This window comes from Marinobacterium mangrovicola, from assembly GCF_004339595.1.
Taxonomy (GTDB): Bacteria; Pseudomonadota; Gammaproteobacteria; order Pseudomonadales; family Balneatricaceae; genus Marinobacterium_D; species Marinobacterium_D mangrovicola.
Genome location: NZ_SMFU01000007.1, coordinates 512,930 through 568,065 on the forward strand (window position 1 = coordinate 512,930; position 55,136 = coordinate 568,065).

At 57.4% G+C, this 55,136-nt stretch carries 59 protein-coding genes and 3 tRNA genes (2 of these 62 running past the window's edge); 46 read left to right on the forward strand and 16 right to left on the reverse strand.

Annotated features, from left to right (window positions below; all coding sequences use genetic code 11):
* Nucleotides 1-59, forward strand: the 3' portion of a protein-coding gene (locus CLV83_RS03185; protein WP_132287394.1) for a primary-amine oxidase. It extends 1,951 nt beyond the left edge of the window; only the last 59 of its 2,010 coding nucleotides appear in the window; the start codon falls outside the window, past its left edge; its stop codon occupies nt 57-59.
* Between the two features lie 33 nt (nt 60-92).
* Entirely contained in the window at nt 93-884 is a 792-nt protein-coding gene (locus CLV83_RS03190; protein WP_132287397.1) for a cytochrome c oxidase assembly protein, read from the forward strand.
* Here the strand turns inward: CLV83_RS03190 and CLV83_RS03195 are convergent.
* Entirely contained in the window at nt 812-1,783 is a 972-nt protein-coding gene (locus tag CLV83_RS03195) for a helix-turn-helix domain-containing protein (protein WP_132287400.1), read from the reverse strand. The two genes, CLV83_RS03190 and CLV83_RS03195, sit on opposite strands and share 73 nt — an antisense overlap.
* Before the next feature lie 308 nt (nt 1,784-2,091).
* Between CLV83_RS03195 and pobA the strand changes: the two genes are divergently transcribed.
* From pobA to CLV83_RS03230, 7 genes are all read left to right on the forward strand, one after another.
* Nucleotides 2,092-3,306 carry a 4-hydroxybenzoate 3-monooxygenase gene (gene pobA, locus CLV83_RS03200; protein WP_132287403.1) on the forward strand — a complete coding sequence of 405 codons (1,215 nt, stop codon included), beginning with the start codon at nt 2,092-2,094 and terminating at the stop codon, nt 3,304-3,306.
* A gap of 304 nt (nt 3,307-3,610) precedes the next feature.
* A complete protein-coding gene (locus CLV83_RS03205) occupies nt 3,611-4,351 on the forward strand; it encodes a tellurite resistance TerB family protein (protein WP_132287406.1) in 741 nt (246 codons plus the stop codon).
* A gap of 412 nt (nt 4,352-4,763) precedes the next feature.
* On the forward strand, nt 4,764-5,477 hold the full coding sequence (locus CLV83_RS03210) for a DUF599 domain-containing protein (RefSeq protein ID WP_132287409.1): 714 nt from the start codon (nt 4,764-4,766) through the stop codon (nt 5,475-5,477).
* Between the two features lie 87 nt (nt 5,478-5,564).
* Nucleotides 5,565-7,481: a molecular chaperone HtpG gene (gene htpG, locus CLV83_RS03215; protein ID WP_132287412.1), complete on the forward strand. Its 1,917-nt coding sequence runs from the start codon at nt 5,565-5,567 to the stop codon at nt 7,479-7,481.
* A 330-nt stretch (nt 7,482-7,811) separates the two neighbouring features.
* Complete coding sequence (locus CLV83_RS03220; protein ID WP_132287415.1) at nt 7,812-8,519, forward strand: MlaA family lipoprotein; 708 nt, start codon at nt 7,812-7,814, stop codon at nt 8,517-8,519.
* 74 nt (nt 8,520-8,593) lie between these two features.
* Nucleotides 8,594-9,757 (forward strand): PP2C family protein-serine/threonine phosphatase, encoded by a 1,164-nt coding sequence (locus CLV83_RS03225; RefSeq protein WP_132287418.1) that lies wholly within the window; start codon nt 8,594-8,596, stop codon nt 9,755-9,757.
* Between the two features lie 2 nt (nt 9,758-9,759).
* Entirely contained in the window at nt 9,760-10,245 is a 486-nt protein-coding gene (locus CLV83_RS03230; RefSeq protein WP_132287421.1) for an STAS domain-containing protein, read from the forward strand.
* Between the two features lie 163 nt (nt 10,246-10,408).
* On the opposite strand, the gene CLV83_RS03235 is transcribed toward CLV83_RS03230, so the two are convergent.
* The 10 genes from CLV83_RS03235 to CLV83_RS03280 all read right to left on the reverse strand — a co-directional run bounded on the left by CLV83_RS03235 (nt 10,409) and on the right by CLV83_RS03280 (nt 19,409).
* Nucleotides 10,409-11,272 carry an aminotransferase class IV gene (locus CLV83_RS03235; RefSeq protein WP_104002441.1) on the reverse strand — a complete coding sequence of 288 codons (864 nt, stop codon included), beginning with the start codon at nt 11,270-11,272 and terminating at the stop codon, nt 10,409-10,411.
* Between the two features lie 185 nt (nt 11,273-11,457).
* Nucleotides 11,458-12,345: a LysR family transcriptional regulator gene (locus CLV83_RS03240; protein ID WP_132287424.1), complete on the reverse strand. Its 888-nt coding sequence runs from the start codon at nt 12,343-12,345 to the stop codon at nt 11,458-11,460.
* A gap of 24 nt (nt 12,346-12,369) precedes the next feature.
* Nucleotides 12,370-13,206 carry a DUF4392 domain-containing protein gene (locus tag CLV83_RS03245; RefSeq protein WP_132287427.1) on the reverse strand — a complete coding sequence of 279 codons (837 nt, stop codon included), beginning with the start codon at nt 13,204-13,206 and terminating at the stop codon, nt 12,370-12,372.
* Nucleotides 13,207-13,223: 17 nt separating this feature from the next.
* The gene (locus CLV83_RS03250; RefSeq protein ID WP_132287430.1) at nt 13,224-14,165 is read right to left on the reverse strand and encodes a 5-oxoprolinase subunit C family protein; all 942 of its coding nucleotides are present in this window, start codon (nt 14,163-14,165) and stop codon (nt 13,224-13,226) included.
* On the reverse strand, nt 14,162-14,839 hold the full coding sequence (pxpB, locus tag CLV83_RS03255) for a 5-oxoprolinase subunit PxpB (RefSeq protein ID WP_132287433.1): 678 nt from the start codon (nt 14,837-14,839) through the stop codon (nt 14,162-14,164). The genes CLV83_RS03250 and pxpB overlap by 4 nt, the downstream gene beginning before the upstream one ends.
* Nucleotides 14,836-15,570 carry a 5-oxoprolinase subunit PxpA gene (locus CLV83_RS03260; protein WP_104002437.1) on the reverse strand — a complete coding sequence of 245 codons (735 nt, stop codon included), beginning with the start codon at nt 15,568-15,570 and terminating at the stop codon, nt 14,836-14,838. Before CLV83_RS03260 ends, pxpB begins: the two co-directional genes overlap by 4 nt.
* A gap of 24 nt (nt 15,571-15,594) precedes the next feature.
* Nucleotides 15,595-16,383 (reverse strand): putative hydro-lyase, encoded by a 789-nt coding sequence (locus CLV83_RS03265; RefSeq protein ID WP_104002436.1) that lies wholly within the window; start codon nt 16,381-16,383, stop codon nt 15,595-15,597.
* Nucleotides 16,384-16,593: 210 nt separating this feature from the next.
* Nucleotides 16,594-17,541, reverse strand: coding sequence for a transaldolase (tal, locus tag CLV83_RS03270; protein WP_132287436.1), 948 nt, complete (start codon nt 17,539-17,541; stop codon nt 16,594-16,596).
* Nucleotides 17,519-18,601, reverse strand: a complete 1,083-nt coding sequence (gene dusA / locus CLV83_RS03275) for a tRNA dihydrouridine(20/20a) synthase DusA (RefSeq protein ID WP_132287439.1) — start codon at nt 18,599-18,601, stop codon at nt 17,519-17,521. The genes tal and dusA overlap by 23 nt, the downstream gene beginning before the upstream one ends.
* A 112-nt stretch (nt 18,602-18,713) precedes the next feature.
* Nucleotides 18,714-19,409: a class I SAM-dependent methyltransferase gene (locus CLV83_RS03280; RefSeq protein ID WP_132287442.1), complete on the reverse strand. Its 696-nt coding sequence runs from the start codon at nt 19,407-19,409 to the stop codon at nt 18,714-18,716.
* A gap of 225 nt (nt 19,410-19,634) precedes the next feature.
* Between CLV83_RS03280 and CLV83_RS03285 the strand changes: the two genes are divergently transcribed.
* From CLV83_RS03285 to CLV83_RS03320, 9 genes are all read left to right on the forward strand, one after another.
* Complete coding sequence (locus CLV83_RS03285) at nt 19,635-20,009, forward strand: diacylglycerol kinase (protein WP_207894706.1); 375 nt, start codon at nt 19,635-19,637, stop codon at nt 20,007-20,009.
* Between the two features lie 605 nt (nt 20,010-20,614).
* Entirely contained in the window at nt 20,615-21,376 is a 762-nt protein-coding gene (locus CLV83_RS03290; RefSeq protein ID WP_207894708.1) for a hypothetical protein, read from the forward strand.
* 9 nt (nt 21,377-21,385) lie between these two features.
* Nucleotides 21,386-21,562, forward strand: coding sequence for a hypothetical protein (locus CLV83_RS22555; RefSeq protein WP_165900225.1), 177 nt, complete (start codon nt 21,386-21,388; stop codon nt 21,560-21,562).
* Nucleotides 21,563-21,580: 18 nt separating this feature from the next.
* Nucleotides 21,581-22,534, forward strand: coding sequence for a TAXI family TRAP transporter solute-binding subunit (locus CLV83_RS03295; protein WP_132287448.1), 954 nt, complete (start codon nt 21,581-21,583; stop codon nt 22,532-22,534).
* Nucleotides 22,535-23,041: 507 nt separating this feature from the next.
* Nucleotides 23,042-24,529, forward strand: coding sequence for a glutamate--tRNA ligase (gene gltX, locus CLV83_RS03300; RefSeq protein ID WP_132287451.1), 1,488 nt, complete (start codon nt 23,042-23,044; stop codon nt 24,527-24,529).
* Between the two features lie 163 nt (nt 24,530-24,692).
* Nucleotides 24,693-24,768: transfer RNA gene (locus CLV83_RS03305), tRNA-Ala, on the forward strand.
* Nucleotides 24,769-24,787: 19 nt separating this feature from the next.
* Nucleotides 24,788-24,863 (forward strand) — tRNA-Glu (locus CLV83_RS03310).
* 31 nt (nt 24,864-24,894) lie between these two features.
* Nucleotides 24,895-24,970, forward strand: a tRNA-Ala gene (locus CLV83_RS03315).
* A 156-nt stretch (nt 24,971-25,126) separates the two neighbouring features.
* Nucleotides 25,127-26,182, forward strand: a complete 1,056-nt coding sequence (locus CLV83_RS03320) for an ELM1/GtrOC1 family putative glycosyltransferase (RefSeq protein ID WP_132287454.1) — start codon at nt 25,127-25,129, stop codon at nt 26,180-26,182.
* A gap of 36 nt (nt 26,183-26,218) precedes the next feature.
* Here CLV83_RS03320 and CLV83_RS03325 read toward each other — a convergent pair whose 3' ends face one another.
* The gene (locus tag CLV83_RS03325; protein WP_132287457.1) at nt 26,219-26,875 is read right to left on the reverse strand and encodes an HAD family hydrolase; all 657 of its coding nucleotides are present in this window, start codon (nt 26,873-26,875) and stop codon (nt 26,219-26,221) included.
* Nucleotides 26,876-26,990: 115 nt separating this feature from the next.
* Between CLV83_RS03325 and CLV83_RS03330 the strand changes: the two genes are divergently transcribed.
* The 26 genes from CLV83_RS03330 (at nt 26,991) to CLV83_RS03455 (ending at nt 50,104) form a co-directional block, all read left to right on the forward strand.
* Nucleotides 26,991-27,308, forward strand: a complete 318-nt coding sequence (locus CLV83_RS03330) for an antibiotic biosynthesis monooxygenase family protein (protein WP_132287460.1) — start codon at nt 26,991-26,993, stop codon at nt 27,306-27,308.
* Nucleotides 27,305-27,796, forward strand: a complete 492-nt coding sequence (locus CLV83_RS03335; protein ID WP_132287463.1) for a gamma-glutamylcyclotransferase family protein — start codon at nt 27,305-27,307, stop codon at nt 27,794-27,796. The genes CLV83_RS03330 and CLV83_RS03335 overlap by 4 nt, the downstream gene beginning before the upstream one ends.
* Nucleotides 27,797-27,904: 108 nt before the next feature.
* Nucleotides 27,905-29,152, forward strand: coding sequence for a glucosylglycerol 3-phosphatase (stpA, locus tag CLV83_RS03340; protein WP_132287466.1), 1,248 nt, complete (start codon nt 27,905-27,907; stop codon nt 29,150-29,152).
* Nucleotides 29,153-29,220: 68 nt separating this feature from the next.
* Nucleotides 29,221-30,066, forward strand: coding sequence for a M48 family metallopeptidase (locus tag CLV83_RS03345; RefSeq protein WP_132287469.1), 846 nt, complete (start codon nt 29,221-29,223; stop codon nt 30,064-30,066).
* A gap of 50 nt (nt 30,067-30,116) precedes the next feature.
* Nucleotides 30,117-30,677, forward strand: a complete 561-nt coding sequence (locus CLV83_RS03350; protein ID WP_132287472.1) for a DUF2878 domain-containing protein — start codon at nt 30,117-30,119, stop codon at nt 30,675-30,677.
* Entirely contained in the window at nt 30,658-31,176 is a 519-nt protein-coding gene (locus CLV83_RS03355; protein WP_132287475.1) for a chalcone isomerase family protein, read from the forward strand. Before CLV83_RS03350 ends, CLV83_RS03355 begins: the two co-directional genes overlap by 20 nt.
* A 14-nt stretch (nt 31,177-31,190) precedes the next feature.
* Nucleotides 31,191-31,778 carry a DUF3833 domain-containing protein gene (locus CLV83_RS03360; RefSeq protein ID WP_132287478.1) on the forward strand — a complete coding sequence of 196 codons (588 nt, stop codon included), beginning with the start codon at nt 31,191-31,193 and terminating at the stop codon, nt 31,776-31,778.
* A 188-nt stretch (nt 31,779-31,966) separates the two neighbouring features.
* Nucleotides 31,967-32,890, forward strand: coding sequence for a ZIP family metal transporter (locus CLV83_RS03365; protein ID WP_132287481.1), 924 nt, complete (start codon nt 31,967-31,969; stop codon nt 32,888-32,890).
* Nucleotides 32,891-32,893: 3 nt separating this feature from the next.
* Nucleotides 32,894-33,670, forward strand: coding sequence for a CLCA_X family protein (locus tag CLV83_RS03370; RefSeq protein ID WP_132287484.1), 777 nt, complete (start codon nt 32,894-32,896; stop codon nt 33,668-33,670).
* A 92-nt stretch (nt 33,671-33,762) separates the two neighbouring features.
* A complete protein-coding gene (locus CLV83_RS03375) occupies nt 33,763-34,908 on the forward strand; it encodes an HD-GYP domain-containing protein (RefSeq protein WP_207894710.1) in 1,146 nt (381 codons plus the stop codon).
* A 31-nt stretch (nt 34,909-34,939) separates the two neighbouring features.
* A complete protein-coding gene (locus CLV83_RS03380; protein WP_132287491.1) occupies nt 34,940-35,683 on the forward strand; it encodes a spermidine synthase in 744 nt (247 codons plus the stop codon).
* A 206-nt stretch (nt 35,684-35,889) separates the two neighbouring features.
* On the forward strand, nt 35,890-37,371 hold the full coding sequence (locus CLV83_RS03385; protein WP_165900226.1) for a diguanylate cyclase domain-containing protein: 1,482 nt from the start codon (nt 35,890-35,892) through the stop codon (nt 37,369-37,371).
* Nucleotides 37,372-37,465: 94 nt separating this feature from the next.
* Complete coding sequence (locus CLV83_RS03390; RefSeq protein ID WP_132287497.1) at nt 37,466-37,903, forward strand: secondary thiamine-phosphate synthase enzyme YjbQ; 438 nt, start codon at nt 37,466-37,468, stop codon at nt 37,901-37,903.
* Nucleotides 37,903-38,442 carry a YgjV family protein gene (locus CLV83_RS03395; RefSeq protein WP_207894712.1) on the forward strand — a complete coding sequence of 180 codons (540 nt, stop codon included), beginning with the start codon at nt 37,903-37,905 and terminating at the stop codon, nt 38,440-38,442. Before CLV83_RS03390 ends, CLV83_RS03395 begins: the two co-directional genes overlap by 1 nt.
* A gap of 144 nt (nt 38,443-38,586) precedes the next feature.
* Entirely contained in the window at nt 38,587-39,384 is a 798-nt protein-coding gene (locus CLV83_RS03400) for a M15 family metallopeptidase (RefSeq protein WP_207894714.1), read from the forward strand.
* A gap of 412 nt (nt 39,385-39,796) precedes the next feature.
* Nucleotides 39,797-40,924, forward strand: coding sequence for a hypothetical protein (locus CLV83_RS03405; RefSeq protein ID WP_132287503.1), 1,128 nt, complete (start codon nt 39,797-39,799; stop codon nt 40,922-40,924).
* On the forward strand, nt 40,921-41,526 hold the full coding sequence (locus CLV83_RS03410; RefSeq protein WP_132287506.1) for a tetratricopeptide repeat protein: 606 nt from the start codon (nt 40,921-40,923) through the stop codon (nt 41,524-41,526). Before CLV83_RS03405 ends, CLV83_RS03410 begins: the two co-directional genes overlap by 4 nt.
* Before the next feature lie 30 nt (nt 41,527-41,556).
* Nucleotides 41,557-43,347, forward strand: coding sequence for an OmpA family protein (locus CLV83_RS03415; protein ID WP_132287509.1), 1,791 nt, complete (start codon nt 41,557-41,559; stop codon nt 43,345-43,347).
* 19 nt (nt 43,348-43,366) lie between these two features.
* Nucleotides 43,367-43,831, forward strand: a complete 465-nt coding sequence (locus CLV83_RS03420) for a hypothetical protein (RefSeq protein WP_132287511.1) — start codon at nt 43,367-43,369, stop codon at nt 43,829-43,831.
* A gap of 12 nt (nt 43,832-43,843) precedes the next feature.
* Nucleotides 43,844-44,581, forward strand: coding sequence for a hypothetical protein (locus CLV83_RS03425; protein ID WP_207894716.1), 738 nt, complete (start codon nt 43,844-43,846; stop codon nt 44,579-44,581).
* Nucleotides 44,582-44,621: 40 nt separating this feature from the next.
* Complete coding sequence (locus CLV83_RS03430; protein WP_132287514.1) at nt 44,622-45,188, forward strand: hypothetical protein; 567 nt, start codon at nt 44,622-44,624, stop codon at nt 45,186-45,188.
* 3 nt (nt 45,189-45,191) lie between these two features.
* Nucleotides 45,192-46,151 carry a hypothetical protein gene (locus tag CLV83_RS03435; protein ID WP_132287517.1) on the forward strand — a complete coding sequence of 320 codons (960 nt, stop codon included), beginning with the start codon at nt 45,192-45,194 and terminating at the stop codon, nt 46,149-46,151.
* A 46-nt stretch (nt 46,152-46,197) separates the two neighbouring features.
* The gene (locus tag CLV83_RS03440) at nt 46,198-46,839 is read left to right on the forward strand and encodes a hypothetical protein (protein ID WP_132287520.1); all 642 of its coding nucleotides are present in this window, start codon (nt 46,198-46,200) and stop codon (nt 46,837-46,839) included.
* Nucleotides 46,839-47,993, forward strand: coding sequence for a PASTA domain-containing protein (locus CLV83_RS03445; RefSeq protein ID WP_132287523.1), 1,155 nt, complete (start codon nt 46,839-46,841; stop codon nt 47,991-47,993). The genes CLV83_RS03440 and CLV83_RS03445 overlap by 1 nt, the downstream gene beginning before the upstream one ends.
* Before the next feature lie 23 nt (nt 47,994-48,016).
* Nucleotides 48,017-48,694, forward strand: a complete 678-nt coding sequence (locus CLV83_RS03450; protein ID WP_132287526.1) for a PASTA domain-containing protein — start codon at nt 48,017-48,019, stop codon at nt 48,692-48,694.
* Nucleotides 48,695-48,844: 150 nt separating this feature from the next.
* Nucleotides 48,845-50,104, forward strand: coding sequence for an EAL domain-containing protein (locus CLV83_RS03455; protein WP_132287529.1), 1,260 nt, complete (start codon nt 48,845-48,847; stop codon nt 50,102-50,104).
* Here CLV83_RS03455 and CLV83_RS03460 read toward each other — a convergent pair.
* Genes CLV83_RS03460 through purM form a run of 4 tightly spaced genes read right to left on the reverse strand, consistent with a single transcriptional unit; the run spans nt 50,038 to nt 52,754 of the window.
* Nucleotides 50,038-50,322 (reverse strand): YfcL family protein, encoded by a 285-nt coding sequence (locus CLV83_RS03460; RefSeq protein WP_132287532.1) that lies wholly within the window; start codon nt 50,320-50,322, stop codon nt 50,038-50,040. The two genes, CLV83_RS03455 and CLV83_RS03460, sit on opposite strands and share 67 nt — an antisense overlap.
* A complete protein-coding gene (locus CLV83_RS03465) occupies nt 50,319-51,035 on the reverse strand; it encodes a DUF3108 domain-containing protein (RefSeq protein WP_132287535.1) in 717 nt (238 codons plus the stop codon). Before CLV83_RS03465 ends, CLV83_RS03460 begins: the two co-directional genes overlap by 4 nt.
* 8 nt (nt 51,036-51,043) lie before the next feature.
* Nucleotides 51,044-51,694, reverse strand: a complete 651-nt coding sequence (gene purN, locus CLV83_RS03470) for a phosphoribosylglycinamide formyltransferase (protein WP_132287538.1) — start codon at nt 51,692-51,694, stop codon at nt 51,044-51,046.
* Between the two features lies 1 nt (nt 51,695).
* Nucleotides 51,696-52,754, reverse strand: a complete 1,059-nt coding sequence (purM, locus tag CLV83_RS03475; RefSeq protein WP_132287541.1) for a phosphoribosylformylglycinamidine cyclo-ligase — start codon at nt 52,752-52,754, stop codon at nt 51,696-51,698.
* A gap of 271 nt (nt 52,755-53,025) precedes the next feature.
* Between purM and CLV83_RS03480 the strand changes: the two genes are divergently transcribed.
* Nucleotides 53,026-54,105, forward strand: a complete 1,080-nt coding sequence (locus tag CLV83_RS03480) for a DUF2066 domain-containing protein (RefSeq protein ID WP_132287544.1) — start codon at nt 53,026-53,028, stop codon at nt 54,103-54,105.
* Nucleotides 54,098-55,136: the 5' portion of an AI-2E family transporter gene (locus CLV83_RS03485; protein ID WP_424399119.1), read on the forward strand. 44 nt of this gene lie beyond the right edge of the window; the window shows 1,039 of its 1,083 coding nt (coding positions 1-1,039); its start codon is at nt 54,098-54,100; the stop codon falls past the right edge of the window. The genes CLV83_RS03480 and CLV83_RS03485 overlap by 8 nt, the downstream gene beginning before the upstream one ends.

Genomic DNA, 55,136 nt, shown 5'->3' on the forward strand with positions numbered 1-55,136 from the left:
ATAGCGGCAGCGTCAACGCCCATGAGGACGATCAGGACTCCGGCAGTTGCTGTAGCTGAATCCAAGTGTGTTGAGTTAAAGAGGAAAAGCCGATGATGAATCTGCCTCTCGGTTTGATGCTGCTTGATCTGTTCGCGTCCTGCTTGGTTGTAGCTGTTCTGCTGCGCCTGAGTAACAGGGGAGGTCTGGCCCGTGGACCCATGCTGCTCGGGAGCATAGTGTTCCTGCTGGGTATGTTGCCCTGGGGCGACCAGCTGGCACGCTTTTCGATCTGGCTGCACAGTCTGCAGAGTGTGGCGATCCATCATCTGGCGCCGATGTTATGGATGCTGGCACTGGCCGGGACCGAACGTTCGGAAGGGGAGCGGCGGAGCACTCGGAATCGGATACCGGCGTCTGCTATCGTCATGCTGTTGGTGTTCGCACTGCTGTCCTGGGTCTGGATGTTGCCGTCGTTGCACACGTCGCTGATGCACGATGCCGGGCTCTATATGCTGATGCGCTGGGCGATGGCGCTGAGCGGGTTGGCGATGCTAACTGTTTTCCGGAAACCGAAAGCTGTCTGGCAAGGGGAAAATCCGGCAGGGTACCGATTCGGCAGGTGGATCAATCTGTCTATGTCGGGGCCGATGCTGGCCTGGGGCGTGGTGATGTTAGCGGCGCCAGGGCTCTACAGTGAAGCCCATATGTCCACCGACCATGCCATGATGATGGCAGCGTTACCGGAGTTTCTTAGTCTGCCGATAGCCTTGGATCAGCGCCTGGGTGGGGTGATTTTCCTACTGTTTGGGCTTGGCTGCCTTGCAATGGCTTATCTGCCGCTGTTGGCTCGGGTAGCTGAGGGTGTTTCTCCAAAGAGGCGGCGGTACTCCTGGCCAAAATAACCCAGGTGGAAAAATCCCCAGTTCGCGGCCACCGATGTGATTGGTAGCTCAGTCGTCAGTAGTTGACGCCTGGCAGCATTCAGTTTTACCGAGCGCAGATACTGTGTCGGTGAGCTACCGGTCACTTTCTCGAAGCTGTAATTCAAAGAGCGTCGTGGGATATCCAGCTCTCTGCACAGTTGCAGAATACTGGCGGTGGCACCTTCCTCTGAAGTCACGTAGGCGTGGCTGGCGTTGACGATATGGTGATGGTAGTTCCCCAGCGGCTGGGGAGTGCCCTGTTCAAGCGCCTGGTCGTAAAGCTCCAGTGCCAGCAGCAACAGCCGGTCACGGATACCGCATTCAACGCTGGCTGTGGAGCGGGGACAGGCGCCCTTGCTACAACCGGTCGTTTCCATTGTCAGCGCTTCGATCTCCTCCAGGTGCGACAGCATATTGCTGCGCGCTATAGCCAGTTGCTGCGGCGTAAGACTGACGCCCTGGCTGCGGCGTGAACTGCGCAGCAGCTCGAGATCTTCTGCGCTCAGGGTCGATTCCATGTAAGCCTGGTCCAGGGCGATCACCGTATAGTCCGTCTCCGGCGGTGCGACGAAAAAGAAATCCTGGTCGAAGGGCAGCAGCGTGATGCCTTCCGATAATACACAGCGCGCCTGATCCGAGGTTTTGCGTGGGTCCAGCCGTAACGGAATCAGCAGACCATACTGGCCGGCAGGCGTGTGAGTGTGCTGGGCCACACCGCAGTTCATCCTCTCGCGGAACAGGCGCACCGGCCCGATGCGAGCATCATTCAGATACCCCTCGAAACGTCCCTCTGTGACCTGATCATACTCCTGCGGCCACTGGGTCAGTGAGCTGGCGTGTTGGTTTACCTCGTTGAAGGTTGCAGTGCAGATATCCATTCAGGGTCCCCGGTTGCTGTATGGCATTAGCGCCGTACAGTCTGAGAAGACATAGCAAAATGTGGGCCTGGAAAAATGCTCAAAACAGGCTGGGACTGCCTGAAACCGGTGCATACAGCGGTGTATTAAGGCGTTTCTGCACTATGCTTGTGACATGCTTGTGAGATCGGGAGCCGCGACAGACGCTATTAACCCTTCGTCGTGGGTGTTCGAAAAGTGCAACTACTAGGGTAAATCCTCCATTCTTTGAGGGGCCAATCTGTTGGAAGATCGCTGTCACCCAACCAACGACAGAACAAGAGATTGCGATGAAAACTTTAAAAACTCAGGTTGCGATTATTGGTGCAGGTCCCTCCGGTCTGCTGCTCGGTCAGCTGCTGAACAAGCAGGGCATCAGCAACGTCATTCTTGAGCGCGTGACTGGCGATTACGTCCTCGGCCGCATCCGCGCCGGTATTCTTGAGCAGGGTTTTGCGGACCTGGTCCGTGAAGCCGGCGTTGCTGAGCGTATGGACGCTGAAGGCCATGTTCACGAAGGTGTCGAGCTATCCATTAATGGTGAGCGTCATCGCATCGATCTGAAAGAACTGACCGGTGGCGACGTGGTTGTCTGCTACGGTCAGGTTGAAATCACCCGCGATCTGATGGACGCGCGTGAGGCCGCCAAGCTGGAAACCTACTACGAAGCCAGCGAAGTGCAGCCGCGCGATGTTAAGTCCGAAACCCCGTATGTCACCTTCAAACACGGTGGTGAAGAGTACCGGCTGGATTGCGATTACATCGCCGGCTGTGACGGCTTCCACGGTGTTTCCCGCCAGACTATCCCGGCAGAACTGCGTACCGAGCACGAGCGCGTTTACCCGTTCGGCTGGCTGGGGCTGATGGCTGATGTGCCGCCTTGTAACGAAGAACTGATCTACGCCATGAGCGACCGTGGTTTCGCCCTGGCAAGCCAGCGCTCCCTGACCCGTTCACGTTACTACCTGCAGGTGCCGCTGACCGACAAGGTTGAAGACTGGTCCGATGAGCGTTTCTGGGATGAGCTGAAAAAGCGTCTGCCTGCTGATGTTGCTGCCAACATGCAGACCGGTCCGAGCATAGAGAAGAGCATCGCGCCGCTGCGCTCCTTTGTCTGCGAGCCGATGCAGTACGGCAACCTGTTCCTGGTTGGCGATGCCGCGCACATCGTGCCGCCCACCGGTGCCAAGGGTCTGAACCTGGCCGCATCCGACGTGGCTACGCTGTACAAGATCCTTACCCGCGTTTATCGCGACGGCGACAAGGCTTGCACCGAACAGTACTCTGAAATTGCCCTGCGTCGTGTCTGGAACGGTGAGCGGTTCTCCTGGTGGATGACCAACATGATGCACGATTTCGAAGGCGAAGTGTCCAGCACCGGCATGGATCCACTGATGCAGAAGCGTTTCATGGAGTCAGAGCTGAACTACTACCTGAACAGCGAAAACGGCCGCAAGGTGATCGCTGAACAGTATGTCGGCCTGCCGTACGAAGAGCCGAAGTAAGGGGGTGAAATAAAGCTTTGAAGTAAAAAAGCTTACAGGTCTATAGCTGTGCCCCCTTGATGCCCACCTTGTGCGTAATGCCAGTCAGTTAAGCCAACTGACTGGCATTTTTTCTGATAGCGTCGACGCCGCGCGCCGTTTTACGGCTCGCGGATAGATCCTCAACCGCCTCACAGCAGTCCCGGGCAGGGCGGAATTCTGTTAGTGGCGGGATCTTTTCTGGCTGGGTTGAGTCACTAAGGGTATCTGCTTCGCCGGGTGGCGAAGTGATCATTCAGCACCAGGCCGGTATGAGGAGAGCGTAATGAACGCCAGCCAGATTTTTCAGCAATTGATGCAGCAGTCCAGTGGCAAGTCCGGCGGGTTTGATCCGAAGGGCGTACTGGATAGTGTCTCGCGCCAATTGGGTGGTGCACAGGGCTCCAGTGGTGGACAGGGCTCGGGCGGGCTAGATATAAAAAGCCTGCTCGGCGGCGGTGCACTGGGGCTGCTGATCGGCTCCAAGCGCGGGCGTAAACTGGGCGGTTCGGCCCTGAAGTATGGTGCCATCGCCGGGGTAGGCGCTCTGGCGTGGAGGGCCTGGCAGAACGCGCAACAGAGCCAGGCGAGCGCTGCCGGAACTGCCCCGACAGCCCCGACTGCCGCGGCCCGCGAGGGGCAGCCGATTGAGCAGCTCTCGCATCAGGCACAGGAGCAGCGTAGCCTGGAACTGCTGCAGGCGATGATCATGGCGGCCCGAGCGGATGGGCACATCGATGCTCGTGAGACCGAACTGATTACTGAGCAAATGGAACAGTTGGGTGCCGACGCCGAGTTACAGCGCTGGGTTGAGCAGCAGTTGCAGGCTCCGCTGGATGCAACAGCGCTCGCGGCTAAAGCAGATTCACCTCAGGCCGCACGCGAGATCTACCTGGTCAGTCTGGCAATCATCGACGAACAGAGCCCGATGGAGCGCGCCTGGCTTGACCAACTGGCCCAGGCATTGGCGCTTGACGCAGACATGCGTTTGGCACTGGAACAGCAGGCGCAGTCTGCGGCTGGCTGAACAGGCTTCTTCTGCAAAGGTTGTTCGTGTGCTCGGCGACGCCGGCAAACCCAGTAATCTGAAAGACGCTGGCGTCACTCTGACAGAGGGGAAATGCAAGGGCGTGGCTGGCCAATGGCAGGGGCTTTGGAGCACCGGCTGTGATCACTCGCCCATACGCCGGGACCATGAATAATGAGTCTGCCCAACTGGCGCGAGGTGGCGCCTCCGTCAATAGTTAGGGTGGTTCGTTTTTCGTAGCGACGACCCCGTCGCAATCATCCTCCTAAGTTTTAAATCACCGCCATGCCGGGTTTAAGCGGCACGGGGGTTTTATGCCCTTTGGGTGCGTGCCTCCTGCTACAAAACTGCAGACAGTTAGGCAGAACGTAGCTAAGCTGATGATATTACTCATTTGATCAGTGCAGGCATCATGCTCGAAACCATCAAACTCTTTACCGAAAACTGGCTCAACATTGTGGCGTTGGTCTGGTTTCTGATCTGCTTTCGCGGCTACATGTATTACGCCAAGCGCAAGAGTTACACCACCTCCTGCCTGGCCAGCGTTATGCATATGTATCGCAAGGAGTGGATGATGCGAATCCTCACCCGCGAGGTGCGCATCTCTGACACCGCGGCCGTGGCCAACCTAGAGCGTACGGTGGCGTTTTTCGCCAGCACCACCATGCTGGTGCTGGCGGGTTTAATGACACTGCTCAGTTATACCGACCGGGCCATTACGCTGGTGGAGCATCTGCCGATGGTGCATCCCTCCACGCCACTGGAGTGGGAGGTCAAACTGCTGGTGTTACTGGGGCTGTTTGTTTATGCCTTCTTTAAGTTCACCTGGAGCCTCAGGCAGTACGGTTTTGTCTCGGTCATGATCGGTTCTTCACCGTTGCCCAGTGATGGTCTGGATGAAAAACAGCTCCAGGCTCATGCCACGCGCATGGCGCGGATGGGCTCCATGGCGGCGAACAACTTCAACGTCGGACTGCGTACCTACTATTTCGCATTGGCGGTGCTCTGTTGGTTGATCAACCCCTGGCTGTTCATGCTGGTGTCGGCTGGTGTCGTCTATGTGCTCTACCATCGTGAGTTCACCTCGCCGACCCTGAAAACGCTGATGATGAGTACCAAGTTGTAAAACCGCATTTTTTCTCTTGAAATCCAATAGGCCGTCCCCATCTCTGCAGAGGACAATAAATCGCTATGTGGAGTTGGTAGACGACCTATGAGCACAGAAACACAGAAAGAGACCCTTGGCTTTCAGACTGAGGTGAAGCAGCTGCTCCAGCTGATGATCCACTCACTGTATTCAAACAAGGAAATCTTCCTGCGCGAGCTGATTTCGAACGCTTCCGATGCGGGCGAAAAGCTGCGCTTTGAAGCGCTCTCGAATGCTGATCTGTACGAGAACGACGGTGACCTGAAAGTCTTCGTTGAGTTTGATGAGGCAGCCAAGACGGTTTCCATCGCCGACAACGGTATCGGCATGAGCCGTCAGGATGTTATCGATCACCTCGGTACCATCGCGAAGTCCGGCACTGCCAGCTTCCTTTCCAACCTGACTGGTGACCAGGCCAAAGACAGCCAGATGATCGGCCAGTTCGGTGTCGGTTTCTATTCCGCCTTTATCGTTGCTGACCAGGTGGATGTCTTTACCCGGCGCGCCGGCCTAGATGCCAGCGAAGGTGTGCACTGGTCCTCCACCGGTGAAGGTGAGTTCAGCATCGAGCCCGTTGATCTGCCGCAGCGCGGTACCAAGATCGTGCTGAAGCTGAAAGAGGGCGAAGAAGAGTTCGCCAACGGCTTCCGTCTGCGTACTCTGGTGCGTAAATACTCTGATCACATCGCTATTCCGGTGTTGATGGAGAAGGAAGAAGCTCCGTCTGAAGACGAAGAAAGCAAAGACGAGAACAAAGCGCCGGAATTCGAAAGCGTTAACACCGCGACTGCTCTCTGGTCCCGCAGCAAAAGCGAGATCACCGATGAAGAGTACAAAGAGTTCTACAAGCATGTATCTCATGACTTTGCCGATCCGCTAAGCTGGGCGCACAACCAGGTTGAAGGCAACATGGAATACACCAGCCTTCTTTACCTGCCGGAGCGCGCACCCTTCGATCTGTGGAACCGTGATGCGCCGAAAGGGCTGAAGCTCTACATCCAGCGCGTATTTATCATGGACCAGGCGGATGAGTTCCTGCCGCTGTACCTGCGCTTCATCAAGGGTGTGGTGGACTCCAAGAACCTGTCCCTGAACGTCTCCCGCGAGATCCTGCAGAAAGATCCGAACGTGGACAAACTGCGTTCCGCACTGACCAAGCGCGCGTTGGATATGCTGGCCAAGCTGGCCAAGAACGATGCTGAAAAGTACCAGTCGTTCTGGAAAGAGTTCGGCCAGGTGCTGAAAGAGGGCCCGGCTGAAGATCAGGCTAACCGCGAGAAGGTTCTCAAGCTGCTGCGCTTTGCCTCAACGCATAACGACAACGCCGAGCAGACCGTAGGTCTGGACGACTACGTTGCCCGCATGAAGGAAGGCCAGGAGAAGATCTACTACGTGGTGGCCGACTCCTACAACGCCGCCAAGAGCAGCCCGCACCTGGAGATCTTCCGCAAGAAGGGTATCGAGGTTCTGCTGCTGTCCGAGCGTATCGACGAGTGGATGATGAGCCAGCTGTTCGACTTCGAAGGCAAGTCTTTCCAGGATGTCAGCAAAGGTGAACTGAATCTGGGTGAGACCGAAACCGAAGAAGAGAAGAAGCAGCAGGAAGAAGTCGCCAAGCAGATGGAAGGCCTCACCGAGCGCCTGAAGACTGCCTTCGCCGAGCGCGTCAACGAAGTGCGCGTGACTCATCGTCTGACCGAATCTCCGGCCTGCCTGGTGGTTGGTGACTATGACATGGGCGCGCAGATGCGCAAGATCATGGAAGCGGCCGGCCAGCCGGTACCGGAAGTGAAACCTACTTTCGAGTACAACCCGGAGCATCCGCTGATCGCCAAGCTGGATCAGGAGCCGGATGAAGACCGTTTCAAGGATCTGGCGCTGACCTTGTTCGACCAGGCCGACCTGGCCGCCGGTGGTCAGCTGGAAGATCCGGCTGCCTACATCAGCCGCCTCAACAAGCTGCTGCTTGAATTGAGCGCCTGATAGCGTTACTGCTTAGCTACATCTGAAAGCTCCCCGGCAGTCGCCGGGGAGTTTTTTCTAAAAAAACTCATCCTTCCTGCACCTTTCTCTCGTCCCCTCCATCAAGCTCTCTACACCTGCTAACTGCAGGGTCTGTAGTGTATGCTGCACCGCAACACCTTGTTGTATCTGCGTTTTTTGCACCATGTCTCACAGTCACATGAAAGATAAAGCTCTGGGTTGACCGCCTAGATGGAACATTTTCATCTAAAAAGAGTCGCATTTGCTTTTTATCGCACCTGCAACAGAGTTAAAATGCCGCGATTACGTTCTGATAGGTAAGGATTTGCAATGCTGTTCAAAAGGTTGCGTCAGGGAGTGCTCTTTTCAGCCATGACATTGGCGGCTGCGGCGCCAGTAAGTGCCGTCGCCAGCGAAAATGACCCTTGGGAGGGTTATAACCGCGCCATGTTTTCGTTTAACGAGACGGTTGATAAGTACGCGCTTAAACCGGTGGCCCAAGGCTATCGCTTTGTTATGCCGGATATGGCCGAGAAGGGCGTCAGCAACTTTTTTGGCAACCTGGGCGACATCCGTTCCGCGGTTAACAGCGCCTTGCAGGGCAAGGGCGATGATGCTCTGACCAGCGTCGCACGAATCGTATTCAATTCTACCTTTGGCCTTGCCGGCCTGATCGACGTGGCTACGCCGATGGGGTTGGAAAAGCAGCGTGAAGGTTTCGGTCAAACCCTGGCCGTATGGGGTGTGGACTCTGGTCCGTACGTGGTTCTGCCGTTCCTTGGGTCAAGCACCGTACGTGATGGTTTTGGTCTGGTGCCCGACTGGTATCTGACACCGGTCACCTATGTGGATGACGTGCCCACCCGAAACACGCTGTACGGACTGGCTTTGATCGACGCCCGTGCACAGCTGCTGCAGGCTGAGCAGATCGTCAGCGGCGACAAGTATATTTTCGTACGTGATGCGTACCTGCAGCGCCGTGAATATCTCATCCATGATGGCAATATTCCGGTCCAGTACGACGACAACGACTTCTGATACTACGGAGCAGACGCCGGGCTTTATGTCCGGCTTGCTGTATCTGGCTGTCAGTATATTCGAGTGACTGATTAATGGTGCATCGAGAGCAGGCGATCCTGGCTGTATCCGCCTCGACCGACGTTATTGACCATATCTTCGAGCTATGTGAGCAGTGCCCGGATGTAATCCTGCGTCTGCTTGTGGCCAGAGGTGCCGATGATGTCGAAAGCGTGCTGGAGCACCACGAAATTTCCCTGGCGATCGTTGATCGCAGTACCTTCAGTGAAATCGAATATATAGACCATCTCGCGGCCCGTATCAGCCCCATGTCCACTGTCGTGCTGATTCCGGATGGTACCGCCGAAGAGATGGTGGCCGCGCTTAGAAACGGCGCCGACGATGTGTTTTCACTGGCTGAGCTGCATCAGCATCCGCAGCTGTTTATCGGCTCGTTGCAGCGTCAGCTGGAACGGATACGCATGATCGAGGAAGCGCGTTTCCTGCGTGAAAGTCTTGAGCGTAGTCTGGATGAGCTGAAAGAGGATCAGCACGCGGCTCAGCAGCTGCAGCAGAAGCTTCTGCCGCCGCCGAGCCGGGAGTTGAACCAGATCCTGTTTCAGTACGTGTTGCAGCCGAGCCTGCTGCTGAGCGGCGATTTTGTTGATTCCATTGCGATCAATGAAAACCAGACGATCTTTTACCTTGCTGATGTGTCAGGCCATGGCGCATCGTCTGCACTGGTCACGGTTCTGTTGAAAAACATGACCTACAGGCTGATGCGGAACTATAACCGTAATTCCAGCTTTGATATTCAGTCGCCTCTGGCGACCCTGCATCGTGTTAACCGTGAGCTGCTGCTCACCGGTCTCGGCAAGCATCTGACGATGTTTATCGGGTTGATCGATGCAAGAGATTCCTCGCTGACCTATGCTATCGGTGGGCACCATCCGATGCCGGTGTTGTCTCAAAAGGGCGAGGTTTCTTTCCTGGAAGGGCGGGGAATGCCAATTGGCTTGTTCGAAAAGCCAATGTTCGATGAAAAACGTATTGAATTGGCGTCAGAGTATTCAATTACCCTGTTTTCTGATGGCATACTTGAAGTTGCAGAGGGTGACTCCTTGGAAGAGAAAGAGCAAAAGCTTCTTGAGGCCTGTAGCGGCAAACATCTGTCCCCACAGTCTATTTGCGATTCCATTGTCCCGGTCGGTCGGGTTAATCCCGACGACGTAGCTATTATGACAGTATCCCGAGTATAAGTATGAGCGACGGCTCTATCTATTACGCCTGCCGAAACGGACATTACGTTCTGAAATTCGTTGGCGAGGTGCGTCTGACGCTCTGCTCGACCATCGATCTGCACCTGGAGCAGGTGCTGGCGCGGCGGGAAATAAGCGATACCCTGATCGATCTGACGGAAACTACGACGATCGATAGTACCTCTCTTGGGTTGATCGCCAAGCTGGCGGTTAAAGCAGCCGAGCAGGGCATGCCGCGGCCTACGCTTATCTCCACCAATCCGGATATTACGAAGATCCTCTATTCCATGGGGTTTGACCAGGTGTTCCTGTTGCTCGACAGCGTGCCTGCCAGTGGCGTGGATCTGGAGCAGGTGCCGTTTGTGTTGGAGTCGGAAGAGCAGGTGAGGGCGCGGATTATCGATGCGCACCGGATTTTGATCGATCTGAACGATGCCAATCGTACGGCTTTCAAGGATCTGGTAGCGACGCTGGAGGGTTGTGGTTAAGCGCCGCGCATCCCCGCTATCCTTGATACGCAAGACATGAAAAAGGGGCCTGATGGCCCCTTTGTCGTATCTGCTTCCTTGGTCTGGCGTTCAGGATTCCTGAGGTGGAATCTGGGCGGATGGCTCTGTGAGCATCCGCCTTTCGCATCAGACGTAAACTGAATCAGAAGTCGAATTTACGCTCGGTGTAGATGCGGAAAGCGTTTTCCCACACCTGGCCGATTTCGCCATTGCCTACCGGCTTGCCGTCCAGCTCAATAACCGGCGCGATCTCTTTGGAAGAGCTGGTGATCCAGATCTCGTCCGCGTTACGCACTTCGTCCATGGTCACGGTGCGCTCTTCAACCGGGATGGAGCCGTCGGCTTTCAGGCTGTCGATGATGATGCGGCGAGTGATGCCCGGCAGGTTCTGGTGGTCCTGGATCGGGGTGATCACCTTGCCATCTTTAACGATGAACGCGTTGCTTGAACTGGCTTCGGTCAGTTCGTTGTTCTCGTTGTAAAGCAGGATTTCGCCGTGGCCGGAAGCGTGGCCCTGCTGGTAGTGCATGACGTTGCCGAGCAGTGCGGTGGACTTGATGTTGCAACGCTTCCAACGCAGATCCTGGGTGCTGGATACGGCATAGCCGTGAGCCTTGGTGCGATCAACCGGCTCCGGATCCTTGATCGGGAAGGCGAAGGCAAAGATGGTCGGCTCAACGTTTTCCGGGTAGGCGTGGTAGCGCTTGGTATCTGCGCCGCGGGAAACGTGGATGTAGACGCCGAGGTTTGCACCCTGGTCGGCGTTTTTTGCGATCAGGTCGTCAAGCAGCACGCGCCAGTCTTCGATGCTTTTGTTGCACTTGATCTCGATGGCAGCGAGGCCATCAGCCATACGCTGCATGTGCGGAGCCAGGCCAACCGGCTTGCCACCGTAGTAGGGGATGACCTCATAGATGCCGTCACCAAACAGGAAGCCGCGATCCAGCGGAGAAATCCGCGCTTCTTCCAGGGGCAGGAAGCTGCCATTCAGGTAAGCGATGCTCATCGTTGAAAACCTCTTGTTGCCAGGCGCTGGAGGCCAGCGAATCCCTGTGTGCTAGTGTTCAGAATGAAGTGATTTTTATGAAAGAGAAAAATCAATGCAATACTGTTTCTGATAAAAAGAAAATTTTGCACGAAACAGAGTTAATCTATCAAAAGCTCTTATTTTTTTAAGATAAACAGGAAATGCTACTGCTGATTGCGGATCATTTTTCGGGCGGTATCGGTGAGAAGCCTTGGCAGTATTCTGTCGTCATCGAGTCGCCAGGCGCAACAAAAGTTAAGTGATGGCGCCTTAGGGAGGCTCTCCAACGCGATGAGATCGGCGTTTTCGATGGCCGAATGAACCAGGGGTTCCGGCATAAATGCCACCCCGACACCCTGTTCTACTAACGATAGCAGGCTTGGGACGGAGCTGCATGAATGGATAACCGGTCCCTGCTCGCCGAGGGGGCGAAACAACTCGTTCAGATACTGCCAGGGGCGGCTGCGGCGGGTGAAGGAGAGAATCTGGAACTTAGACAGGTCCTGCAGAGTAGAGACCTGTTCCACGCCTTCTAGCGAAGGATTGGCGACCCAGCACTGCGGATAGCTGCACAGCGGTTCGCTGACAAAGTTGGGTAGAGGGTGTTCATCGGCGACCATCAGCGCGAGATCCAGCTCGGAGGATTTGAGCTGCTCGATCAGCGAGGAGGTGGTGTCAACGATCAGCTCAAATGCGATCAGTGGGTGTTCGTCGTGCCAGGTAGAGAGGAGCTTGGCAAGCCAGAGGTGGGCTAGGGTGTCGACGATGCCGACGCGAATGGTGCCGCGCTCCAGGCTGTCATCGGCCAGTTGTGCCCGCATCTCGCGATTTATCGACAGTAGTTTTTCTGCGTAGGGTATTAGCTGGGTGCCGCGGCTGGTCAGGTGTGTGCCGCGTTTGTCGCGGATAAACAGCTGCACGTTCAGCTCCTCTTCCAGCGCCGCGATGCGCGCTGAAATGGCCGGCTGGGAAGCGTGCAGCTGGGCTGCGGCGGCATGAAAGCTGCCGAGGCGCGCCACGGTCAGAAAGGTGTTCAGGTTTCTTATCCGCAACGCGTTTTACTCCTCGGGCTGGTTTCAGGCAAAACCGGTCAGTTTACGCAGGTCTTCAATGACGGTGTTGCCTTCGCTGGAGGGCAGGCCATCTTCGGTCAGCTCGTTGAGGCGGGTAACCCCGTCGACGCTGCCGCGCTCGGACAAGTACTGCAGAATCGCTTCCGGGTCCAGTCGTGCGAGCAGGTCTTCACCGCTCCAGTAGCCCAGCATGGCGATGATGCCGTAAGCACCCCAGTTGGATACGTCGGCAATCAGCAGTTCATCGACGCGGGTGGCGGCAGGTACGATGTTCAGCTTGCTGATCGCATCGTAAATGTTGCCCATGCCGATCTCGTTGCCACCGTCACCGATGCCGATGGTGGGGCAGTTCGCTGCCTTAACAAAGGTATCGAAGCAGGCGGTACGCGGACTGATGCTTTCGCCGCGCATGTTGTAGTAGCCGCCATCCTCTGCCTGTCCCGGGCGCTCAATGGAAAGCACCACGTCCGGATCAAAGCGGGCAAGGGCTTCCAGGGCTTCAAGCTCGCGCTCGTCATGCTCGCCGACCTGGATCTCGTGGACCTTGTAGTCAGGTGCCAGCATTTTGGAGATCGGCTTGCCGCAGACAATTACCGGGTCGGCGCCAAGATATGCCAGGGTCTGGTAGAGCGCGATGGCACCCACGGGGCCATCAGTTTCAAAGGTATCGACCACCGGGAAGCCAGTGCCGATCAGGACCGTGCCCTTGGCTTTGCGCAGGAAATTGGCGGCGCGCTCGTAATAGCCTTCACGCAGTGCGGGCTGGACATCCTTCATGCCGCGCAGGTTTTTGCGTACCAGCAGGTCTTCGATCTGTTTGCTCAGTTGTGTGTCTGTCATGGCCATACTGTCCTGTATCAGGCTGTCACTTTGATCGGTTCTATGTTGTCGTTGAAGCGCTTCTGCAGCAGCAGCTGGTTATGCGCTTCGGCCTGGGTATAGGGTTCGAATGTTACCTCGGTGCCGGGGAGCATCTGTGCCAGGCGCGCGGTGTCTCCGGAGAACAGGCTGCCGATCTTCGGGTAGCCGCCGATGGTCTGGCGGTCATTCAGCAGCACGATAGGCTGGCCGTCGGCCGGCACCTGAATAGCACCCAGGCAGATACCCTCGGAGAGAATACCGTTGATCGACGGAGAGATCGCCGGGCCTTCCATGCGATAGCCCATGCGGTCGGCACGGTCGCTGATCTTGTAGGTGCTGGTAAAGAAGATCTGCTTCTGCACCTCGCTGAAGGCATCCTGCTGGTAGCCCAGGATGACGCGCAGTGGCGCTTTGCTGGCGTAGTCGGGGCGGTATTGCTTTGGCAGGGTGAAGCCGCCGGCGTTTGCGGCCGGCGCGCAGGGTAGCAGATCGCCGGCCTGGAGTTTCTGGCCGTTGAGGCCGCCGAGCTTTTCGCGCTGGACCGTGGCGCTGCTGTCGAACATCGGCGCAATGTCAAAGCCGCCGCTGACCGCCAGATAACCGCGGGCGCCGCACTTGCTGAAACCGGCTTCAATGCGCTGGCCGGCTTTGACCGGGTGAGCGGTCCAGCCATCAACTTCTTCGCCGCCGATCTTTAGCGGCATTTCGCCGCCGGTGAATGCGACCCAGGTATCGACCTGGGCTTCAATCACCAGACCGCCGATGCTGACCTCCAGCGCCGTGGCGTTGTCATCATTGCCCAGCAGGCGGTTGGCCCAGCGAAAGGCAAAAGGATCCAGCGGGCCGCCGGTGGTCAGGCCGATACGGTGATGGCCGAAGCGACCCAGGTCGGTGATCAGGGTCATTAGCCCGGGTTGCAGTACGTTAAGTCCGCTCACAGTTCACCTCCCAGTTCCAGGTAGCGCTCCTTATCAATCGGCTCGAAGCTGACCCGGTCACCCACCTGTACCGGCATGCAGGGATCGGCTTCCGGGTTGAACATGCGGGTGGGGCAGCGGCCGATCAGGTTCCAGCCGCCCGGAGAGGCTGCCGGATAGATCGCGGTCTGGCGGTCGGCGATGGCGACCGATCCGCGAGGCACAACCTGGCGGGGGGTGGAAAGACGCGGTGCGGCGATGCGCTCGTCGACCTGGCCCAGGTAAGCAAAGCCGGGGGCGAAGCCGATGGCGTAAACGCGGTATTCGGTGCTGGCGTGCAGGTCGATTACATCGCTGACGCTCATGCCTGCACGCTCGGCCAGGGCGTCGAGGTCCGGGCCGGACTCGCTGGAGTACCACACAGGCAGCTTGATCAGGCTGCCTTCGCTGACTTCCTCGTCTTCATCTGAGTTGCCCAGATCGGACAGCAGGCGTTTAACCTGAAGATGGTCGAGCTGCAGTGGATCGTAGATCACCAGCAGTGATGCGTAGGAGGGCACCAGGTCGATGACGGCGCTGCCCAGGCGGGCTTCGGTCTCAGCGACGGCGCGCTGCACCTGTGCCGAGACGCGCGGATCGGTTTCCTCGCCGAAATAGAGTATCAGGGCGTTTTCGCCGGCGATCTCAATCCTCATTTCGACAGCATCTCCCGGATCTCGCGGATCGCTTCGACGCCTTCGATGTTATCGCCATGGACGCAGATGGTATCGATCTGCAGCTTCAGCGTGTGGCCGCTGACGGTGGTGATGGTCTGGTCTTCGGCGATCTGGCGCACCTGGGCGAGCATCTTCTCACGGTTGTGTACGGCGCCAGGCTTGGTGCGGGAAAGCAGCTTGCCGTCGTCGTCGTAGCAGCGGTCTGCAAAGGCTTCGAACAGCAGTTCGATGCCATAGTGCTCGGCTTCCTGACGGTGATTTTCTGCTTCCGGCGTTGCCTGCAGCATCAATTTAACCGGGCGGTAGTAGTCGGCGATCGCCTTCATGATCGCCTGACGTACAGATGGCTTGGCCATCATGTCGTTGTACAAGGCGCCGTGGGGTTTGACGTAGGCCAGCTCGATGCCGGCGCAGGCGGCCATGCCGTCCAGGGCAGCCAGCTGATAGTGAATCAGGGCGTGGATCTCGTTGGCGCTGGCATGCACGGAACGGCGGCCGAAGCCCATCAGGTCCGGGTAGGCCGGATGAGCGCCAACCTGGACATTGTTCTCTTTCGCCATCCGCAGAGTTTTCTGCATCACCAGTGGGTCGCCGGCGTGGAAGCCGCAGGCCACGTTGGCCTGGTCAATATGCGGCATGACGTGTTCGTCCATGCCCATGGACCAGGCGCCGAAGCTTTCGCCGAGGTCGCAGTTAAGCAGCATTGGCATAGGGATCTCCTCCTGGAAATTGACTTAAAGAATGGCCAGACGGCTGTTGGGTAGATCGGTTACCAGCATGTGGCCCGGGCTGTGAGTGATACACAGCGGCGGACGCGCGGATTCGATCGCTACCTGAGGGGTTACGCCGCAGGCCCAGAATACGGGGACTTCGCCGTCCTTGATGGTGACCGCGTCGCCGAAGTCCGGGGTGTTGATATCGCGGATGCCGATCGCGTCCGGGTCACCGAAGTGCAGCGGCGCACCGTGCACGGACGGGAAGCGGGAGCAGATCTGGATAGCGCGGATCGCATCGGCCGGTTTCATCGGGCGCATGCTGACTACCGTGGTGCCGCTGAAGCGACCGGCGCTCTTGCATTCGATGTTGGTGCGGTACATCGGCACGTTGACCTTCTCGCTGATGTTGCGAATCTCGAGGCCGTCGGCCAGTAGCGCTTCCTCAAAGGAGAAGGAGCAGCCTAGCAGGAAGGCGACCATGTCGTCCTGCCAGTATTCTTTGATGTCGGTAACTTCCCGTTGCAGCACGCCCTGTTCATAGATGCGGTAGCGCGGCACGTCGGTGCGGATATCTACGTCTTCGCCCAGTTCCGGCAGCATAAAGTCACCCGGTGATGCGGACATGCCGATCAGCGGGCAGGGCTTGGGGTTGAACTGGCAGAACTTAAGGAATTCATCGGCATAGTCCGCTGGCAAAATTGCCAGGTTGCCCTGAACGAAACCTGCGCAGTAGCCGGAGGTATTAGTGCTGAATTCGCCGCTGCGAATCTGCTGACGAAGCTGGTAGGGAGAGAGAATATCCGCCATTGATGCAAAGCCCTCTTTATCAAAAAGAACAAACTTTAAGTATAGAACTGAGTTTATAGGGACAAATGCCTTTGTCTAATCAAATAGATTAGTGATAGTGATAAGAAAAAGTTATCAGAAGGTGCGGCCTAAAGACAGAGGTGAAGCCTAGCAGAAAACAGAAAGGGGAGAATGACGGCGCCGCATAGCGCCGTCATGGATGGGGGCAGCTTAACGGCTGAGCAGTTGTTCCAGGGTGACCTGGTCCTTGGCGAAATTGCGAATCCCCTCGGCCAGTTTCTCGGTGGCCATGGCGTCGCCGTTCATCGCCCAGCGGAAACCGGATTCAGCCAGTACCGACTTGGCATCGGCATCCGCTGAAGACTCGGGGGACAGGCGGCGCTCCAGCGGGGCATCCACTTCAGAAAGTTCTTTCAGCAGTGCCGGGGAGATCGTCAGGCGATCGCAGCCGGCCAGCTCCTGGATTTCACCGATATTGCGGAAGCTCGCGCCCATAACCACGGTGTTGTAGTCGTGGGTCTTGTAGTACTGGTAGATGCGGCTGACCGACTGCACGCCCGGATCGTTGGCACCGGTGAAGTCTGCCTGTGGGTCACGCGCCTTGTACCAGTCGAGAATACGGCCCACGAACGGAGAGATCAGGTAAACGCCTGCGTCGGCGCAGGCCTGGGCCTGGCTGAAGCCGAACAGCAACGTCAGATTGCACTGGATTCCCTCTTTTTCCAGCTGGCGTGCCGCTTCGATCCCTTCCCAGGTCGAGGCGATCTTGATCAGTACGCGGGAGCTGTCGATACCCTGCTGTTCATAAAGGCCGATCAGGCGCTTGGCCTTTTCAACGGTGGCGTGGGTATCGAAGGAGAGGCGAGCATCAACCTCGGTAGAGATCCGCCCCGGGATGATATCGAGGATTTCGCGCCCGATCAGCACCGCCAGATAGTCACTCATGTTGGCCAGTACTTCGGTATTGCTGCCGCCCTGCTGGCGGGCGTATGCGCGGGCTTTGTCGAGCAGCGGCGCATACTTCTCGTCCTGGCTGGCTTTCAGCAGCAGGGACGGGTTGGTGGTGGCGTCCACGGGCTTGAAGCTGCGGATGGCATCGATATCACCGGTGTCGGCAACGACGGTGGTGATCTGCTTAAGCTGTTCTAGCTGATCCATGTGGGTGTTCATCCTCGTTGGATAGAGTATTCGGTGCCACGAAGCTCAGTGCTTCGCGGAAAGTATCTGTCGCCGCGCCGCGTTTATGGCCGTTCTCGCTCAGGTAACGGCGGAACTGGCGGCCACCACGCTGGCCGTGGAACAGCCCGAGCAGGTGTTTGACCACGGCGTAAAGCGGTGCGCCTTCGGCAAGGCGGCGCTCAAGGTAGGGGATAAAGGCTTCGGCGATATGAATGCGCTCTGCCACGGGCAGGTCCGCGCCAAAGATACGGTTGTCCGCCTCGCTGAGAATCGCGTAAGGGTTCTGATACGCCTCGCGACCGATCATCACACCATCGACGTGCTTGAGGTGCTGTTCTGCTTCGTCCAGTGATTTGATACCGCCGTTGATGACCACCTCAAGCTCAGGATAGAGCTGTTTGATACGGTAAACGTGATCGTAGATCAGGGGCGGAATCTCGCGGTTCTCCTTTGGGCTCAGACCCGCCAGAATCGCTTTGCGTGCATGGATGGTGAAGCTGCGGCAGCCGCTCTCTTTTACGGTGTCGACGAAAGCGTGCAGGTGCTCGAAGCTGTCCATATCGTCGATGCCGAGGCGATGCTTTACGGTCACCGGCAGCTTGGTCGCCGCCTGCATCTCACTCAGGCACTCGGCCACCAGCTTGGGGTGTGCCATCAGGCAGGCGCCGATCATATTGTTCTGGACGCGGTCGGACGGACAGCCGACGTTAAGGTTGACCTCGTCATAGCCCCAGTCTTCCGCCATGCGCGCGCACTCTGCCAGCTCCTGCGGATTGCTGCCGCCAAGCTGCAACGCGACCGGATGTTCGCTCGGGTCATACTTCAGGAAGCGCTCACGGTCGCCGTGGATCAGTGCGCCGGTGGTCACCATCTCGGTATAAAGGAGGGTGTTGCGCGAGATCAGGCGGTGAAAGACGCGTGCATCCGAAGTAGTCCAATCCATCATGGGTGCAACGGAAAGTCGGCGGTCTACTTTGTCTTCGATTGCTGTCGGCTGAGCGGGCTGGTCAGGCACCTGTGTGACCGGTGTTTCTGGCATGGGCGAATCAGTATCAGTTTACGGGCGAATGGAAAAAGCCAGTCTACCACAAGGGCGTTGTGAACCACTAAATTGGGTCGTTCTGGGGAAGGCTGCAGGAACGTCGAAACCCTCAGGTGTTGCGGGCAGCGATGCGTGTCGCTCGACCCTCTTTGAGCCGCTGCTGGTCGGTTACTTCAAAACCAGCCAGCTCTAACAGTCGGGCGAACTCGTCGGCGGTGTAGCGGTTATGTTCGAAGTAGTCCCGGAAGCTGTCGTTCATATCCTGCGGGCTTAAACTGTCCTTGCTGAAGTCGGTGGCGGGAAAACGGTGACGCAGGAACTGTTCCAGAGGTTGGCGAATATTGTCGGTCAGTATCAGTGAGCCCCCAGGTTTGATCCAGTGGTGCAGACGTTGAAACAGCACCATCGGCTGGAACAGCTCATGGATCAGCATATTGGCAAGGCAGGCATCGATGGAGTCCATTGGGAACACTTCCTCGCCCGGCGCGTTAAGGTCGGCGATACGTATCTCCAGGTTATCGGGCTTGTCCTCTATGCGGGCAAGCATATACGGCGCGACTTCGATGCCGGTCAGCCTGTACTCCGGATGTTGCATCGCCAGCTGCTTCAGGAACAGGGCAGGGCCGCAGCCCAGGTCGACCACATGCAGCTCGCTCTCGCTGGATACGTGTTTACGCCAAAATGCCCAAAAGCCTTCATCATGGTTACGTTCATGGCTGGTCATGGTGCGCTCGGCTGCTCTGTGCCCATCGCCGCCGTGGTGGCGATGAAGAAACTGTCGGGTGTTCTCGAGGTCTTCGCTCATAGCCACTCCTGGGTTAGCCGTTAAGCTCGCTGCGGTACCCTGGCGATTAGGTTTCTGCGTTTGGAGACCGAAAAATGAACTTCAATCCCTTTTTTATCGGGACTTTAAAGTTCTCTTAAGCAAAATAAAGTATAAGCGGTTCTGCTGGAGTCGCAGCACCAGAAGACGCATCTGGCAGAGCGCGTCGGAATCCATAATCAGGTTATAAAATGCCGAGGTAGTAGAGTGATCGTTACAAAGGCCACCGGGTTTGCCCGTTTCTACCATGCAACCCGCTATTCGATGAAAGGGATACGTGCGGCTTACATCAGTGAGCCCGCATTTCGTTACGAAAGCTGGCTTGCCGCGTTAATGGCGCCTGCTTCGTTCTATATAGCCAATACTGGCTTGCAGTGGGGGCTGCTGATCGCGACGTTGCTGCTGGTCTTGGTGATGGAACTGTTAAATACGGCGATTGAGGCGATCGTGGATCGTGCCGGTACCGAATTTCATGCTTTGGCAGGGTTGGCCAAAGACCTGGGGTCAGCAGCGGTGTTTTTCGCCCTGTTTATCGTTGCTGTGGTCTGGGGCGGAATAATCTGGGATAACTTCCTTAGCTGATAACGCCAGGCGTTCAAACGAGCGTTGGTTGAATCTTGGCGGGCGGTGTACTTTGCGCTTTTGTGACGGTAGAGTACTGCCTGCTTTGGATGTATCTATAGGAAATAGATGCATTTTATCTGCTGCTATTCGAGATATAGGTCGAAGGAAATAGACGCTGTTTGTTTGAGCCAGCGGGCTCACAAACGGAGTAACAGGTCAGGGAAGAGCTGTCATGAATACGTGGATTGCGCGTGCCACTCTCAGTGGTACGTCCTGCCTTACACAGACATCAAAAATCTCTCTTTTTACAGCGGCGATCACTGGATCGGCGATATTGGTCGTCTGTTCTGAATATCTATCTGTTTATCGAGCCGTTATTCGCGGGCATGCCCTTTCCCTGACGTTTTCCACAATCGGGGGCGGCGAGCGCTTGCGTGTTGCTTTGGCTCCTGGGGTGCGACCGCCCGTCAGAATCTGAACGTTATAACCAGGGCTCTGCCCTGTAACGACAGCTGTATAGCTGAGTGTGCGGGGAAGAACCGCTTGCAATGAATTTTTCAGATAAACCAAACAGCTCAGCCGAGCCTGAGAATCGACTGACAATGAAAATCACGGAGGATGTTTTGCCTACCACTAATCCGGTTTTAAACATCGGCGCCCTGGTCGAACAGAGCAACGACCGTATCGCAGAGATTAAGCGAGAGCAGGGCGTGGCCATCACCGACAAAGCCAGAAACCTGGGGTTTCTGGCCTTCTGTCTGGTTGGGGTCGGCCTGGTCGGGCTGATGGCGTTTCAGATCATCGCGGGCACTGTCGCGCTGCTTGTCGGGTTCGGCGGCCTCGCGTTTATGTTCTATGCCATTCGTTATCTAAAACTGAACGATAAGCATATCAAGCAGAAGATGCAGAACCGTGTCATCGCCAACATGATCGAAGAGGCGAAAACGCACAAGATCGAAACCCTCACCAACCTGGTGATTGATTCGCGTAACCGTCTGGATGCGGCCCGTGAGGCGCGTAACAAGATGGGCGGTTACGTGGAGAAGATCAAAGCCCGACTCAATGAATCCGATCAGGATGCCTCGAGCTATGCCACCAAGGTGCAGATGGCAGAGCGGGTCGAGAGTGCCTACGAAATGGTCTGCGGCAATGTAGATCGTGCCGGGGAAGCGCACAAGGCGCTGACCAAGAAGGTTGAGGAATACAAAGAGATGGCCGAGTTCTCGGACATCGTCGGTGATGCCATGGCATTCGCCAAATCCAACACCGGATCTCTTGATGAGATGCTGGGGATGGAAGCCTTTGCTGCCATTGAACAGGACTTCCAGGAGGCGATGGTCAGCATCGAGAACTCCGTGTCCGATTTTGAAATTGATAACGATTAAAGAACGACCATGAGTGAAGAGAAAAGCAAGCCGGAAAAGACAACACAGGTAATGCGAGTCGTCATCGCCATCATCTTTCTAATGGTACTGGCGTTGTCTGTGCTCAGTTTTGTGTTTGGTCTTTCGGGTGGTTCAAAGCCCGCAGGCAATACCCATGAACCCAGGAACGTAGAGAGTCCGTTTTAACCAGGAAGGAAATAGATTATGAGATCTTTGTTGGCCGCAGTGACCCTGGCCGCCGCCGTTGCCCCGGTGTCTGCTCAAACTCTGAACATGGGTACCGGTGGTACCAGTGGCAACTATTACGCCATGGGACAGGATATCAAGAACTATTGCGATGGTGAGATCGGCGCCAGCCTCAATGTGATGGAGTCCGGTGGTTCGGTGACCAACCTGCTGGGCATGACGAATAAAGAGTATTCCATCGCCATGGTTCAGGAAGATGTACTGCACTACAACGCAAAGCGTTCTCCGCAACGCGTAAACCGTAATCGTCTTAAGGTGATTACCGGTTTGCACCAGGAGTCAGTGCATCTGTTGGTTCCCAAGGGCTATCAGCCCGAAAGTGGTGATGATAAAAACATGTGGAGCATGCTGTTCGGTTCCGACTCGGAGCAGCCCACTAAATTCCAGCTATCGATGTTGAAGAACCAGTCCGTCGGCTCCTGGGGTGGCTCCATCGTTTCAGCGGAAGCTCTGGGTTACTTTTTCGGTCTGAACCTGAACGTGGTTGAAACCAGCAAAAACGTTAACGACACCAGTAAGCCGATCGTCCTGGTGGGTGGTGCGCCCTACGCGCCGGTGACCGAGTATCTGGATTCTGGTAAGTGGACGCTGGCGAGCCTCGACTACAATGCGATCTCCCAGACTGCAGCGTTTTATAGCAACCAGACGGTGAACTACCAGATCGACGGCAAGGTGCGCTCTATCCCCACCGTGGCTATTCGTGCACTGTTACTGGGTAAATCCTTCCGTAAGGAAAGTCGTAATGAACCGATGAGCCGCCTGGCGACCTGCATCTATGACAACGTGGCGGACCTCGCGGATGATCCGGATACCAATCCGAACTGGGCTAGCGTTTACGATTACATCGAAGGTGAAGGGCAGTCCGACTGGTCTTACTTTCCGCTGAACGAAGAAGCGTTGGCGAGTCAGTAAGAGTCTTGCTTTGAGCATTGATAAAGCCGCGGCTAGTGGCTGTGCGTACGGGTCTCCAGGGAGGCCCGTTTTTGTTTTCGGCCAGGGAACGATTTTCTGCATCAGGGCGTACGGCAGGATAGGACGGTCAGAACCCGGCAGACAGGCAAAAAAAACGCCGCTATCCTATCGGATGCGGCGGATTCGCAGTGCCCCTCGTGTGCGAAAAACTGGTTGGTCGAGACATATGCGTCTGGCTTACCAACCTGTAATTATATAAAGCACACGCCGTGCCAACTTATAAAAACCCTGTAATTGCGCGCTTTCACCACTTTATTCGTTAGCACACTACCGCTAACTAGCTAAAAAATAACCAGAATCGTCTCCATAAGGGTGCGTCGATGCACTGAAGTGGTGCTGGGCAGGCTGACGGAAGGATGTTTAAGAGTTCGGGCGCCCCGATAGCGAACAGGTCGGTGACAAGGCTATAATCGCGCTTTTATCACGTTCAAACCGAATCAGGACATTATGACCGTTCGCACTCGTATCGCGCCGTCACCTACCGGCGATCCTCACGTTGGCACCGCCTACATTGCTCTCTTCAACCTGGCTTTTGCCCGTCAGCATGGTGGCCAGTTCATCCTGCGTATCGAGGATACCGATCAGACTCGCAGCACACCGGAATCGGAAAAAGCGATCCTGGACAGCCTGCGCTGGTTGGGCCTCGAATGGGACGAAGGTCCCGATGTGGGCGGCGAACATGGCCCGTATCGCCAGAGCGAACGCAAACATATGTACAAAGACTTTGCGATGCGCCTGGTGGAAGAGGGCAAGGCGTTCCTCTGCTTCCGTACAGCGGATGAGCTGAACGAACTGCGCGAAGCCAATAAAGAAGCGGGTCGTCAGCGTGCGCTGAAGCAGGAAGATCTGGAACTGCCGGCCGAAGAAGCAGAGCGTCGGATGGCCGCGGGCGAGCCTTACGTCGTGCGTATGAAGGTGCCGACCGAAGGTGTCTGCGAAGTCGACGATATGCTGCGTGGCACCATGGAACTGGACTGGGCGCAGGTTGATGCGCAGATCCTGCTCAAGTCAGATGGCATGCCGACCTATCACCTGGCTAACGTGGTTGATGACCACCTGATGCAGATCAGCCATGTGATCCGTGGTGAAGAGTGGATCAACTCCGCGCCCAAGCACAAGCTGCTGTACGAATACTTCGGTTGGGATATGCCGAAACTCTGCCATATGCCGCTGCTGCGTAACCCGGACAAGACCAAGCTGTCCAAGCGCAAGAACCCGACCAGCATTCTCTACTACCAGCGCATGGGCTACATGGCTGAAGCGGTGCTGAACTACCTCGGTCGCATGGGCTGGTCAATGCCGGACGAGCGTGAGAAATTCAGCCGCGAGGAGATGTTCGCAGCGTTCGATATCCACCGTGTCTCCCTGGGTGGTCCTGTCTTCGACCAGGAAAAACTCAGCTGGCTGAACGGTCTGTGGATCCGTGAAGAGCTGAATCCGGAGCAATTTGCGGCGCGGGTTCAGCAGTGGGCGCTCAACCCCGAGTATTTGATGCAGATTATCCCGTTGATTCAGCCGCGCGTAGAAAAATTCTCCGATATCGCACCGCTGGCCGGTTTCTTCCTGTCCGGCATGATGCCGGTGAGCGAAGCAAGCTTTGAGCACAAGAAGCTGAGCATCGACGATGTGCGCCGTATCCTCCAGTTTGCTTCCTGGTACCTCGATGAGCAGCGCCACTGGGATCGTGATCAGCTGTTCAACGGCCTGAAAGGGCTGGGCGAAGCGCTGGACTTCAAGATCCGTGACTTCCTGTTCCCGCTGTTTGTGGCTATCTCTGGTACTGCACAGACCGTGTCTGTAGTGGATGCCATGGCTATCCTGGGTCCGGATATGAGCCGTGCCCGTGTGCGTTTTGCACTGGATACCATCGGTGGCCCGTCCAAGAAACAGACCAAGAGCTGGGAAAAAGAGTACCGCGCTATCGAGCTCGGTTAAACGCTTTAAGGGCTAACTCAAGGCCGCCGGTGCAGATGCTCGGCGGCCTTTTTTGTTTAAAAACTAACCTGTTGATCGTAAAAGAAAAAAATCTTCAATTGGCGATTGCGAAACGCTTGACACTACCGGGGGCGCTCAGTAGTATACGCCTCGTCCTTACGGAGGGGCCTTAGCTCAGCTGGGAGAGCGCAACACTGGCAGTGTTGAGGTCAGCGGTTCGATCCCGCTAGGCTCCACCAAATCCGTAATGTTCACAGCGTCCCATTCGTCTAGTGGCCTAGGACACCGCCCTTTCACGGCGGTAACAGGGGTTCGAACCCCCTATGGGACGCCATCTCTTCTTCAGGTTTTTTTGCCTGATTCGTGGGGCCTTAGCTCAGCTGGGAGAGCGCGACACTGGCAGTGTCGAGGTCAGCGGTTCGATCCCGCTAGGCTCCACCACTTCTTTACGCATTTAACCACCGTTTTTACGTGCATCCTGTTACAAGGATGATCTTCGGTGTTTGCGTTCGTCTGTTGTATTCGAAACGTCATATTCCTTTAAGCTCTTCCTAATATTTCGCGCCTAGTCTTGCCTTCAACTAAGGAGGTAAGCAGATGTCGAATCCGGAAATCTGGGTGCTCTACGATGGTAAGGCGGGTCACCTGAGTCAATCTCTGGGGCTGGCGCAGCGCCTGGCGAATCGTTCAGGAGCAGTGGTGAAAACTGTTCATGCCTATCCACGCGTCGGTTTGTTGCGGCTGTTGATGCTGTGGTTATCACGTATCGGGATGGTCTGGCCGCGTCTTTTTCTCAGTTTTTATCGCTGTCAGCTACCTCAGGGGATGCCCCAGCAGATCGTCTCGTTTGGTGGCAAGGTGGTGCCACTGAATGTGGCACTTGCTAAGCGGTATCGCTGCGACAATATTCTGATCGGTAACCGTTACGGTCTCCCACCCAGGCTTTTCTCTGTGCTCGTGACTGCGCGGGATGATCGCCTCCCCAATCAGGTTGCGACACGGGTTCCATTCAGTTCAACAGCGAAAGCGGTGAACGATGCCCAGGGGGCTGATGATCTGCAGGGCTCCTCTAAGCCTCTCTGGCTGTTGTTAATTGGGGGAGAAGGTTCTGGCTTCTGTTATCAGGAGCAGGACTGGCAGTGCCTGAAAGCCGCGATGATCGATCTGGCAGAAAAATATGATATTCGCTGGCTGGTCAGTAATTCGCGCCGCACGCCCGAAGCAGGAACTGCTCTGTTATCCGATCCTCAGCTGCTCAATTATTGCCAGGGTGTTATCCATTACCGGGATTCAGGTCCCGGTTTGGGGAGTTTTCTCAGGGCGGCCGATCGTATTTTCGTGACCGCCGACAGCCTGAGCATGATGACCGAAGCGGTCGCTCAGAACCGCGCTCTGCCGGTGGTGGCGCTTCGTCCGGGGCAGGTGAGTGTCGGGGAAGGGGTGCATCAGCAGACTCTACAGCATTACCAGGAGGCCAATTGGCTGGCGTTCTGTGATATCGCAGCCATGGCGCAATTTACACCTGTGCAGCCGGAAATACTGGCGACCTACGACCAGGTGCTTGAGGCGGCCATCAACCAGATCAGCCTGCGTCTTGCTCGTCCGCCACAACCAGCGGGAAGGGGCGTGGAGTACTACCCGCCGAGTTACTGATCGACGTTCCAGCGGAGTGTGCTGTCTCAGGCTATTTCAGGCGAGTCGTGCCAGCAGCCACTGATGGGCCTCACTCAGGCTGTCGACCACGGCGGTGGCGGCGGAAAAATCGTGGCTGGCCGAAAGTGGGCTTCGAATGGCGATCACCTCAAGACCTGCTGCGCGTGCGGCCAGCACGCCGGTCTCGGTGTCCTCAACGGCAACGCTGGCGTTAGCGGGTTGGCGCATCAACTCAAGTGCCTTGAGGTAGCTGTCCGGATGAGGCTTGTTGCGCTCTACATCGTCGCCACTGACCACCTGCTCGAACATTGAGCTCCAGCCGTGGCCGCGAATGGACGCTTCGACACAGTCCCTTTGTGAGCCGCTGACCAGCGCAAGTCGGGTGCGTGCCGCCAGTGACTTCAGGGCCTCTGTGGCGCCCGCTATCTGCGGGAAGCAGTTGTTGCTGAGGAAGGCTCGATTGGCGCTGTTTTTGGCGGCCGAGATCAGCTCGACACTGGTATTCAGGCGGTGGAGGTCGATCAGTTCGGCAGCGCTCTGTTCCATCGGTACGCCGAGCATCTTTTCCCAGTAATCGGCATCGCTGATCTGCACGCCATAGGGTGTCATTACCTCGCGCCAGAGCTGCATATGGATCGCTTCAGAATCGACCAGCGTACCGTCATGGTCGAATAACACCGCATTGAACTTCATCGGGCCTCCGTGATTAATCTAGGCTGGCGAGTCTAACACAGCTGGGTGAGCGCACAGGGTCGCTATACTCAGCCATAGGCATGGCAAGCGGCCGTCAGCATGAACAGGAGGGTGCGTGAAATATATCTTTCAGGTCAGAATCAAACCGGGTTACTCAGCAGAGCAGTATGCCGACGCTTGGGTAAGAGCCAGTCGGCTGATACAGCAGGCGCCCGGCGCCCAAGGCACCGAGCTGCACCGCAAGCTTGGTGATCCCGACACGCTGATCGCTATCGCGCACTGGAACAGCAAGGCGGAGCGCGATGCGATGGAGGCGAAGCCAAGTCAGCAGGTCAAAGAGATTATCCTGAGCGCCGCGCCCTTTGTAGAGATCGACACCCTGGGCGAGTTCGAAGAGCCGGAATGGGTGGTGATGCCTGAGGAGGGTGGATGATCTATTTCGCCTACGGGTCCAACATGTCGCTGCTTCGGCTGCGCGAGCGGGCGCCGGATGCACAACGAATCGCGACCTGCACGCTGCTCGAGCACGACCTGCGCTTTCACAAGATTAGCCCGGATGGGTCGGCCAAGTGCGATAGCTTTTACACCGGTAATGGCGAGGATCGGGTGCTGGGTGCAGTCTACGAACTGGGAGAAGCCTCTGAGCGGGTGCTTGATCGGGTGGAAGGGCTTGGGCGCGGTTATGATAAGAAATCTGTCAGTGTGGTTGATGAGCTCGGCCGCGAATATACCGCTTTCACCTACTATGCCACCTTGATCGATCCCCGGCTGCAGCCCTATGGCTGGTATCTTCAGCATGTATTGGTCGGCGCAAGAGAGCTGGGCTTGCCGGAACACTATCTGCGCCGGCTCGAGGCGGTAGGTTTTATCGATGACCCCGACCTCGAGCGTGAAGCTCGCCAGCGGGCGTTATATCTCTGACGCTATACCCCTGACCTTGGCGACATCTCCGGGGCGCTCGGTTGACTGATGGGCACAGAGCCGCAACCATGTTGAGTCTTCTTAGCTAAGGAAAGGTCACCTTGGACGATGCCTAGATCACTGCATGAAGCCCGCTACTCGCTCGATCACACCGCACTGCTCGAGACTCTGTCTCAATGTGAAAACCTGTTGATCATCCAGGACCTGGACGGTGTCTGTATGGGGCTGGTGAGTGATCCTCTGACCCGGCGTATCGAGCGCCGTTACGTCGAAGCGGGCAAACTGATGGACGGGCATTTTTTCGTTCTGACCAATGGTGAGCATATCGGCTCGCGTGGAGTGAACGATATCGTCGAGCGCGCCTTCGATACTCCTGAAGAGGCGTTTGAACGCGGGCTCTATCTTCCGGGGCTGGCCGGCGGCGGTGTGCAGCTGCAGGACGCGTTGGGGCATGTCACACACCCCGGTGTCAGCGAGGCTGAACTCGAATTCCTGGCTCAGGTGCCGCAGTGGGGGCGGGAGTTTCTCAATGAAAATCTCAGCCGGGCCCCGTATTCACTGCCTGACGAGACGCTATCCGTCTTGGTGGAAGCCTGCGTGCTCGATAACCAGGTATCGCCAACCCTCAATATCAATACGCTCTACCATCACTTTCGCCACCAGCCGGAGCAGTACGCAGAGATTCAGCAACTGGCGATCACCTTCAGCGAAGCGTTACTGGAGCGAGCGGCGGCAGCGGGACTGGGTGATTCCTTTTTCATTCATTACGCCCCCAACCTGGGCCGCGTCGATGGGCTTGAAAAACCGCGTATCAGCGATGGTTCCGATGCCGGTACCACCGACTTTCAATTCATGCTGCGCGGCGCGGTGAAAGAGGTGGGTGTGCTCGTCCTGCTGAATCACTATTATTATCGCCGCACCGGTGAGTACCCCCTGGGTGAGCAGTTCAATGCGCGCGAGGCGCCGGCGGATATGGATCAGCTGCTGGCGCTGGCAAAGCGTCGGTTTGATCCGGCCGAGATGCCGTGCATTGTTGGTGTCGGTGATACGGTCACCTCCCATGCGCAGGCCGGCGGTGGCTATCAGCGTGGGGGCAGTGATCGCGGTTTCCTGACTCTGGTACAGGCGCTGGGGGAGAGCTTTGCCACCGATAACGCCTGTGTATTCATCGACAGCAGTGGCGGAGAGGTGATTCGCCCCGGCGTCGATGGTGCGAGGCTGGAGAGTGATCTGCACGGGGCGCTGAGCGGTATTACCGATCCAAATGATGAGCTGAGACTGAATTTTCTGTTTACCGGCGGTCATACCGAATATGTGAATTTCTTCTGTGACCTGGCAACACGCCGGGCGCAATAACGATGGCCGGCCCTGGTGCCGGTTAGAACTTCAAACCTGACAATAAACCTGACCAGGACGTTGAGTTGATGAACCTGAGCGCCAAACCCTTAGCGCGGCTTGTACGAACAACTGTTATTCCTCTGCTCGGTGGCACGCTGCTGGCCGGCTGTGCGACCTCACCGACCGGAGAAAGTACGCTGCTGCTTAACTCGCCGACACAGATGAACGCGATCGGCGAAAAATCCTTCGAACAGATTAAGGCGAATACGCCGATCGACTCCGGCGACAAGGTGAACCGCTATGTTCGCTGTGTTAGCGAGGCACTGATCGATCGGATTCCTGCCAGTTACGGGCTGCAGTCCGAGCAGTGGGAGATTCGCGTTTTCAAGGATGACGCGGTTAATGCTTTTGCGGTACCGGGCGGAAAGATCGGCGTATATACCGGCATGCTGAAAATGGTCGATAACCAGGATCAGCTGGCAGCCGTTATCGGTCATGAGATCTCCCATGTACTGGCGCAGCACAGCAATGCGCGCCTGAGCCAGCAACAGCTCACCTCCACCGGGCTGAACATGGCCAATCTGCTGCTGACCAACCGGGTAGAGGCGGGCACCCAGGAAGCGCTGATGACCGCGATGGGCCTGGGCGCCGAGTATGGTGTCATCCTGCCTTACAGCCGCTCCCATGAGCGTGAGGCCGATGTGCTGGGACAGGATCTGATGGCCGATGCCGGCTTTGATCCGCGCCAGGCCTCCAGCCTCTGGAGAAAAATGGCGGCAGAGGGCGGCTCCGCACCGCCGGAGTTTATGTCCACCCATCCGGCACCTACCAGTCGCGTATCGATCCTCGGCGACCGCGTGAAAGAACTTCAACCGATCTATGAACAGGCGCGGGCAGAGGGGCGCAAGCCCCAGTGTGACGCTCTGCGCTGATCCACCCCTGACCGGGATGCGTAACCCCTGCATCAACGTTGGAGCAGGTTATGACATCCCGGCTTTCCCGGTTTTACGGACTTACCCGCTATTCGGGGCTCTCAGATAACTTCTGGCTAAACCTGGTCGGTTTTCAGCTGATCTGGTGGTCACTGGTGCTCTGGGGCAATGCGGCGGTGCCTGTCGCACTGCTGCTGTTGCTGGCTCACCTTGTTCTGCACAGTGCTCCACGTAAAGAGCTGCAACTTATTCTGGCCGCAGCGTTGCTCGGTTTTGCTGCCGATTCCCTGTTGACGCTTAGTGGCGTCTTTCTGTTTTCCCCCGCTTATCTGCTGCCGCCGTTATGGCTGCTGGTGCTCTGGTTTGCCTTCGCGGCGACCCTGAATCAAACACTCAACTGGTTTTCTCGTCGCTACCGTCTCGCGGCCCTGATCGGCGGTCCCGGTGGCAGCAGCACCTATCTGGCGGCGTCGGAGTTGGGTGCGGTCTCCCTTGGACCTGGAACGTTACCGGCGGTAGCGCTGCTGACGCTGGTTTGGGCGCTGTTGTTCCCGCTGCTGGTATGGCTTAAAGATCGAATCGAGGTGCGCCATGTCTGTGTATCGCGTTAATTCCGGTTTTCGGGTTTGTCTGATCATCGCTCTGATGAGCCTGGGTCTGTCTGCTTCGGCGCAAACCAGGTATCCGCAGGGGCTGGAACAGGTGGGCCAGGCACGGCTTAGTTTGCTTTGGCTGGATATCTACGATGCCCGCCTGTTTAGCCCGGACGGCGCCTACCGTGCCGGTGAAGCGCCGTTGCTGCTGGAGCTGACCTATCATCGTGCGATCTCCAGCGAGGAGCTTGTCGAGGAAACCCTGAGCCAGCTTGAGGGACGGGTCGATGCACTGGCGGTACCTCGTAACCGGCTGAATAAACTGCTGCCCAGTGTCGACGATGGTGATCAGCTGGCGTTTTATCTGAGCCCTGATGGCCGGGGCGCTTTCTACTTCAATCGTGAATATCTGGGCGAGCTGGAGAATAGCGACTTTAACCGCGCATTTTTGGATATCTGGCTGGCACCGGATAGCGACTACCCGGAGCTGACACAGCAGCTCATCGGCAAGGAATAGGCAAGGAGAAGAAGATGATCAGGCGTTCAAAACTGGCTGTGCCGTTGCTGGGTGCTCTCGCGCTGGCGGGGTGCTCTGCCAACCTGAGCGATTACCGTGAAGAGACTCCGGTGCTCAAACTCAGTGAGTTTTTCTCCGGACAGCTGGAAGCCAAAGGCATAGTGCAGGACTTCAGCGGCAAGGTGGTACGTCGCTTTACTGCCGATATTGTTGGCCGCTGGGACGAGCAGGGGCAGGGTGTACTGGATGAACTGTTTATCTATGCCGATGGCAGCGAGCAGCATCGTTGCTGGCGCCTAAAAGAGGAAGAGCGGAGTTCCACCTACACTTATTCGGGCAGCGCAGGTGATGTGGTGGGTGAGGCGGCCGGCAGCGCCGAAGGCAATGCATTGAACTGGCAGTACAAGCTGCGTGTGCCGGTGTCCGGTAACGAGTGGGTATTGGGCATGGACGACTGGATGTATCTGGTGGATGACCAGACACTGATCAACAGAACCCAGATGTCCAAGTGGGGAATCCCTGTCGGTGAGGTAACACTCTACATCTCGAAAACATCTGACACGGCGCAGCGACCGCTGTCCGAGGATTGCCGACTGGATTGAGCCTGGAAGGCCTTGGTTGTTGGAATGCCCTAAAAAGTCCGGTGCTTCAGGCAAGGCTTTTCCACTGGCGGATAAGTTATGCTGGCCTGTCTTGGGTATACTGGTTGCCCGGTAATACCGGAGCCACCGAGGAGTTAGGGCAGGGAGTTGTTACAAGGGTTTATGACAACGGCTTATGACAAGGACTTATGAGTAGCTACGATCGATCCACGCAGGGTTTTATCGGTGCCTGGCTGGCTGAAATCCGCGCACGCCCCTGGACCGCCGCAGGTCTTTTCACCGCCTCCCTGGCGATACTGCTGTTATTGCTGAGTCAGTTGCTGGGCACCTCAGCCTTGTCTGTTTCATTTCGTGATGCGGCTATTGGCGGTTTTGTGGGTTTCGCATCGACAGCACTGGGTGCCTGCGGAGCGCTGCTGTTAACTAATCTCAAGACCCGCACCGAAGACTCCATGCTCGGCTTTGCCGCCGGGATGATGCTGGCGGCTTCCTCGTTTTCATTGATTCTGCCGGGACTCGCTGAAGGTGAACGTCTCACCGGCAGCCCGATTCTCTCATCGCTGATTCTCTCTGCCGGGCTGGCACTTGGGGTCGTGCTGATGCTGGGGCTAGACCGGTTTACGCCCCACGAACATGAGCATCTCGGCGCTCATGGCCCCGATTATCAACGCCTGAATCGGGTCTGGTTGTTCACCCTGGCTATTGCCCTGCACAACCTGCCGGAGGGGATGGCGATCGGTGTCAGCTTTTCCGGCGGCGACCTCAGTGTCGGACTGCCTCTAACCACGGCGATAGCGGTACAGAATATTCCCGAAGGGCTGGCGGTGGCGATGGCGCTGCGGGCCGCCGGCATGCGACCGGCAACATCGGTATTGCTGGCCGGTGCTACCGGCATGATGGAACTGCTGGGCGCGTTTCTCGGCATCGGTGTGGCGAGCGGTGTACCTATTGCCTACCCGGTCGGCCTGGGATTGGCGGCAGGTGCCATGCTGTTTGTGGTCTCCCATGAAGTGATTCCCGAAACCCACCGCAACGGTCATCAAACGCCAGCCACTATCGGCCTGATGGCGGGCTTTGGGCTGATGATGATCCTGGATACGGTGCTGGGCTAGTTGATGAGTTCTATCCGCGAAAGGCAGTTTTATCGCAACGGTCCGATCTACGCTGAGTTGGAGAATTCCGATTTTGCGGCGATCCGCCGTCAGTTTGATTTCCGTGGTATCCGCATCGGCCGCTGGGTTACCAAGGCGGAGCAGGCGGCGGTGGCGCCACAGTTTCACGCTGCGCTCTGCGATCTGATGCAGATCCTGCAGGTGCCGGAACTGGTGATCTCGCTGCGAGGCTCGCTGGCGCTGCATTATGGCACCGGTGGTCGGCCAGGTGTGGCAGCCCATTACGATGCCGCCCAGCACACCTTTGCGCTGGCCAAAAATGCAGGCCCTGGCAGTATTGCCCATGAGTGGTTTCACGCCTTTGATCACTATATCGCCGGCCAGGCGTTCAATGCGCTCTCGCCGTCAGTGTTTGGCTCCCGTGCCTGGCTGCACGATGAGGAGCAGATAGAGCACCCGTTAAACCAGCGTCTGTTCGCCTGCTATAACGCGATCATGCTTAATGCCGATGGCAGCGCACCCAGTGACCTGGTGAAGCGTTCGATGAAGGTGGATCGTGCCCAGGGGCATCTTTACTTCAGTTTGCCGGAGGAGGTCTGTGCCCGCGCCTTTGAGTCCTGGATCCAGGATGCGAGGCTAAAAAACCATTTCCTGGTGAAAGGTACCAAAGAATCCCCCGAGGCCAAGGCCGGTGTTTATCCGCGTGGCGCCGAGAGAGAACTGATAGGGCAGGCCTTTGCCGCCTACTTCAGTTTGCTGGGCAGGGCACTCAGACGATAGCAGGACTGTACGCGGGTTCTGAACATTGCTCTAATGATGTATATCATTCGCGACCATCGCCACCGCGCTGTTCATCGAGTCAAGGAATGCTGATGGCACAACTGATCTACCTCACCGCTGATGAAGCTATCCTGGAAGGCTTCGTGAATGTGCTTGATCCCGCTTACGCTCTGGAGGTGCTGCATCTGCCTGAAGAGTTGCAGGCGCGACTGAAAGAGCAGCGTTTCGATGCCGTTCTGCTCGATGACGCGGTAGCAGCGCATATCGGAGAGACCAGTTGCCGTGCCGTGATTACTGCGGCACGGGAGGGCGCTCTGCCGGTGTTGATGCTCAATCGACATGCCACGCCGGAGGCGCGGTTGTCCGCCCTTGAATTGGGTTGCGACGATTATCTTGCGCTGCCGTTTCTAGCTCCGGTCGTGGAGGCAAAGCTGCGCACTCACTCCAAACTGAGTCAGCTGCAGCAGCGCTACGATGCCCAGAGCGATGCGATGGCGCATGTGATGAACGAACTGTCGGTGGTTCAGGATGCCGCTATTCTCTGTCTGGCCTCTGTGGCGCGGGTTCGGGATCACTCCACCGGCAACCATATACTGCGGACCCAGCACTACGTTAAGGCTTTGGCGGAGCATCTGCGTCATCACCCCCGGTTCAGTGATGAGCTCGATTCAGACACCATCGATCTGTTGTACAAGACCGCCGCGCTGCACGACATCGGCAAAGTGGCGATCCCCGATTCGATCCTGCAGAAGCCCGGTGAGCTGACGCCGGATGAGTTCGAGATCATGAAGCAGCACGCTTATTTCGGCTACCAGGCGATGCATACCGCTGAACAGCTGATGGAACGGCAGTTAGGCGAACGGGCGGCGCGTTTTCTCAAGGTAGGGCAGGAGGTGACCTTAAGCCATCATGAGCGTTGGGATGGCACCGGTTACCCCCAGGGTCTTGTCGGTGAGCAGATTCCTGTGGCTGCGCGGCTGATGTCTGTGGCGGATGTCTATGATGCGATCTCCTCGCGGCGTCCCTACAAGGATGCGCTGGGTCACGAAACCGCCGTTGAGGTGATTGCCGCGGGGCGCGGTAGTCACTTCGACCCGGATGTGGTCGATGCCTTTCTTGACCTGAAAGATACCTTTGCGCGAGTATCCCGCGTGCTCGAAGATCTGTTCCCCTCGTTGACCGATCTGACCCTTCACTCAATCGACAGTCTCGTTACCCCCGAAGAGCCTCGCAGCTAAGCCTGGCCGATCAAGGATATGTAAACCTGTAATGACCGCTTCAGCCCGTGAAATCTACCGTGAATATGATCAATACGGCGTCGTTCGAGTGCTCGACGACGGCAACCGCCGAATTCTGAGTTTTGGCGATGATGATGAACAAAGCTGTGTGTTGAAAACCGATGTTACCGATCTTCAGCACGAATACACCCGGGCGATGCTGTTGGCGCTGATGTTTACCGAGCCGCGCCGCGTGCTGACCCTGGGGCTCGGCGCCGGCAGCCTGAATACCTGCCTGCACAACCGCTTTCCCGCGAGCAAACAGCAGGTGGTCGAGCTACGACCGGCCGTAATCGAGGCGGCACGGCGCTTTTTCCAATTACCGCGCAGCAAGCGTCTGGTGCTGCATGAGATGGATGCCAAAGCCTACCTGGGAGCGCCGGAAACCTCGGGCGTGGATATTCTGTTCAGTGATCTTTACGGGTCTGATGGCATGGATGAGATGCAGCTGGATCCCGACTTTATCGAGCGCTGCGCGGAACTGATCAAGGCGGATGGCTGGCTGGTACTCAACTGCTGGCGCGAGCATGAAAGCAGCGAACTGCCAAACCTGCTGTCAACCTGGTTTACCGAGCTGCTGAGCGTCCGTACCAGCGACGGTAACTGGGTACTCTTTGCCGGCAAGCAGCCCTCCCAGCTGAGTAACACCCAGATCAAAACTCGGTTAAAACAGCTGGAAAAGCAGCTGGGTTTCTCTCTTCATCCAGGGTTCAAGCGACTACAATCGTTGTTTTAGGCAGGCGAAAAGAGCTTGAGCAAGTCTTAACCTGCAGTGCGGATAGAACGCTGTTGGTATGAGGTTTGCTATCTACACGTGGCTAATTAGCTATTGTTAGTTGGGACCGGGTAAATGGCTTGTTAGAGCCATTTGAATCCTTCGCTGCTGATCAATTCACTATTCAACCGGGCTGACGCCGCATGAAAAGGATTTTACAGCGTGTCGTGCACAGGTTAGGTGGGCTGAACAGATGCCTGAGCACACGTTTTGCGCTCCTGGCGGTCGTGCTGTTCCTGGTATTTGACTTCACTGCTCTGGCGCTGAATATCTGGTTAACCCATCGCATCGAATCTCAGGCGGTTTATATCAATCTGGCGGGACGGCAACGGATGCTGTCACAGCAGATGGTAAAAACACTGCTCGAGATAGAAAACGCGCATGAGGCTGGGCAGGGCTCCGCCCGGCTGATGGCCCAGCTAAAGAACACCTTTACAGATTTCGATCGCACGCTGCTGGCATTTGAGCGAGGCGGCAGCACCCTGGATGGGCAGGGGAAAGAGATCTATCTGAAGCCGCTTGATCGGCCGGTACCCAAATCCCTGGTGCTGTCTGCGCAAAAGGTGTGGGCACCCTATCGCGGCGCGATGGTGGAACTGCTTTTCGAGCCAGGCGAGCAGGGACTCACGACGGCGGTATTGCTGGCACAGGATCGTAATGGCGAACTGTTGTCTTTGATGAACCGGCTGACCTTTCGCCTGCAGGAAGACACCAGCCACGAGGCATCGCAAATCCGACTCTTCCAGGGGCTGGCTTTCCTGTTGGCGCTGATCAACTTCGGCGTGGCGATTACCATCTATCTGGTGCGTATGAAGCATGCGCACCAGGAGAGGGATCTGATCGACAGTGTTATCGATCGGGTCGCTTCCGGCATTTTGGTGGTTGATCGGGCGCAGCAGATTATTCGCGCCAATGAGGCGATGGAGCTGCTTTCCGGTTACAGCGAGGCGGAACTGCTTACGCGACCGGTGCAGCAGGTGCTGCGTCGCAACGGCAATGAAATGATCGCCCTTAGCCGCGAGGGCAAAACCTACTACTGTTCGGTGGATATCAGTCTGGCGCAGCTGTCGGGTAAACCGGTAGAGGTCTACACCATCAACGATGTGACCGAACAGAAGCGAACCCACGAACGTCTCTCCATTCTGGCCTATCACGATCAACTGACCGGGCTACCCAATCGATTGCTGTTTGATGACCGCCTTAAACTCGAGCTCAACCACTGCCGCAGGCTGGATCACCGTCTGGCCGTGCTGTTTATCGATCTGGATCAGTTCAAACCAATCAATGACAGGTTCGGCCATGATGTGGGTGACCAGGTGCTGCGTCAGTTTGCGCTTCGTCTGAACAACTCCCTGCGCAGTACCGATACCGTGTCGCGGCGAGGCGGTGACGAGTTCACCCTTATCCTGACCGATATTCCGGTGCGCTCCGTCTGTGAAAAGCTGGTGTTCGATCTGCACCAGGAGATCACCAAGCCCTATTTTATCGACGGCAAGGAACTCTCGGTTGGCGCCAGTATCGGTGTCGTCAGCTTTCCTGACGATGGTGACAGTGCCGAGAAACTGCTGAATCGAGCGGATGAGGCGATGTACTGGGCCAAACACCATATACCGGGAAGTATCGCTTTCTGGAGCGATCTGGACAGCTAAGCAGCTCCATCGCGGGTCTGTCATGCTTGGCATTGTCAGCTGTTCTCAGGTGCGGATAATGGCGCCTATTCAAAACTCAACAGAGGAGAACAGCATGGCCGAGACCGTCTGGCATCAGCAGACGTTGTCGCTCAGGGCGCGACGTCGGGGCTTTCATCTGATTACCGATGAGATCGAGAGCGCGCTGCAGTCCGAACTCAGCCGGATCGATTGCGGCCTGCTGCATCTCTTCCTGCAGCACACCTCCGCATCACTGACCATTAATGAGAATGCTGATCCCACCGTACGTCAGGATTTCGAAAGCCACTTTACCCGTTCGGTACCGGAGCAGTCGGGGCTTTATCGCCATGATTATGAAGGCCCGGACGATATGCCAGCGCACATCAAAAGCAGTATTCTCGGCCCCGCGCTGACCATTCCTGTAAGCCGCGGGCATCTGGCGCTGGGAACCTGGCAGGGGATCTATTCCTGCGAGCACCGGGACCATGCAGGTTCCCGCCGGTTGGTAGCCACGCTCACCGGCAGCGCTTGATGCAGTTACTGTCCTCACTGACACCCATTGAACTTGCCGGTCAGCTCGTCAGTCTCGTTGCACTTGTGCTTTGCATGCTGGCTTTCTCCAGTAAGCGCGATGATCGGCTGATGAAGCTGCTGGTGTCCGCTAATATCGCGTTTGCGCTTCAGTTTGCACTGTTTGGTAGCTGGGCTGCTTCAGTGCTGACGCTGCTGGTGATACTGCGTATTGTGCTTGCCCGCCGTTACGCCCGAAACCTCAAGGTAATGGGTTTTGTGCTGGTGGCCAGTCTGCTGGCAACTGCGTTGACCTGGCGCGGGCCAGTGGATCTGTTTCCGCTGGCTGCCACCTTTATGGGTACGGTGGGCATGTTCATGCTGCGCGGGATTCCCATGCGGCTGATGCTGGCAGGCGCGGGCTCAGCCTGGATGCTGAGTTCGCTGGTGATCGGCTCTGTGGGCGGGACGCTGGCCGAAGCGGTGGTGGTGGGCGTAAATCTTATCACTGTAGCCCGTATGATGATGGATAAAAAACGAGCATCTGAGCACTCGCAATAAAATAAATGTTCACTTTTATTTCGATTTATTAGCCCGCTGTTGATTATCAATTCTTGTCTATACTGAAACGCCACAGGATCTTTTCAAATTAATTAATCGGAAAGATCCGCGCGTTGTTAACCGTATCTCAAGGAGGGAGGCATTATGTCTATCCAGATCCTGCGTCGCGGTAGTCAAGGGCGGTTCGTCGAAAAGTGGCAAATATTTCTGGTTGGTTTGAGATTCCTGCACTACGCAGTGGATGGAGATTTCGGGCCGCGTACCGAAGAGGCAACCAAGGCGTTTCAGCGTTCACAGGGCCTGTCTGCTGATGGCATTGTCGGCCCACAAACCTTTGGCAAGGCGATACTCGAGGGTTTTGATGTCGGCTTCAGCGATCCGGATCGAGGCGATGCGGAAGATCTTTTACCTGGCAATACGGCGTTGAAAGCTGCCACGGCCTCTACCCGTGCCCGTCTTTTTGGCCAGTTCGATTTTAAACCAGCACCTACACCTGGTAATCGTGAGGCGATCAAAATACTGGGTAACTGGGAGAAGGAAAATATCGTTTCGGTCTATATCCCAGAGCTTGAGGGGATCTCTGTTTTCGGCAAGCGCAGCAGCGGGCGGATGAGGTTCCACCGGCTGGCGCAAGAGCAGCTGAAAGCGATGTGGGCCGCCTGGGGCGATGCCGGCGTGTTGGATAACATCCTGACCTACGATGGCAGCTTCAATGCCCGCTTTATACGCGGCAGTCGCTCAACGCTCAGTAATCATGCCTTTGGCAGTGCGTTCGATATTAACGCCCGTTGGAATCCGCTGGGGGCAATACCGATGGCCAGGGGCCGGGAGGGCTCGGTCAGGGAGCTGGTGGATATTGCCAATCAATTTGGCTTTTTCTGGGGCGGGCACTTCAACGGCCGGCCCGACGGTATGCATTTCGAAGTGGCCAAGCTGTTATAAACAGATTGAAAATCTGTTAATTAGAATTTTTCATGGCCCGGTTGTTTAGTGTCTTAACTGTTATATAAATCGAACCCCTGGAACCCATCGTTTTGTTAGGGAACGATGGGTATTTTTTAGCGGCTGTTAAATTGTATGTTATCTATTGGGTACGAATTTAAAATTCAATATGAATTTATTTTCATATGATTTTGTATCCACCTGTGCACACCACGCACAAATGGTTAAACGTGCGTTTGACCTTTGCTGGATCTGCTGCTTTTCTTCCTTTGCCTGTTGACGGATTACATTGTTCAGCGTGGTGGTAATTAATCCAATCGCCCACCGCTATGTCATAAAACCGTTTACTGGAAACCGATTCAAAAATAAGAATGGGCTGATCTATGACCAGCCCTGGACAAGGAGTTGGTTCATGCAGGAATCCGCAGTCCAGTTCCCGCCTGAGGCGACGAGCGGCGATTATCGGCTTGTCGTCACCTCCATCGGAGAGGCATCGCCAGCCACGGCGCGCTCCATCGCGGTGGGGCTTAATGTTTCCGTGCAGAGCGTGCTGGATGCGTTCTACCGGGCTCCCTCCATTCTTGTCGACCAGGTCTCGCTGGATATCGCCGAGCAGATGCAGACGCTGTTGAACTCCCTTGGCTATGAGACCGCGATCGAGGCCAGCGCCGAGGCGGTGCCGGCGACCCAGGTTTACGTGGATATTGCCGCCTACCTGACCGACGCGAAGCAGTTCGATCGTGTGACCACTGAGCTGGCCCGATTTATTGGTGCCAGCGAAGCCGATGCCTCACGCCTGTTGAGCACGCCGCCTGGCGTGGTGTTGGGCAGCGTCACCGAGGCTACGTTGGAGGCGCTGCGAAAGCGGCTGGGAGAGGGGGTGGAGCTGATCGCCTCGAGCCCTGAACAGGCGTTCTATGACGTGTTTCTCAGCGCCGATAGTGCTGACCAGGCGAGTCACACCTGTGCCGAGTTGCGCCGACGTGGCTACACCCCGATGGCGGAGCAGGGTTGTGCACTGATGGGGCTTAGCAAGTCCGAAGCGGATCAGCTCTGGTCCATTTTCCACAAGGCTAACAGCCTGCGTGTGATCAATCGTGATTTCCTGCGCTATGACCTGGTGCTGACAGACCCCGGAGCAGGACCTACGCAGCGGGCGCAAAAGGTGTTGCGGGATATGGCCGGCATTCCCGAGCACCTGATCGAACGGGTATTTGCGGCAACGCCGATTACCCTGATCGACGCGCTGCCGGCCGGGGAGCTAGAAGCCGCCATGACGGCCTGCTCCGATGCCGGTCTCAACGTTCGCGCGGATCTGATCAGCTTTATGCATCTGGGGCTGAGAATTACCCGCACTTCACAACCGGGTCTGCTGCGTAACACGCTGAGCAGTCTGGGTTTACTCGATCCGGCGCAGGCGTCATTGCCGGAGCTGCCCTTCCATCTTCCCTGCCATTTTCCGGAGCTTCAGGCCAGGATCATTCGCAGTGCACTGCAGGCGGCGGGTACCGATGTAGAGCTCGTGGAGGTTGCCGCATGAATCACGCCCAGCAAGCCGCCAAACCCGAGACCCACGGTTATCACCTGGGAATTGCCGAAGCGGGCAAGTGCTTTGCTCTCAAGGGCGATCATCGCGAAGCCCTGCGCCATTACCGTGAGGCGATTCGTCTGGCGGTCTCCTCGGCGGCACCCGAGGTGTTTTTTCGCCATTACTGCCAATGCGTGCTGGAGAGCCTGGAACTCACCGGCCAGTTCGGGGAAGTGATCGAGTACTGCGAAAAAGCCGACGCCTATTACGAGCAGATAGGTGCTCAGCGGAAACTGCACGGCAGGGATCACGCCAGCATTCTGGAACGTCTCGGGATGATCTACGCGAAACAGGGTGAACGCGAGGCGGCCATCGCCAGCCTTGAGAAAGCGCGCACCCTGGCCGGTAGCGAAAGGCTGGCACTCACCGAGCAGGTTTATGGCTGGTTGCGTCGCGGCATGGTGCCGGATGTGGCGCGACTCACTGCCGCACAGCGCAAACATCAGTATTTCACCGTCCGGGCTGAGCAGGTTGATGCCCGGCGGGCACGACCCTTGGCCGCCGATAGTGGGGCGAACCGGAGGGGCTCCAACCCTTTTGATATCTCAGACTGATGCCGCCCCGGCGCGGCAGGGAGGAGAGCGATGGCGGATTATGATGGATTGACCCCTGGGCAGGTGCTGGCCGACGCCAGCGTTGCCGAATTTATCAAAACGCTGGGGCTGTCGATAGCTGAAGCGCAGCAGGCGCTGGACGAAAATTCGGTGGATCAGATCGGCGAGTTTCTGATTCCGCGGGAGTCTCTCGGTGGCAAGACATTGCTCGATCTTGGACTATCGCCGGCGTTTTATCACTACCAGCATGCCGATATCAGCTGTTCGCTGCAGCTGAGTCTGAGAGTAGAGAAAGACCTCAGTGTTGGGCTCAACCTGAACGGCTCCTACAGCGACAACCAGACCAGCAACTCCGACCAGTCTGAAAGCAGTGAAGGCACCGAAAGTGGCACCACCACTGCGACGCGGGAGCGCACGGCAGAAGTCAGCATCGAGTCCGCCAGCACCGGTGCGCTCAGTATCGGTGGGCGCTCATTCAATCTAAGTGGTGACGACCCACTGGCCCGTATCCGTGCATTGCAGGATGCGGTGATGAACGATGCCGAGGCGGGGGTGCCGCGCCTGCTTTACGAGCCGGGTGATCGTAGCTTCGTAATCACCACCGATGCGGATGTGGAAAAGGTGCAAACCACCGACAGAACGGTGGTGTTCAATGGCGGTGGGTTTGACCGCTGCCTGATCCAGATCGATGCAAACAGCGCCACGGATTACGTGTTCAATGGCAGTGTCACCGTCAATACAACGGCCCAGGCGTCGCTCGAGGCCTATGCCAACCATGTCGAGGCGCAGGTGCGTGCAGCCGGTTATAACGCCAGTGTCTTTCCCGCTTCGACACCAATCTACACCAGCCACTTCCGCACCGGGCATCATCATCTTGAAACCTTCGATGTGGATGGAACCACCTACAACGATGGCGTATTCCAGAGCCTGAGCGATCTGGCCCGGTTCGCCCGGGCACATAACTATGATCTCGATGTGGAGGGGTTTGCCGATGCCCAAAGTTACCGAAACCAGTCTGAGTCCGGCTCGGACCAGAGCAATATCGAGCTGGGTAACAGACGCGCTGACGAGGTGATTCGGGTGCTGCTCGCTAATGGTATGGAGGCCGGCAAGGTGCATCGCACCGCGTCCCGGGGCCGTGCTGCAGCCCAGGCTGCCGGCGGGCCGGCGGATAATGTGGCGTTTCGCAAGGCGGAGGTGCGCATTCGGGGGCGCAGCGCTTATCTGCTGATCGTGCATTCAACCTCGGCGAGCCTGACCATCGTTGATATCGCTCCCGACAAAAGAGCGCCAGGCAGTACAGGTAACGGTTTTGTCTGGCTCTATCGGCCGCAGTCGCTCTCCCTGAGCGGTAAAAAGGTCACCGTGGACGATATCGACTTTCCGTTGTCCGGCGCATCGGCGGCGGGACATGTGGCGGGCAGCCCGTCTGCCTATGCGGAAAATCTCAAAAACTCGATCAACGCCAATACCAGCGTGGATTTCAGCGCATCCGCGGAAGCCAATATGGTCACGATCTTCGGCAAGAGCACGCCTTTCCGCTTGACGCTGATTTCGTCAGAACAGCGCTCGATCCAGCTGAGCGGTAGCGAAGGGATCACCATTACCCGCAGCTTTACCCGCACAGAATCCTCCAGCCTCACGCGCCAGAACACGGGTAACCGGGCGGTGGCCGTGGGCGCGTCGCTGGATGTGCGCTACTCGCGCCAGTTTGAGATGAACGTGAGCGGTAACTCGGCGATCTCGGCACGGCTTGTCTCTATACCGGCGCCGCCGGAGTTTCTGGAGACGATCCGTTCCTTTTTAACGCCTAACGACTGATCGGCAGGGAGGAAACGCGATGAGTGAGGTACCTGCGGTCACCCGCTCGCTGATGGCGGCGCCGCTACCCCAGATTATTGAAAAGCTCGGGGTGGCAGTAGCCCAGGCGCAGCTGGCGCTGGATAAAAATTCCATCGATATCGCCCAGTCTCTGGCGGAGTCAGAGGTGGAGATCGGCGATAACACCTACAACCTGCTGTCGTTGGGGTTTGTGCCAAGTTTCTACGCCTTCACCGAAGCCACGGTGGAGGCCAAGCTCAGCTTCAGCATGACCGAAAGTACCGAAACCTCGGTCAATGTGGGCGTTCAGGCGGGTGTTAATTACGGCGTATTCATGGCTGCGGCTTCCGTGGATGTGGGCTACGCGCGCAAGTTTTCCGTGTCGGCGGAGGGGATGTCCTCCATCGCGGCGCGGCTGGTGTCGCTACCGGCGCCGGAGACTTTTCTGCTGTTGCTCAAACAGCAGTATCAGCAAGAGATCTAAAGGAGAACGACGATGGCTATCGGACAGGAACTGCTTAACGTACCCATGGGCGATATGATCCGGCAGATGGCCTTTGCCATCGCCGATGGTCAATACCAGCTCGACGAAAACTCCATCAACGTGGCCGAGATGATGGGCGGTTTGACCACCGTGTATGACGAAGAGGGCAAGGTCAGCTTTGATGACAGCCGCGTGTTCTTCGGCTACGAGTACATGACCGTCAAGGAGGCCAACGCCTACGCCGCGGTGGATGATGCCCTGAGTGGTACTGTCGGTGATGATGCCATCAAACTGACGGAAATCCTGACGCCGCTCACCGAAGGGATGGACGATAGTGCCGAGATCCGCGTACCCGTGCGCCACTCGATGATGGAGCTGGGGTTTACGCCGACCTTCTACCAGTTTGTCGATACCATCATTGAGGTGAAGATCGCGATCAAGATCACCCGCGAACGCGAATACTCCCGCACCACCAGCAACAAGAAAACCGACAAGGCCAACGCCTACAAACGTAAGCGCTCCTTCTGGGGTACCAAGCGCTCCAGCGGCAGCAGCAGCTCGGTTTCTACCAGTCAGGTCGATGCGACCTATTCAAGCAAGTACTCCTACTCGGCAGAGGGTGCTTCCATCCTGCGTACGAAAATCGTGCCTGTTCCGCCGCCTGCGGTACTCGAAGACCGTATCCGCTCGTTTATGGAATCCGAAGAAGCGCGCCGCAATGCCGCCCTGGAAGAGGCCGGTGACAGCTGATCTGCTGAGCTTCTTTCAGTAACAAGCAGAGGGTAAGCCCATGTCTATAGGCACAGAAATGCAGAATACCCCCTTTCCCGAGATGGTGCGGGCCCTGGGGGTGGGGATTGCTGAGGCGCAGTACGAGCTTGATCTGGTGTCTCTGAAGATCGCAAGGATGATGGCGGGTTACGCGCCGGACCCGGAACCTGAAGAGGGTGAGCCTGCGCCGCCGGTTTCGGAGTCGCCGGAGCGCAATGTACTGGTGAAGCTCGGAGACGGTAACGAGTACTCGCTGCTGGAGCTGGGCTTTGTGCCGACGTTTTACCAGTTTGTCGACACACTGATTGAGCTCAAGCTCTCCATCTCCATGTCTCGCGAGACCAACTTCAAGCGTTCGTCCACCCAGGTAAATGCTTCGGTCAGCGGCAAGGTGGGGTTCTTCTCTGCTTCCGCCAAGATGAGCGTCAGCTCCGTCTCCGCCAGTTACTCCTCCAAGTATCAGTATTCGGCGGAAGGCTCCTCGCTGATGCGAACCAAGCTGGTTCCAGTGCCGCCGCCGGCGATTCTGGAGGAGAGGATCCGGGCGATGATCGCCGCGACCCAGGCCGAAGCGGATAGCGAATAAGTTATGACAAGACGCAGCTGGCGTGATCTGGAGCCTGACACTGCGGGAGGTCAGTCGTCATCGCCGGCGTTTCCCGGAGTGCCATCCATTACGCCCGGAGCTCAGGGGAACCTGGAAGAGGCTGCCCGTATGGCACCGGATACGGAGCTGGGCCGTTTGCTTGAGAAACGCAATGAGCTGGAAGCCAGGCTTCGGCAGGTCACCGGCGAAGAGAGCAGTGATGAAACGATGCGACAACGTTTCCCGGTGGCCAGTTTCGCCGAGCGGCGTGCGCAGGAGCAGGCATGGGCGGCTCAACGTGCTGCGAGCCTTGCGCGCGGTGGAGCTGATCCCATCGAACGACATTTGGGCCCATCCCCACTGGAAGGTCGAATGGATGCAGGTTTGGCAGGGCGCAGCGGCCTGATGGACGGTATTGGCAATAGGTTCAGTAGCGCATTGGGTGGAGCCCGCACAGCCCTGGGCCGCGGCAACCAGGCATTGCGACCGTTCAGTGACACGCTGGGCAGTGCGCAGCGCTCTGCCGGCGACGCGCGCACCCAGCTGCGAGATCTGGATCGTCAGTTCGCCGAGGAAGGTGTATCCGATGCGGAAAGGCGCGAGATTCGAAAGGCGCTCCATGGCGACAAACTCGATAAGGCAGGAGCAGCGCTGGACCGGGCCAATGCCGCAATGGACAGGCCGAAGCGAGCGGCGGAGCAGATCGAATCCGGCTGGCTCGGTCGGCAGCAGAAGATCACCGGCGCGATGGACCGCCACTCCGGTTATGCCGATCGCCGTGAGCAGAGGATGTCGCTGGAGCGGGGCGGGTCCGGCGATCTGTTCGAGCGGATGCAGGCCAATCGTGAGCGTGCGCTGGAGCGGCGGCGTGAGGCGATGCTGCAGGATCAACGTGATGAGCAGCGTCGCCAGCGAGCCAGAGACAAGCAGCGTGAACGCCAACGTGAAAACGCTGAAGACTAGTACGTATTACTTATCTGTATGAAGTCACCTGTATGAGGTAGTTGGAATGAGCGAAGGACAGTTCATCGCAGATACACTGGAAAGCCTGCTGGCGGGCATGGCAGAGAGCCTGCGTGATGCACAGGAGGAGTTGAACACCCTGGCTCCTCTTGATAGCTACGGACGGCCCATGCCGCAGTACCGCATTCCTCACCTTGATTTCGAAATAGGGTTTGAGCTGAAGTCCGAAACGACGCCCTCGGGAGGTATTCGCTTCAAGTTTCTAGCCCTGAAACAGGAACAAAGCTCGCGCGAGGTGGCCAGCCGTATCAGTGGCCGGTTTATTGCTGTACCCCCGGGTGAGGGGATGCCCGTTCCCCGGCTGGAGGCCGAAGTGGAGTCCCAGGGGGCGAAACGCACACTGGTGTTGCAGGCCAGCACCAGTGCTGGCCAACTGCTGCAGGGGGCTGAGATCGAGCTCAACCTGGACCGCGAGGCATCGTTGGGCCTGTCCCAGGCGGCGGGCGTCGCCACTCCCAGGTTAGCGGCGGTGCAACTGACAAGAGCCCTGGTTCAGACTGATGAGTCCGGCGAGGCTCGCGCCGAGGTGACCCTGGGTCCGGCACTGCAGACCAAGGCGGTAATCGTGCTGGTGGCAGAGCTCGGAGCGGAGCGTCTGCGTATAGTGGTCGGCAAGGAGATAGCGTGATGGGCAAGGTGGTCGCAACGGTTCAGCTGTTCACCGATGAGGGTAAGCCTGCTTCTGGGCATACCCTGAAACTTGAGGCCTTCAACCTGGAGAAAAACGCCTGGCTCGCGGTGGCCAGCGGTAAAACCGATGCCAAGGGAAATATTCAGCTCACCGCCGGTGTGGTCAGCGGCGCGCTGGCACCGGCACTGCGCCTGGTGGAGGAGGGCAATCCAGCCCCGAGGGTGTTGTCACACGGCGGTTTGCAGACTTACAACAAGCGTTCACAGCTGCTGTTCCTGGATTTCGGCAAGGTGGAGCGTCTTGAGGAAACAGCCCACGCGCTCCAGTACACGCAAAGCCGCTTTTCGCGCAGCAAGGAGACGGTGGCAGGCGCCGCTACCGTGCCGACCCAGACCTCCATGCTGACGCTTAACCGCGTTGCCATCGCTAACCCTCAGCTGTTCACCGGCGTCAATGTGGCTGCCGAGGTGGAACCGAAAATCACAGCAACGCCGGTTATTCACGCAGAGCTTCTGAAAAACAAGGAGATTCAGGTGCTAAAGGCGCGGGAGCTGGAGCTGAATGCCGATCTTATGGATAAGACCCGGCAGAACACCCTGTACGCCGAGCGGATCGAAACCGCCGATAAACAGATCGCCGTACTGGAGCAGGATCTGTCTTCCATCCGGGTAGAGAAGCAGGCACTGAGCAGAGAGCTTGAGCTGATCAAAACGAAGCAGAAGCAACCGGCGGAGCTCGAGGGGATGCTACTCGGCCTCGGTGCGAGGCTGGATGCTTCCGCAAAACAGATGAAGCAGGAGCAGCTTCCCTATCGGATCGGCAATATCAAGGTGGACCTTCATGGTGCCCTGACGCCGGATGGCCAGTCATTCGTGTTTGGCGAAGGCGGCGGCATCAGTACCGAGCTGATCAATGATGCAGCGGATGCGGCAGAGGCCCAGGTGCCTGTTCCGGCAATTGAAGGACTCACCGAGTCGGCGGCGCGGCGGGTGCTGCGCTCGGTCGGTTTGCGCATGAGTATCGCTCATCAGCAGTTGAAGCCCGGGCAGGGCGTGCCGGGGCAGGCGATAGGCCAGCATCCGGCCTCCGGTGGGGAGCTGCCGCACGGCAGTGAAGTGATGGTGGTCTTTGGTGAACGTACGGGTGACTGAGCCTAATCGGGAGAGCGGAGCCAATGAAGAACATACGTAACCTGGTCAATGATGTTGTTGCGGCGCCTCTGGGTGATGTGATCGCCTCGGTCGGGGAAGGGGTAGCGGAGGCGCAGCACGCGCTGGATGAAGGTTCGCTCGCCGCGGTGCTCGAACTCTATGCTGAGGGTGATGATGCCAAGATGCAGCTGCTGCGTGAGATCGGCTATCGACCGACTTTCTATACGCTGCCCGATACCACCGGCGAGGTGCGTGTGGCGATGAAACTGGGGCAGGGGGCTGCCGGAGCGTCTTCAGCCAAGGCGGTGAGCAAGAGCGCAGCGCCAACGGCGGTAATGGCCCGGCTGGGTGCACGTGGGCTGAATCTTAGTCAGAAACTTTATGCCTCACCGGTGGATGCCGGGTACAGCAATCAATATGGATATACCGCCGATGTGAGTGCCAAGCTGACATTTCGTATCGTCCCGGTCCCACCGCCTGAGGGGGTTGATGAACTGCGGCTGGTGCCGGAGCTGGTAGGCAAGAAATTGTCTGAGGTCCGGGCGCTGCTGGAAGCCTACGAGCTGGAGGTTGAGCTTGGGAATGAGCCGGCTGAGGGGACCGATCCCGAGGTGCTGATACAGACACCGGAGGCCGGAGCCATCCTCCGGGTGGGCGACTCGGTCGCTTTGACCCTGGCTTCGTCCGATGACGATGCCTGAAGTAAAGGGCTGACGTTGAATGCATGTTACCGCCTCGCCAATGCGGTGCTACCTTTAAATTCATGTGGTGCGATCTCCCCGTCTGCTCGATCTCGGCGGGACTCTGGCCCGCGCTTTGCTTAAAGCGCAGGCGCATGATTTGAGGTAGCTATGTCAAAAATATTAAAAGAAACACCGAACCCAGCACTAACGTCTAATGAAGTATTTCCCTGGTTTCAGCCCGTCGTTGATGTGGCAACGGGCAGAGTCGTGGGCTATGAGGCGCTGGCTCGCCAGTACAACGACGAGGGTGAAGTAGTTTCTGCTGCCCATCTGTTAAGGGCCGATAACGACTTATCGCCGGCACAACGGCTTGAGCTTGATCGCAGCCTTAGAGTGCGGGCACTGAAAATGTTCGCCGAGAAGGGGGAGGAGGGCCAGGTGCTGGCGTTGAACCTGTCTCCTGAGTGGATCGACTCGCTGGAATCCTTCGAACAGCTACCCACGCTGGATATGATCCGCGAAGCCGGTGTGAAGCCGGAGCAGGTGTTGCTGGAGATCACCGAGATCAATGGTGATATCGACCGAATCCGTGAACTGGCAACGCTGTACCGCAACGCCGGTGTGCGTGTGGCCTACGATGATTTTGGTGCCGGTTTCCAGCAGCTGGATCGGTTGATGGCGTTCACTCCGGACGTGATCAAGTTGGATATCCGTATGTTCAGTGCCGGTGAGATTACGCACCAAAAACGCGCGCTCATGCAGATGGTGGGTGACCTTGGTGCGCGTATGGGCTGCAAGGTGGTGTTCGAGGGTGTGGAGACCGAGGATGAATTTTTCCTGGCGCTACACTGCAACGCCAGCCATATTCAGGGATTTCTGTTTTCGCCCGCTCAGGCCGAAATGGTTGCCCGTGATACATACAAGACGCAGGTAAAAGGTCTGCTGGAAAGTCACCTGGACCTGGCCATTGATGAAACCGCCCGGCGTCAGTTTCATCATGAGCGGCTTAAGTCTGAGTTGATGGCCCTGCGGGAGCTGTTGTTGGCGGGCGGTGACAGCCATCTGGACAGTTTCCGGCCTGATCCCGATATTCTGCGTTTCTATGTCTGTGATCGTCAGGGCAACCAGATCTCTGCGAACTGGTCGTTCAGGGATGAGCAGTGGTGTGCCGATGAGACAGTCATCGGTGCCAACTGGAGCTGGCGACCGTACTTCTACCAGCTGGTAGGCTCGGAGGATTACAACACCCGGGTGATGAGCTCAACCAGCTACAGCGATATAGCGACCGGACGGGTCTGCCATACACTGTCGCTGGCGTTGGATGAGCGCAGGGTGTTGTTGGTGGACGTGGTCGACCGGGCTCAGAGCCCGCGGCCGATGTCGGCGCTGATCGCCTGCCAGAGTGATCGAATGCCGAGCTTGTCCTGATCGGAGAGGCGGTCGACGCTGAACGCTTTATCCAGGCTGGCGTTGACCTCTCGATCCAACACTTCATGATCCTCGCCGCCCTCTGCGGCGACCAGGCTCAGGTGGCCGAGCAGGTAACTGGCGAAGAAGCGTTTATCGTTATCGTCAAACCCGGCTTCGGTTTCCATCTGGGTCAGCTGGTCGTAGGCCAGGTCGGCGGCTTGTTCAAAAGCGGTCATCTGTTCTCCAGTTGATTGAGCAGGAGTCCGTATTCCTTGCCATCGGACTCCACTTGGTAAAGTTTTACGATTAAATATTCCAGCTCAGGCGCAAACCAGAGATGGGTGGTACGTTTGGCATCCTCACCCCGCACGCGCTCAACTTTCAGTGCGTTGAACTTTCCCGCAGGCGTTTCCACTGTTTCCTCGCCGATCACGCGGAAGCGATATTCCGACAGAAGGCCGCCGTCGGCCACCTCATACACCAGCTCTTTTTTGCCCGCGGCCAGGTCCAGTCGCAACTGTAACTGGTAGCTGAGCTTGTCCTGGGTGCCATCGGGTATTTTCATACTCCAAGGTTTTTCTTCGACGGTGGTCGTCACCCGGCTTTTAGCCCAGTTGAATTTCAGGTCCACCAGGCGTTCACGGCCCAGCAGCTTGCGCTCATAGCGGTATTTCAGCGGCTGTATCTGATCATCGCTGTAGGTAAAATGGGAGGCTTCGTGCTGGCGCGCTACCACGGCATCGGCGGTGGAATCGAATATCCAGGTGCCGTCATCCTGCTGGCGCAGCTCACGATAGGCGTTGGCGTTGAGTTCAACCCCGGCGTCGAGGTTGGCGGTGTAAGTGGCGCGGAAGGGCGTCAGGGTATCCGCGCTGACCGCAGGGGCCAGCGCGGCAGAGATAAACATCCCGTTCAATACAAACAACAGAGTGCTAAGGCTCTGGCGCATCAAGGCTACTACTCGTCGCGGTAGCGGTATCCCGAAGAGGGAAGTGGGGCTCCGTCCAGCACAACCTGGCCGTCGGTGAGACTCAGGCGATCGCTGCAGAACCACTCTACCGCCAGTGGATAGATCCGGTGCTCGAGTCGATGCACACGCTGCTGCAGGCTGTCGGCATCGTCCCCGCTCTGCACCGGGGTGGCTGCCTGTACGACCAGCGGACCGCCATCCAGTTCCTCAGTAACGAAATGCACGGTGCAGCCGTGTTCCCCATCGCCCGCTTCCAGCGCGCGCTGGTGGGTATGCAGTCCTTTGTACTTGGGCAGCAGTGACGGGTGGATGTTGAACAGACGTCCGGCGTAGTGGCGTACGAACTCCGGTGTCAGAATCCGCATGAAACCTGCCAGGACCACCAGGTCCGGCGAATGGGCGTCGATGGTCGCTTGCAGGGCGCCATCGAACGCTTCCCGGTCCGCGTATTCGCGGTGGTTGAGCACGGCAGTGTCGATACCGACGTTGGCCGCGCGGGTCAGACCGTAGGCGTCTGCCTTGTTGGAGATAACCGCAGCGATGCGGCCGGAGATCCGGCCGCTGTCGATCTGATCAATGATCGCCTGCAGGTTGGAGCCGCTGCCGGAGATCAGTACGACGATCCTTTTGTCACTCATCTCAGGCGCTGAGTCCTCGCAGTTCCACCTGTTCTTCGCCTTCAGCGGCTGCTTCGATGGAACCGATCACCCAGGCGGTTTCGCCTTCGCCGGCCAGCAGATCCAGTGCTTCCTGAGCCTTGTCCGCCGGTACGCAGATTACCATGCCCACGCCGCAGTTCAGAGTGCGGTACATTTCACGCTGCTCGACGTTGCCCTGCTCCTGCAGCCACTTGAATACAGCCGGGATTTCCCAGGAGTTGGTGTCGATCACGGCTTTGGCATTGTCCGGCAGTACGCGGGGGATGTTTTCCAGCAGCCCGCCACCGGTGATGTGGGACAGGGCGTTGACCTGGCTTTCCTTGATCAGTTTCAGCAGCTGCTTGACGTAGATGCGGGTCGGTTCCAGCAGTGCTTCGGCCAGAGTTTTGTCACCCATCGCCATGTTCAGGTCGGCATCGCTGACTTCCAGGATCTTGCGGATCAGGGAGTAGCCGTTGGAGTGCGGGCCGGAAGAGGCGAGGGCGATCAGGGTATCGCCGGTGCTGACCTTGCTACCGTCGATGATCTCGTCTTTTTCCACCACGCCGACACAGAATCCGGCCAGATCGTAATCATCGCCTTCGTACATGCCCGGCATTTCGGCGGTTTCACCACCGACCAGCGCCGCACCTGCCAGTTCGCAGCCGGCGCCGATGCCGGTGACCACGTCCGCAGCCATATCCACGTTCAGGTGGCCGGTGGCGTAGTAGTCCAGGAACAGCAGGGGCTCGGCACCGGCAACGACCAGATCGTTGACGCACATGGCCACCAGGTCGATACCGATGGTGTCATGTTTGCCCAGGTCCATCGCCAGGCGCAGCTTGGTGCCTACGCCGTCGGTACCAGTGACCAGTACCGGCTTGCGATATCCGGCGGGCAGTTCGCACAGTGCGCCGAAGCCGCCCAGACCGCCCATCACTTCGGGGCGCGAGGTGCGTTTGGCGACGCCCTTGATACGTTCGACAAGCGCATTGCCGGCATCGATATCAACACCTGCATCCTTGTAGCTCAGGGATGTTTTCTCAGAACCTGTAGACATGGATCGAATCAACCTTTCAACAGCGGGAAGAGTAGCGTTAAAGAAGGCGCCTAGTTTACAGCGCAGGGCGGGTGTAAGGCCAGTTTTCAGGCACCGTTTAAGGAAACTAAGAACAAGTTTATGCCAGCCCGAGACGCTGTAGACTTAATCCTAGTTTGGTTTAGTTCTGTGATAGAGTTGGCAGCGCTTGTGCCTGTCCGGCCCGTCGTTTAGAGACAGGGTCGTGGAAGGCAGTTACCGGTGTTTGCCATAGCCAGAGGAAAAGGCGCTGATGTCGTTGTTCAAGTCCACGCTTAGAAACCTGTTTCTTGCTCTACTGCCCATGATGCCGCTTGCAGTTTCTGCTGCGCCGGTGGAACAGCTGTTCAGTGCCAGCGTAAATACCCAGGCCGAGCAGGAGCAGCAGCTGCGCAGCGCCCTGGCCCAGGTGATGGTCAAGGTCAGCGGCCGCCGCGAGATCCTGGATCATCCCGCCTATAATACCGTGCTCGACAACGCCTCTCTGCTGCTGGCTCCCGCCGCTGCGCCGGATCGTATCGCTTTTGATCCGCTGGCCCTGACCAAACTGATGAACAGCCTGGATATGCCAGTGATGCCGGAAGACAGGCCTGAACTTCTGGTCTGGCTGGTTAGTGGACAGGGAATCGATGCCCGTTTGATCGAACCCTCTTCCGATACCTATCGCCAGCTCCACGCATCCGCCGCCGAGCGTGGTCTGCCGCTGCGCGATCCGCTGCTGGACCTGACTGATCAACTGGCGCTGGAACCGTCCCAAGCGGCAAACTTTGCTCAGGAACCGGTGCTGCAGGCTTCGGCGCGGTACGGATCCGATGCGGTACTGGTGGGCCACCTGAAAGAGGGCGATGCGGACTGGATGCTGATCAGCGATGGCGCTCAGGTCACCCTCAACAGCGCGCTGGAACCGGTAGATCTGCGCCGCATGGTCGATCAGGTCGCCAACAGCCTTTTCGGTGTTGAAGAGATCAGTGCCGGTAAACGCTCGCTGCCGCTGCAGCCGGTCGAGGTGGGTGAGTACCTGCCTTCCGGTGAAGAGATTGAGGTGCAGGGGCTCGACAGCGCAGCAGCGTACCTGATGATGAGTGGCTGGCTCAGCCAGCAGCCCGGTGTTACCCGGGTGCTGACTGCCGGGCGCACCGGGAATGGCCTTAAACTGATAGTCGAACTGGATGGAACCGGGCCGAGCCTTAGCTCACTGCTCGCCGGCGACAGCCGAATCATGGAACTGAACAGCGGCGTTTACTCCTGGGTTGGTCCCCAGGCGTTAGCCCGCCCCGCGCAGGATGACGCGGCCACCGGGGAAACGGAGGAAAAACAGGATGGAACTGAGTGAGTCTCAACGCTGGTTTTTGCTGATCACGACACTGGTTGTCGGCGTACTGGTATACCTGCTGGCGCCGATACTTTCGCCGTTTCTTGTCGGGGCCCTGTTGGCCTATCTGACCGATCCCATCGCTGATCGTCTTGAAGCCCGGGGTGCGAGCCGCACCCTGGCGGTGGTCATCGTGTTCCTGTTTCTATCGCTGATCATGGTCGTGGCGGTGTTGCTGCTGATTCCGCAGCTCAGTGAGCAGATCCAGACCATGATCCGCCAGGTCCCGCTGGCACTGGATGTGCTGCATAACCGTCTTCTGCCCTGGATCGAAAACACCCTGGGTGTGCCGATCAACCGCCCGGATATCGACAGTGTGCGCGAATTTTTCCGTACCCACTGGCAGCAGACCGGCAACCTGGCCGCTCAGATCATGGGTAGCCTGACCCGCTCAGGCCTTGCCGTGGCCGCCTGGGTGGCCAATCTGGTGTTGATCCCCGTGGTGACCTTTTATCTGTTGCGCGACTGGGACGTGATGATGGAGAAGATCCAGCGTCTGCTGCCGCGTAATCTGGAGCCGCGTGTAACCCTCTGGGCACGGGAGTGCGACGAGGTGCTGGGTGCCTTTATAAAGGGGCAGCTGCTGGTGATGTTCGCCCTCGGCATCATTTATGCGGTGGGTCTGTCGATCGTCGGACTTGATCTTGCGCTACTCATTGGTATGCTTGCCGGCCTTGCGAGCATCGTTCCCTATATGGGTTTCTTCGTTGGCATCGTGGTGGCTGCGGTTGCAGCCTACGTACAGTTTCAGGAACCCATGATTCTGATCTGGGTCGGCGTAGTATTCGGCATAGGTCAGGCACTGGAAGGTATGGTGCTTACCCCGTTGCTGGTGGGCGACCGCATAGGTCTGCATCCGGTTGCGGTGATCTTTGCCATTATGGCGGGCGGCCAGCTGTTCGGTTTTGTCGGCGTGTTGCTGGCTCTGCCGGTGGCAGCGGTGATCATGGTGTTGCTGCGGCATCTGCACGATGGCTATAAAAGTAGTCGGC

What these genes read in the sequence shown, in the direction of transcription:
- CLV83_RS03190 (WP_132287397.1), top strand. Translation starts at nt 93, where the DNA reads ATGATGAATCTGCCTCTCGGTTTGATGCTGCTTGATCTGTTCGCGTCC.
- CLV83_RS03195 (WP_132287400.1), bottom strand. Translation starts at nt 1,783, where the DNA reads ATGGATATCTGCACTGCAACCTTCAACGAGGTAAACCAACACGCCAGC.
- pobA (WP_132287403.1), top strand. Translation starts at nt 2,092, where the DNA reads ATGAAAACTTTAAAAACTCAGGTTGCGATTATTGGTGCAGGTCCCTCC.
- CLV83_RS03205 (WP_132287406.1), top strand. Translation starts at nt 3,611, where the DNA reads ATGAACGCCAGCCAGATTTTTCAGCAATTGATGCAGCAGTCCAGTGGC.
- CLV83_RS03210 (WP_132287409.1), top strand. Translation starts at nt 4,764, where the DNA reads ATGCTCGAAACCATCAAACTCTTTACCGAAAACTGGCTCAACATTGTG.
- htpG (WP_132287412.1), top strand. Translation starts at nt 5,565, where the DNA reads ATGAGCACAGAAACACAGAAAGAGACCCTTGGCTTTCAGACTGAGGTG.
- CLV83_RS03220 (WP_132287415.1), top strand. Translation starts at nt 7,812, where the DNA reads ATGCTGTTCAAAAGGTTGCGTCAGGGAGTGCTCTTTTCAGCCATGACA.
- CLV83_RS03225 (WP_132287418.1), top strand. Translation starts at nt 8,594, where the DNA reads ATGGTGCATCGAGAGCAGGCGATCCTGGCTGTATCCGCCTCGACCGAC.
- CLV83_RS03230 (WP_132287421.1), top strand. Translation starts at nt 9,760, where the DNA reads ATGAGCGACGGCTCTATCTATTACGCCTGCCGAAACGGACATTACGTT.
- CLV83_RS03235 (WP_104002441.1), bottom strand. Translation starts at nt 11,272, where the DNA reads ATGAGCATCGCTTACCTGAATGGCAGCTTCCTGCCCCTGGAAGAAGCG.
- CLV83_RS03245 (WP_132287427.1), bottom strand. Translation starts at nt 13,206, where the DNA reads ATGACAGACACACAACTGAGCAAACAGATCGAAGACCTGCTGGTACGC.
- pxpB (WP_132287433.1), bottom strand. Translation starts at nt 14,839, where the DNA reads ATGAGGATTGAGATCGCCGGCGAAAACGCCCTGATACTCTATTTCGGC.
- CLV83_RS03260 (WP_104002437.1), bottom strand. Translation starts at nt 15,570, where the DNA reads ATGCCAATGCTGCTTAACTGCGACCTCGGCGAAAGCTTCGGCGCCTGG.
- CLV83_RS03265 (WP_104002436.1), bottom strand. Translation starts at nt 16,383, where the DNA reads ATGGCGGATATTCTCTCTCCCTACCAGCTTCGTCAGCAGATTCGCAGC.
- tal (WP_132287436.1), bottom strand. Translation starts at nt 17,541, where the DNA reads ATGGATCAGCTAGAACAGCTTAAGCAGATCACCACCGTCGTTGCCGAC.
- dusA (WP_132287439.1), bottom strand. Translation starts at nt 18,601, where the DNA reads ATGCCAGAAACACCGGTCACACAGGTGCCTGACCAGCCCGCTCAGCCG.
- CLV83_RS03280 (WP_132287442.1), bottom strand. Translation starts at nt 19,409, where the DNA reads ATGAGCGAAGACCTCGAGAACACCCGACAGTTTCTTCATCGCCACCAC.
- CLV83_RS22555 (WP_165900225.1), top strand. Translation starts at nt 21,386, where the DNA reads ATGAGTGAAGAGAAAAGCAAGCCGGAAAAGACAACACAGGTAATGCGA.
- CLV83_RS03295 (WP_132287448.1), top strand. Translation starts at nt 21,581, where the DNA reads ATGAGATCTTTGTTGGCCGCAGTGACCCTGGCCGCCGCCGTTGCCCCG.
- gltX (WP_132287451.1), top strand. Translation starts at nt 23,042, where the DNA reads ATGACCGTTCGCACTCGTATCGCGCCGTCACCTACCGGCGATCCTCAC.
- CLV83_RS03320 (WP_132287454.1), top strand. Translation starts at nt 25,127, where the DNA reads ATGTCGAATCCGGAAATCTGGGTGCTCTACGATGGTAAGGCGGGTCAC.
- CLV83_RS03325 (WP_132287457.1), bottom strand. Translation starts at nt 26,875, where the DNA reads ATGAAGTTCAATGCGGTGTTATTCGACCATGACGGTACGCTGGTCGAT.
- CLV83_RS03335 (WP_132287463.1), top strand. Translation starts at nt 27,305, where the DNA reads ATGATCTATTTCGCCTACGGGTCCAACATGTCGCTGCTTCGGCTGCGC.
- stpA (WP_132287466.1), top strand. Translation starts at nt 27,905, where the DNA reads ATGCCTAGATCACTGCATGAAGCCCGCTACTCGCTCGATCACACCGCA.
- CLV83_RS03345 (WP_132287469.1), top strand. Translation starts at nt 29,221, where the DNA reads ATGAACCTGAGCGCCAAACCCTTAGCGCGGCTTGTACGAACAACTGTT.
- CLV83_RS03350 (WP_132287472.1), top strand. Translation starts at nt 30,117, where the DNA reads ATGACATCCCGGCTTTCCCGGTTTTACGGACTTACCCGCTATTCGGGG.
- CLV83_RS03355 (WP_132287475.1), top strand. Translation starts at nt 30,658, where the DNA reads ATGTCTGTGTATCGCGTTAATTCCGGTTTTCGGGTTTGTCTGATCATC.
- CLV83_RS03360 (WP_132287478.1), top strand. Translation starts at nt 31,191, where the DNA reads ATGATCAGGCGTTCAAAACTGGCTGTGCCGTTGCTGGGTGCTCTCGCG.
- CLV83_RS03365 (WP_132287481.1), top strand. Translation starts at nt 31,967, where the DNA reads ATGAGTAGCTACGATCGATCCACGCAGGGTTTTATCGGTGCCTGGCTG.
- CLV83_RS03370 (WP_132287484.1), top strand. Translation starts at nt 32,894, where the DNA reads ATGAGTTCTATCCGCGAAAGGCAGTTTTATCGCAACGGTCCGATCTAC.
- CLV83_RS03375 (WP_207894710.1), top strand. Translation starts at nt 33,763, where the DNA reads ATGGCACAACTGATCTACCTCACCGCTGATGAAGCTATCCTGGAAGGC.
- CLV83_RS03380 (WP_132287491.1), top strand. Translation starts at nt 34,940, where the DNA reads ATGACCGCTTCAGCCCGTGAAATCTACCGTGAATATGATCAATACGGC.
- CLV83_RS03390 (WP_132287497.1), top strand. Translation starts at nt 37,466, where the DNA reads ATGGCCGAGACCGTCTGGCATCAGCAGACGTTGTCGCTCAGGGCGCGA.
- CLV83_RS03395 (WP_207894712.1), top strand. Translation starts at nt 37,903, where the DNA reads ATGCAGTTACTGTCCTCACTGACACCCATTGAACTTGCCGGTCAGCTC.
- CLV83_RS03400 (WP_207894714.1), top strand. Translation starts at nt 38,587, where the DNA reads ATGTCTATCCAGATCCTGCGTCGCGGTAGTCAAGGGCGGTTCGTCGAA.
- CLV83_RS03405 (WP_132287503.1), top strand. Translation starts at nt 39,797, where the DNA reads ATGCAGGAATCCGCAGTCCAGTTCCCGCCTGAGGCGACGAGCGGCGAT.
- CLV83_RS03410 (WP_132287506.1), top strand. Translation starts at nt 40,921, where the DNA reads ATGAATCACGCCCAGCAAGCCGCCAAACCCGAGACCCACGGTTATCAC.
- CLV83_RS03415 (WP_132287509.1), top strand. Translation starts at nt 41,557, where the DNA reads ATGGCGGATTATGATGGATTGACCCCTGGGCAGGTGCTGGCCGACGCC.
- CLV83_RS03420 (WP_132287511.1), top strand. Translation starts at nt 43,367, where the DNA reads ATGAGTGAGGTACCTGCGGTCACCCGCTCGCTGATGGCGGCGCCGCTA.
- CLV83_RS03425 (WP_207894716.1), top strand. Translation starts at nt 43,844, where the DNA reads ATGGCTATCGGACAGGAACTGCTTAACGTACCCATGGGCGATATGATC.
- CLV83_RS03430 (WP_132287514.1), top strand. Translation starts at nt 44,622, where the DNA reads ATGTCTATAGGCACAGAAATGCAGAATACCCCCTTTCCCGAGATGGTG.
- CLV83_RS03435 (WP_132287517.1), top strand. Translation starts at nt 45,192, where the DNA reads ATGACAAGACGCAGCTGGCGTGATCTGGAGCCTGACACTGCGGGAGGT.
- CLV83_RS03440 (WP_132287520.1), top strand. Translation starts at nt 46,198, where the DNA reads ATGAGCGAAGGACAGTTCATCGCAGATACACTGGAAAGCCTGCTGGCG.
- CLV83_RS03445 (WP_132287523.1), top strand. Translation starts at nt 46,839, where the DNA reads ATGGGCAAGGTGGTCGCAACGGTTCAGCTGTTCACCGATGAGGGTAAG.
- CLV83_RS03450 (WP_132287526.1), top strand. Translation starts at nt 48,017, where the DNA reads ATGAAGAACATACGTAACCTGGTCAATGATGTTGTTGCGGCGCCTCTG.
- CLV83_RS03455 (WP_132287529.1), top strand. Translation starts at nt 48,845, where the DNA reads ATGTCAAAAATATTAAAAGAAACACCGAACCCAGCACTAACGTCTAAT.
- CLV83_RS03460 (WP_132287532.1), bottom strand. Translation starts at nt 50,322, where the DNA reads ATGACCGCTTTTGAACAAGCCGCCGACCTGGCCTACGACCAGCTGACC.
- CLV83_RS03465 (WP_132287535.1), bottom strand. Translation starts at nt 51,035, where the DNA reads ATGCGCCAGAGCCTTAGCACTCTGTTGTTTGTATTGAACGGGATGTTT.
- purN (WP_132287538.1), bottom strand. Translation starts at nt 51,694, where the DNA reads ATGAGTGACAAAAGGATCGTCGTACTGATCTCCGGCAGCGGCTCCAAC.
- purM (WP_132287541.1), bottom strand. Translation starts at nt 52,754, where the DNA reads ATGTCTACAGGTTCTGAGAAAACATCCCTGAGCTACAAGGATGCAGGT.
- CLV83_RS03480 (WP_132287544.1), top strand. Translation starts at nt 53,026, where the DNA reads ATGTCGTTGTTCAAGTCCACGCTTAGAAACCTGTTTCTTGCTCTACTG.